At 42.6% G+C, this 57,671-nt stretch carries 49 protein-coding genes, 2 tRNA genes and 1 pseudogene (1 of these 52 only partly in view); 30 read left to right on the forward strand and 22 right to left on the reverse strand.

Going from position 1 to position 57,671, the window contains the following annotated elements:
• Window positions 1-498, reverse strand: the 5' portion of a protein-coding gene (locus B0682_RS07445) for a hydrogen peroxide-inducible genes activator (protein WP_078307949.1). Its footprint begins 396 nt before the window's first position; only the first 498 of its 894 coding nucleotides appear in the window; the start codon lies at window positions 496-498; its stop codon lies beyond the left edge, outside the window.
• A gap of 293 nt (window positions 499-791) precedes the next feature.
• On the opposite strand from B0682_RS07445, the gene B0682_RS07450 reads away from it, so the two are divergent.
• The gene (locus tag B0682_RS07450; protein WP_420845514.1) at window positions 792-1,463 is read left to right on the forward strand and encodes an LOG family protein; all 672 of its coding nucleotides are present in this window, start codon (window positions 792-794) and stop codon (window positions 1,461-1,463) included.
• Between the two features lie 193 nt (window positions 1,464-1,656).
• Window positions 1,657-1,929 carry a type B 50S ribosomal protein L31 gene (locus tag B0682_RS07455; protein ID WP_078307953.1) on the forward strand — a complete coding sequence of 91 codons (273 nt, stop codon included), beginning with the start codon at window positions 1,657-1,659 and terminating at the stop codon, window positions 1,927-1,929.
• A gap of 99 nt (window positions 1,930-2,028) precedes the next feature.
• Here B0682_RS07455 and B0682_RS07460 read toward each other — a convergent pair whose 3' ends face one another.
• The 4 genes from B0682_RS07460 to B0682_RS07475 all read right to left on the reverse strand — a co-directional run bounded on the left by B0682_RS07460 (window position 2,029) and on the right by B0682_RS07475 (window position 6,043).
• A complete protein-coding gene (locus B0682_RS07460) occupies window positions 2,029-2,550 on the reverse strand; it encodes a flavin reductase (RefSeq protein ID WP_078307865.1) in 522 nt (173 codons plus the stop codon).
• A 30-nt stretch (window positions 2,551-2,580) separates the two neighbouring features.
• A complete protein-coding gene (locus B0682_RS07465) occupies window positions 2,581-3,615 on the reverse strand; it encodes a methionine synthase (protein WP_078307867.1) in 1,035 nt (344 codons plus the stop codon).
• 92 nt (window positions 3,616-3,707) lie between these two features.
• A complete protein-coding gene (locus B0682_RS07470; RefSeq protein WP_078307868.1) occupies window positions 3,708-4,697 on the reverse strand; it encodes a DUF1852 domain-containing protein in 990 nt (329 codons plus the stop codon).
• 275 nt (window positions 4,698-4,972) lie between these two features.
• Complete coding sequence (locus B0682_RS07475; protein WP_420845515.1) at window positions 4,973-6,043, reverse strand: hypothetical protein; 1,071 nt, start codon at window positions 6,041-6,043, stop codon at window positions 4,973-4,975.
• A gap of 307 nt (window positions 6,044-6,350) precedes the next feature.
• On the opposite strand from B0682_RS07475, the gene B0682_RS07480 reads away from it, so the two are divergent.
• Both B0682_RS07480 and lolD read left to right on the forward strand, forming a co-directional pair.
• A complete protein-coding gene (locus B0682_RS07480; RefSeq protein ID WP_078307870.1) occupies window positions 6,351-7,589 on the forward strand; it encodes a lipoprotein-releasing ABC transporter permease subunit in 1,239 nt (412 codons plus the stop codon).
• 167 nt (window positions 7,590-7,756) lie between these two features.
• Window positions 7,757-8,461 carry a lipoprotein-releasing ABC transporter ATP-binding protein LolD gene (gene lolD, locus B0682_RS07485; protein ID WP_078307871.1) on the forward strand — a complete coding sequence of 235 codons (705 nt, stop codon included), beginning with the start codon at window positions 7,757-7,759 and terminating at the stop codon, window positions 8,459-8,461.
• 89 nt (window positions 8,462-8,550) lie between these two features.
• On the opposite strand, the gene B0682_RS07490 is transcribed toward lolD, so the two are convergent.
• On the reverse strand, window positions 8,551-9,135 hold the full coding sequence (locus B0682_RS07490; RefSeq protein WP_240494924.1) for a DUF2062 domain-containing protein: 585 nt from the start codon (window positions 9,133-9,135) through the stop codon (window positions 8,551-8,553).
• 218 nt (window positions 9,136-9,353) lie between these two features.
• On the opposite strand from B0682_RS07490, the gene B0682_RS07495 reads away from it, so the two are divergent.
• The 4 genes from B0682_RS07495 (at window position 9,354) to B0682_RS07510 (ending at window position 16,239) form a co-directional block, all read left to right on the forward strand.
• The gene (locus B0682_RS07495) at window positions 9,354-12,692 is read left to right on the forward strand and encodes a ComEC/Rec2 family competence protein (protein WP_078307873.1); all 3,339 of its coding nucleotides are present in this window, start codon (window positions 9,354-9,356) and stop codon (window positions 12,690-12,692) included.
• A 220-nt stretch (window positions 12,693-12,912) separates the two neighbouring features.
• Complete coding sequence (gene sppA, locus B0682_RS07500; RefSeq protein WP_078307874.1) at window positions 12,913-13,959, forward strand: signal peptide peptidase SppA; 1,047 nt, start codon at window positions 12,913-12,915, stop codon at window positions 13,957-13,959.
• Window positions 13,960-14,035: 76 nt separating this feature from the next.
• Complete coding sequence (locus B0682_RS07505) at window positions 14,036-15,238, forward strand: alpha/beta fold hydrolase (RefSeq protein WP_078307876.1); 1,203 nt, start codon at window positions 14,036-14,038, stop codon at window positions 15,236-15,238.
• A gap of 185 nt (window positions 15,239-15,423) precedes the next feature.
• On the forward strand, window positions 15,424-16,239 hold the full coding sequence (locus B0682_RS07510; protein ID WP_078307878.1) for a CPBP family intramembrane glutamic endopeptidase: 816 nt from the start codon (window positions 15,424-15,426) through the stop codon (window positions 16,237-16,239).
• Between the two features lie 104 nt (window positions 16,240-16,343).
• Here B0682_RS07510 and B0682_RS07515 read toward each other — a convergent pair whose 3' ends face one another.
• Window positions 16,344-17,852, reverse strand: a complete 1,509-nt coding sequence (locus B0682_RS07515; RefSeq protein WP_078307879.1) for an alanine/glycine:cation symporter family protein — start codon at window positions 17,850-17,852, stop codon at window positions 16,344-16,346.
• A gap of 471 nt (window positions 17,853-18,323) precedes the next feature.
• On the opposite strand from B0682_RS07515, the gene B0682_RS07520 reads away from it, so the two are divergent.
• From B0682_RS07520 to B0682_RS07530, 3 genes are all read left to right on the forward strand, one after another.
• Window positions 18,324-18,902, forward strand: coding sequence for a LemA family protein (locus B0682_RS07520; RefSeq protein WP_420845516.1), 579 nt, complete (start codon window positions 18,324-18,326; stop codon window positions 18,900-18,902).
• 178 nt (window positions 18,903-19,080) lie between these two features.
• Entirely contained in the window at window positions 19,081-20,409 is a 1,329-nt protein-coding gene (locus B0682_RS07525; RefSeq protein ID WP_240494926.1) for a TPM domain-containing protein, read from the forward strand.
• A gap of 82 nt (window positions 20,410-20,491) precedes the next feature.
• Window positions 20,492-21,064 carry a TPM domain-containing protein gene (locus tag B0682_RS07530; RefSeq protein WP_078307960.1) on the forward strand — a complete coding sequence of 191 codons (573 nt, stop codon included), beginning with the start codon at window positions 20,492-20,494 and terminating at the stop codon, window positions 21,062-21,064.
• Between the two features lie 250 nt (window positions 21,065-21,314).
• Here B0682_RS07530 and B0682_RS07535 read toward each other — a convergent pair whose 3' ends face one another.
• The 3 genes from B0682_RS07535 to B0682_RS07545 form a co-directional block, all read right to left on the reverse strand.
• A complete protein-coding gene (locus tag B0682_RS07535) occupies window positions 21,315-21,626 on the reverse strand; it encodes an addiction module antidote protein (protein ID WP_078307961.1) in 312 nt (103 codons plus the stop codon).
• A 1-nt stretch (window position 21,627) separates the two neighbouring features.
• Window positions 21,628-21,927, reverse strand: a complete 300-nt coding sequence (locus B0682_RS07540; protein ID WP_078307881.1) for a type II toxin-antitoxin system RelE/ParE family toxin — start codon at window positions 21,925-21,927, stop codon at window positions 21,628-21,630.
• Between the two features lie 701 nt (window positions 21,928-22,628).
• Window positions 22,629-22,704: transfer RNA gene (locus tag B0682_RS07545), tRNA-Arg, on the reverse strand.
• Window positions 22,705-22,732: 28 nt separating this feature from the next.
• Here B0682_RS07545 and B0682_RS09720 point away from each other — a divergent pair.
• The 5 genes from B0682_RS09720 to queF all read left to right on the forward strand — a co-directional run bounded on the left by B0682_RS09720 (window position 22,733) and on the right by queF (window position 26,860).
• Complete coding sequence (locus B0682_RS09720; RefSeq protein WP_276206634.1) at window positions 22,733-22,861, forward strand: hypothetical protein; 129 nt, start codon at window positions 22,733-22,735, stop codon at window positions 22,859-22,861.
• A 213-nt stretch (window positions 22,862-23,074) separates the two neighbouring features.
• Window positions 23,075-23,695 (forward strand): c-type cytochrome, encoded by a 621-nt coding sequence (locus B0682_RS07550; RefSeq protein ID WP_078307882.1) that lies wholly within the window; start codon window positions 23,075-23,077, stop codon window positions 23,693-23,695.
• A gap of 226 nt (window positions 23,696-23,921) precedes the next feature.
• A complete protein-coding gene (locus B0682_RS07555; protein WP_078307884.1) occupies window positions 23,922-24,887 on the forward strand; it encodes an ABC transporter ATP-binding protein in 966 nt (321 codons plus the stop codon).
• 70 nt (window positions 24,888-24,957) lie between these two features.
• The gene (locus B0682_RS07560; RefSeq protein WP_078307886.1) at window positions 24,958-25,731 is read left to right on the forward strand and encodes an ABC transporter permease; all 774 of its coding nucleotides are present in this window, start codon (window positions 24,958-24,960) and stop codon (window positions 25,729-25,731) included.
• Between the two features lie 265 nt (window positions 25,732-25,996).
• Complete coding sequence (queF, locus tag B0682_RS07565) at window positions 25,997-26,860, forward strand: NADPH-dependent 7-cyano-7-deazaguanine reductase QueF (RefSeq protein WP_078307887.1); 864 nt, start codon at window positions 25,997-25,999, stop codon at window positions 26,858-26,860.
• Window positions 26,861-27,059: 199 nt separating this feature from the next.
• On the opposite strand, the gene B0682_RS07570 is transcribed toward queF, so the two are convergent.
• Window positions 27,060-28,817 carry a proline--tRNA ligase gene (locus B0682_RS07570; RefSeq protein ID WP_078307889.1) on the reverse strand — a complete coding sequence of 586 codons (1,758 nt, stop codon included), beginning with the start codon at window positions 28,815-28,817 and terminating at the stop codon, window positions 27,060-27,062.
• A gap of 265 nt (window positions 28,818-29,082) precedes the next feature.
• On the opposite strand from B0682_RS07570, the gene B0682_RS07575 reads away from it, so the two are divergent.
• The 9 genes from B0682_RS07575 (at window position 29,083) to B0682_RS07615 (ending at window position 36,934) form a co-directional block, all read left to right on the forward strand.
• Complete coding sequence (locus B0682_RS07575) at window positions 29,083-29,793, forward strand: DUF4230 domain-containing protein (protein WP_078307890.1); 711 nt, start codon at window positions 29,083-29,085, stop codon at window positions 29,791-29,793.
• A 513-nt stretch (window positions 29,794-30,306) separates the two neighbouring features.
• Window positions 30,307-31,593: a hypothetical protein gene (locus tag B0682_RS07580; protein ID WP_143823323.1), complete on the forward strand. Its 1,287-nt coding sequence runs from the start codon at window positions 30,307-30,309 to the stop codon at window positions 31,591-31,593.
• A gap of 114 nt (window positions 31,594-31,707) precedes the next feature.
• The gene (locus tag B0682_RS07585; RefSeq protein ID WP_078307893.1) at window positions 31,708-32,232 is read left to right on the forward strand and encodes a GTP-binding protein; all 525 of its coding nucleotides are present in this window, start codon (window positions 31,708-31,710) and stop codon (window positions 32,230-32,232) included.
• 277 nt (window positions 32,233-32,509) lie between these two features.
• Window positions 32,510-32,953, forward strand: coding sequence for a roadblock/LC7 domain-containing protein (locus tag B0682_RS07590; protein WP_078307895.1), 444 nt, complete (start codon window positions 32,510-32,512; stop codon window positions 32,951-32,953).
• Between the two features lie 217 nt (window positions 32,954-33,170).
• Entirely contained in the window at window positions 33,171-33,890 is a 720-nt protein-coding gene (locus B0682_RS07595) for a phosphoribosylanthranilate isomerase (protein ID WP_078307897.1), read from the forward strand.
• A 155-nt stretch (window positions 33,891-34,045) separates the two neighbouring features.
• Window positions 34,046-34,798 (forward strand): SDR family NAD(P)-dependent oxidoreductase, encoded by a 753-nt coding sequence (locus tag B0682_RS07600; protein WP_078307900.1) that lies wholly within the window; start codon window positions 34,046-34,048, stop codon window positions 34,796-34,798.
• A gap of 163 nt (window positions 34,799-34,961) precedes the next feature.
• A complete protein-coding gene (trpB, locus tag B0682_RS07605; RefSeq protein ID WP_411350812.1) occupies window positions 34,962-36,164 on the forward strand; it encodes a tryptophan synthase subunit beta in 1,203 nt (400 codons plus the stop codon).
• 185 nt (window positions 36,165-36,349) lie between these two features.
• Entirely contained in the window at window positions 36,350-36,550 is a 201-nt protein-coding gene (locus B0682_RS07610; RefSeq protein WP_078307905.1) for a hypothetical protein, read from the forward strand.
• Between the two features lie 45 nt (window positions 36,551-36,595).
• Window positions 36,596-36,934 (forward strand): hypothetical protein, encoded by a 339-nt coding sequence (locus B0682_RS07615; protein WP_078307907.1) that lies wholly within the window; start codon window positions 36,596-36,598, stop codon window positions 36,932-36,934.
• A gap of 154 nt (window positions 36,935-37,088) precedes the next feature.
• On the opposite strand, the gene B0682_RS07620 is transcribed toward B0682_RS07615, so the two are convergent.
• Window positions 37,089-37,880 carry a MiaE family protein gene (locus tag B0682_RS07620; RefSeq protein WP_240494927.1) on the reverse strand — a complete coding sequence of 264 codons (792 nt, stop codon included), beginning with the start codon at window positions 37,878-37,880 and terminating at the stop codon, window positions 37,089-37,091.
• A 549-nt stretch (window positions 37,881-38,429) separates the two neighbouring features.
• Here B0682_RS07620 and B0682_RS07625 point away from each other — a divergent pair.
• The 3 genes from B0682_RS07625 (at window position 38,430) to B0682_RS07635 (ending at window position 41,436) form a co-directional block, all read left to right on the forward strand.
• Window positions 38,430-39,476, forward strand: coding sequence for a porin (locus B0682_RS07625; protein ID WP_078307909.1), 1,047 nt, complete (start codon window positions 38,430-38,432; stop codon window positions 39,474-39,476).
• 192 nt (window positions 39,477-39,668) lie between these two features.
• A complete protein-coding gene (locus tag B0682_RS07630; RefSeq protein WP_078307964.1) occupies window positions 39,669-41,297 on the forward strand; it encodes a CTP synthase in 1,629 nt (542 codons plus the stop codon).
• A gap of 63 nt (window positions 41,298-41,360) precedes the next feature.
• Window positions 41,361-41,436: transfer RNA gene (locus tag B0682_RS07635), tRNA-Gly, on the forward strand.
• Window positions 41,437-41,695: 259 nt separating this feature from the next.
• On the opposite strand, the pseudogene B0682_RS07640 reads toward B0682_RS07635, so the two are convergent.
• From B0682_RS07640 to B0682_RS07665, 6 genes and pseudogenes are all read right to left on the reverse strand, one after another.
• Window positions 41,696-42,754, reverse strand: a pseudogene (locus tag B0682_RS07640) (restriction endonuclease subunit S); the annotation flags it as partial.
• Window positions 42,755-42,795: 41 nt separating this feature from the next.
• The gene (locus tag B0682_RS07645) at window positions 42,796-44,844 is read right to left on the reverse strand and encodes an HsdM family class I SAM-dependent methyltransferase (RefSeq protein ID WP_078307913.1); all 2,049 of its coding nucleotides are present in this window, start codon (window positions 44,842-44,844) and stop codon (window positions 42,796-42,798) included.
• Between the two features lie 108 nt (window positions 44,845-44,952).
• Entirely contained in the window at window positions 44,953-47,829 is a 2,877-nt protein-coding gene (locus B0682_RS07650; protein ID WP_143823327.1) for a valine--tRNA ligase, read from the reverse strand.
• 295 nt (window positions 47,830-48,124) lie between these two features.
• Window positions 48,125-48,670 carry a UPF0149 family protein gene (locus B0682_RS07655; RefSeq protein WP_411350815.1) on the reverse strand — a complete coding sequence of 182 codons (546 nt, stop codon included), beginning with the start codon at window positions 48,668-48,670 and terminating at the stop codon, window positions 48,125-48,127.
• Window positions 48,671-48,692: 22 nt separating this feature from the next.
• Window positions 48,693-48,935 carry a PA3496 family putative envelope integrity protein gene (locus B0682_RS07660; protein ID WP_078307920.1) on the reverse strand — a complete coding sequence of 81 codons (243 nt, stop codon included), beginning with the start codon at window positions 48,933-48,935 and terminating at the stop codon, window positions 48,693-48,695.
• 152 nt (window positions 48,936-49,087) lie between these two features.
• On the reverse strand, window positions 49,088-50,617 hold the full coding sequence (locus B0682_RS07665; protein ID WP_078307922.1) for a hypothetical protein: 1,530 nt from the start codon (window positions 50,615-50,617) through the stop codon (window positions 49,088-49,090).
• Between the two features lie 160 nt (window positions 50,618-50,777).
• Between B0682_RS07665 and serB the strand changes: the two genes are divergently transcribed.
• Window positions 50,778-52,076 carry a phosphoserine phosphatase SerB gene (gene serB / locus B0682_RS07670; RefSeq protein ID WP_143823324.1) on the forward strand — a complete coding sequence of 433 codons (1,299 nt, stop codon included), beginning with the start codon at window positions 50,778-50,780 and terminating at the stop codon, window positions 52,074-52,076.
• A gap of 156 nt (window positions 52,077-52,232) precedes the next feature.
• A complete protein-coding gene (locus tag B0682_RS07675) occupies window positions 52,233-53,216 on the forward strand; it encodes a DUF368 domain-containing protein (protein ID WP_240494928.1) in 984 nt (327 codons plus the stop codon).
• 111 nt (window positions 53,217-53,327) lie between these two features.
• On the opposite strand, the gene B0682_RS07680 is transcribed toward B0682_RS07675, so the two are convergent.
• From B0682_RS07680 to B0682_RS07695, 4 genes are all read right to left on the reverse strand, one after another.
• Window positions 53,328-53,900 carry a YggT family protein gene (locus tag B0682_RS07680; RefSeq protein WP_078307923.1) on the reverse strand — a complete coding sequence of 191 codons (573 nt, stop codon included), beginning with the start codon at window positions 53,898-53,900 and terminating at the stop codon, window positions 53,328-53,330.
• A 66-nt stretch (window positions 53,901-53,966) separates the two neighbouring features.
• Window positions 53,967-54,794: a pyrroline-5-carboxylate reductase gene (gene proC / locus B0682_RS07685; protein WP_078307925.1), complete on the reverse strand. Its 828-nt coding sequence runs from the start codon at window positions 54,792-54,794 to the stop codon at window positions 53,967-53,969.
• A gap of 88 nt (window positions 54,795-54,882) precedes the next feature.
• Window positions 54,883-56,619 carry a tRNA lysidine(34) synthetase TilS gene (tilS, locus tag B0682_RS07690; protein ID WP_078307926.1) on the reverse strand — a complete coding sequence of 579 codons (1,737 nt, stop codon included), beginning with the start codon at window positions 56,617-56,619 and terminating at the stop codon, window positions 54,883-54,885.
• A gap of 145 nt (window positions 56,620-56,764) precedes the next feature.
• On the reverse strand, window positions 56,765-57,505 hold the full coding sequence (locus B0682_RS07695; RefSeq protein ID WP_240494931.1) for an acetyl-CoA carboxylase carboxyltransferase subunit alpha: 741 nt from the start codon (window positions 57,503-57,505) through the stop codon (window positions 56,765-56,767).
• Window positions 57,506-57,671 lie beyond the last annotated feature (166 nt).

The raw sequence follows: 57,671 nt of genomic DNA on the forward strand, positions 1-57,671 counted from the left end.
AAAATCTTCTTGCCAAAACTCAAATGTATGCAAGCCATCAACTTCATATGGTAAGGCAATGATGGCGGTATCAACATGACCATAGCGTACCTGTTCCAGCAAACGTTCAGTTTGTTTTTCGACCACATGAATGCGAAATTCTGGATAGGTTTTTTTTAGATTGGGCAACACTTTTGGCAATAAATAAGGGGCAATGGTGGGGATAATCCCGATGCTCATGGGATAAGCAAGCGGTGTTTGATGACTGTGGGCTCTGGTGGTCAAATCATTGACTTCACTAAACACACGCCTTGCTCGGCTTAAAATATCTTCACCAATCGGCGTAATCAGCACCTGCTTATTGTTGCGTTCAAAAATTTGTGTGTCCAACTGCTTTTCTAACTCAGCGATGCCAAGGCTTAAAGCGGACTGAGAAATGTTGCATTCTTCTGCCGCCCGTTTAAAATGGCGGTGTTTGGCAACGGCTAAAGCGAATTCTAATTGTCGTAAAGTAATCATGGTGGTATTTAAAAAAGTGATGGTAAAAAAATGAATGGTTAAAAAACTAATGGATAACAAATAAGCCAGTAGGCTTAATAGCAAACTTTATGGGCATGCTCTTTTTATCCACATGCTTTATGTATATAACAAAAAGATGATAAAGACAGTATATCAACATTAAAAAAATAAATCATGACATTAAATTCTTTAAACTGGAGAAACGCTTATCTCATCATGATAATCAAATGTTAAAATAATCAAACAATAAAACATTCATAAACCAACAGCATTCAGACACATAAGGACATTCCATGACAGAGCATCATAAATACCATCAAACTCAAGACATCATCACCAGTAAAGACATGCACAACATCAGTCAAGTCGTGGACAAACGCAGTCTGTCCATGCCTTTGGTGGCGGTGTACTGTGGCTCACGCATGGGTAATGACACCCTATATGTAGACACGGCAAAACAGCTTGGCAGGGCACTGGCGGATAACGGTTTGGGGATGGTGTATGGTGGTGCAAGTATTGGCCTAATGGGTATGGTTGCAGATGCGGTGGTAGATAATGAGGGTGAAGCCGTGGGCGTCATTCCAAGCTTTATGTTGGAGCGTGAGATTGCTCATGCCCGCTTAACCAAATTGCATTTGACCGACACCATGCACACTCGCAAAGCCATCATGGCGGAGTATGCTGATGCTTTTATCACCTTACCAGGTGGGTTAGGCACATTGGAAGAAATCACTGAAATTGCCACATGGCGACAGCTGTTCCAACACCAAAAGCCGATGATTATCTTAAACATCAACGGCTACTATGATTATTTTATTAAGCATTTACGCCACAGTGCTGATGAAGGCTTTATTGGTAGTCATGATTTGGAGAATCTGCTCGTTTGCGATGGCGTAGAACAAGCCATTGAACTGTTGCAAGATGTGGTGTTAATTAAGGACAATCTGCCTGCTCAACGCATTTAGTGAGTTTATCAATTTGGCAAGTTAATAAAACTTGATAAACCTGTATAAATCCAGTAAAATACAGCCCCTTATATCCTTATTATCCCACTGTGGAAGGCTAAGACAGTCATTGCTGGTGTTGTGTGCAAGAATGGTCTTGTGATGCGACGGCTGGCATCTGATGCCCTTAGTGCCTCAGTCATTGGAGATTGCCATGCGTAACGACATCCATCCAGAGTACCAAGAAGTGTTGTTTCACGACACCAACGCTGACGTGTATTTCTTGACTCGCTCAACCGTCAAAAGTAAAACCACTCGTGAATATGAAGGTCAAGAGTATCCATATGTTGCCCTTGATATTTCAAGTGCTTCACACCCTTTTTATACAGGTGCTCAGCGTAAAGCTTCTAACGAAGGTCGTGTTGCCAGCTTTAACAAGCGTTTTGGTGCGTTTGGTCGCCGTAGCAAAAAACAAGACAGCGAATAAGCACATTTTGTTATTGGCTAATGTGTTATTTGATAAAACCACCTATTTATTAGGTGGTTTTTTAATGATGCTATTAATAATAACAACCGCATCATAAATCTAGCTGTCCAATAACGCTTTAATCTGCCCAACGGGGTGATAGCGTCGGTTAAAGTAAACCAAGCCTTGGCCTTCTTGGGTTTGTGAATGTTGCCCAATCGCCATAATGGGACAGATAAAAATCCCATGTGTTCCCACTTCTTGGATTTGCTCAATCTGACAGTCAAAACTTACCAACGCATCATTTAGTACAGGCGACCCTGTTACCAAGGTTTGCCATGATCCATGTTCAAAACGTTCTTGTTGGTTCAGTCCAGATGCAAACACATTGGACAAATTTTCATGGTTTGATAAGCGATTTGCGGTTAAAACATTGACGCACAGTACCTTATTGGCGACAAAATGTTCATATGACCGTGAAAATGTGTTCATACACACCAACAGTGTCGGTGGTGTGTCGGTAACACTGCAAATGGCAGAAGCGGTAAAGCCATGTTGTCCTGATGCGCCTGCTGTGGTAACGACGCTCACGGCACTGGTTAGCATGGACATGGCATTTTTAAAGTCGATAACATCAACCATTGATTTGTCCGTTGTTTGTGTATTGGCTGTTTATGAATGAGTCAATTCTTGACGAACAATGCTTGCCCCTGCACTTAGGGCACGCATTTTTTCTTTAGCAACATGGCGTGATAAGGGTGTCATGCCACAGTTGGTTGATGGGTATAGCTTATCTGCGTCCACAAACTGTAACGCCTTACGAAGCGTATCTGCCACTTGTTCTGGGGTTTCGATGTTACTTGTGGCAACGTCAATCGCACCGACCATCACTTTTTTACCACGAATGATTTCTATCAAGTCCATTGGCACATGCGAGTTTTGACATTCTAGTGAGATGATGTCAATGTTGGATTTTTGTAGATTGGGGAACAAGGTTTCATATTGTCGCCATTCTGAACCCAAGGTTTTTTTCCAGTCATTATTTGCCTGAATGCCATAGCCATAGCAGATATGCACCGCTGTTTCACAGTTTAGCCCTTCAACAGCACGTTCTAGGGCGGCAATGCCCCAATCATTCACTTCATCAAAAAAGACATTAAATGCTGGTTCATCAAATTGAATGATGTCCACCCCAACCGCTTGTAAGGCTTTGGCTTCTTCGTTTAGGATTTTAGCAAATTCCCAAGCCAATTTTTCACGACTTTTATAATGGTTGTCATATAAAGTGTCTACCATGGTCATTGGGCCAGGCAATGCCCATTTAATCGGTTGAGTGGTGTATTGACGCAAAAACTTGGCATCATCAACGAACACTGCTTTTGGGCGACTGACCGCCCCAACCACGGTTGGCACGCTGGCATCATAGCGGTTGCGTATTTTGACGGTTTCTCGTTGGGCAAAATCCACTCCGTCAAGATGTTCAATAAAGGTGGTTACAAAATGTTGGCGAGTTTGCTCACCATCGCTGACGATGTCAAGTCCTGCTTGTTGTTGCTCTTGTAGGCACACCAATAATGCGTCTTGCTTGCCTGATGCCAGTTGGTCTTCGGGCAGTTTCCACGGTGACCACAGTTTTTCAGGTTCAGCAAGCCAAGATGGTTTTGGCAGACTGCCTGCGGTGGATGTGGGAAGTAAAATTTTGCTCATTGTATTTTCCTAAACTAAATTTGCCATTATACCAAAAATTTCAATCAACCAACCGATAAACAGTCATCGGCTGATTGATTAATACTTATCGCTTATTTTTCGGCAAGCCAAGCGTCCAAAATCTCTTGATATGGTTTGATAAACTGCTCTTCGGCGATTTTGCCTTGCTTGATTGCCAATTGGGTGCGTTCTTCTCTGTCATATTCAATTTTGGTTAATGAATAATCTTGATAGGTTAGGCTTGGCTGATAAATCTGACCTGCCACAGAATTGGCGTTATAAATCTCTGGGCGGTAGATTTTTTGGAATGCTTCCATGGTGGCGATGGTGCTGATGAGTTCTAAATTGGTGTAATCGTTCAACAAATCAGCATTTTCATCAAAATAAAACGCATAAGGGGCAACCGATTTTGGGGGCATAAAATAACGCACTTTTAAGCCCATCTTGGCAAAATACTCATCGGTCAATGAATAATCATTTTGCACATATTCCACGCCCAAAATCGGATGCGTGTTGGTGGTTCTGTGATAAGTGCGAGTGGTCGCCACGCTTAGGCACAGTACGGGTGGTTTTTTGGATTGGGTCTTGTACTCTTCGGATGCCACCATGAATTTGAACAATTTGCCATGCAAATCGCCATAACCCTCAGGCACACTAAATTCAGCCTTATCCTTGTTATATTCACGAAGCAATACGCTAAAATCATAATCACGAACAAATGATGAAAAGCTGTTGCCAATGATGCCAGGGGTGGTTTTGCCTGTTTTGTGGTCAACCACAGATGTTTTTAGCCATTCTAATCCTGAGAAAAATTCGCCCTTACCTGCCACATCAACATCAATAGACACAATGTCAATGAGCACTGAATAACGGTCATTTGTCGGATTGTCCCAATGTGCCAAATCATTAAAACGGTTGTTAATCATTTTGATGGCATTTTGTAGGTTTTCTTTGCGATTTTCACCACGAGCAAGGTTGGCAAAGTTGGTGGTCAAACGGGTGCTGGTTGCTGGTTGGTAATTTTCATCAAACACATGACTTTTGATGGAATATTGAAAGGTGTTGCTGTGAATGTTGGTCATGATAAAGTCTCCCAAACTTTTGGTTGTTTTTAGTTAAGCAGATAAGCGTTTAGTGAATGAAAAGTGAATGAAATAAGCAAGTAGGGATACTTTAACCGATTTTTTACATGAATAAAAATGATTTAAAATCATATTAAGATGAATAAAATTCATGATATATGAGAAATGGGTCGTTTAGGGACACACGTTAACATCATCTGCTTGGCATTTTTTAATCCATGCGGTCATCTTATTAGCCGATACTGAATAAGGTTGGGTGATTGTTGCCTTATTGATTATTGATTGTCAGCATAGATGGCCGCTTGTAGCCAAATGTTGGCTTGAATGTAGTCATGAACGGCGATGGCATCAGTCTTAGCGGTTTTTGGTGTTGCCATACGCACCACAAAAGGTTGGCTGTCTGGCTCACGCAATATCACCACGTCAAACAAAGTTACCGTAATGTCAAAAAATGCACTGTCTTGCTTGCCAAGCACTTGTCCTTGACACCAAGCTTCATCTTCTTGTCCTAAGGTATCACCAAATAAATACGCACACATATGCCCCAAGTTAATCTCAATGGGGGCAAGCGTGTCCGTGTTATCGTCAGGTTGCCATTGGCGGATTAACTCGTCTATGTTGTTAGGTGTTTGTCCGCCATGGTTTGCCACGATGTCATTAAAGGCACGGTGATAACGAATGGCTTTGGGGTCATCAACGATGATGACTTCATCTTGCTTGCTTATGGTGATGTGGTAAGCCCATGCACTTAGGTTGACAAAATAGCTGGTGTCTTCTCGATATAAGTCGGCATTGATGGCATGCAGTTGGTCATGGGCATAAATGATGGTGTCATCAGCACGCAGACACAATATCGCATCTAGCTGGCTGTCGTTGATGATGATGTGTTCGATGTGGCATTGCAGACCGTATGGGCTGTTGACACAAGGAAAGGCGTTAACTAAGTCAGTGGGTTTGCCGTTGTTTAATTTTAATATTTGATTGACATGCACAGGTTGGTTGCCACTGATTAACAGATATGGGCTTGTTTTTGGGTTGGGGGATTGTGTGTTTAACCCCAGTGGTAAGGTGGCGGTGTCAATCATGGCTTGTAGCCAGTCAGAGACTTGGGCAGAGATGTTTTTTTGGTCTTTGGTTTTAGACGTTTGGGCATGGGTGGCTGGCGTGTTGTTTGGTAAATTGACTGATGAATCGCTTAATGAGCGGTCGACTGCATCAGTTAAAATGCCCCAATGTTGGGCGTGTCCTGCGTATTGTTCGCTGTTGATGGGGATTTTTTTTGGGGGTTGATGACTGTGATTGCTTTTATCTTGATGATTGCTTTGATGTTGATAACGCATGGTCATGGTGTTTGGCTTCGCTTGTTGTTTGCAGTTGTTTGTGAAAATGTTGTTTATGTGTTGTGAATTAGCAGAGTTAGCATACACCATTTACCATCAGACGCAAGCATTAAGCGGATAAATCATGACATTTAAAGTCAGTTGTGGGTGAGATGCCAGATTTTTTGTTTTTTTTTCATAAAATTTGCTTTTTTTCATAAAAATTGTCGTCAAACACTGGCTAATCACAGAATTAATTGGCATTAAAGGGGGTATTTGTGTCAAACTAACCCTCTTTTAATCATGATTTTTATGACAGAATAGGTTTGTCGGCATGTTTCGACCTTTGGCATTGTTTATTGGTTTGCGTTACACACGAGCAGAACGCAGTAACCGTTTTATTTCTTTTATTTCACTGATTTCGGTGATTGGGCTGACCTTGGGCGTGGCGGTACTGATTACGGTGCTGTCAGTGATGAATGGCTTTGATAGAGAGATTAAAAGTCGTATTTTGGGCATGGTGCCACAAGCGACCGTACAGTCAATGCAAATCCTGCCAGATTGGCAATCTTTGGCAGAGAACATCAAACACCAAGACAGCAAAATCAGCGATGTTGCTCCCTTTATTAACTTGCAAGGCATGCTAACTGCCAACGGTCAAGTGGCTGGGGTGGTGGTAACAGGAGTCGTCCCAGAATACGAAAAAAAGGTCTCCATCATCGGCGAGCATATGACCCAAGGCAGTATTGATAATCTGCAAGCAGGCGAATTTGGCATTGTGCTGGGGGAAGATTTGGCTTGGTCATTGGGCTTGAATATGGGTGATAAAATCACTTTGGTGTTACCAGAAGCATCGCCATCACCTGCTGGCGTGATTCCTAGATTTAAGCGGTTTACCTTGGTCGGTACTTATGACATCAGTAAAGAGGTCAATACCATGGTGGCATACATTCCCATGAATGATGCTGCTAAGTTGTTGCGTCTGCCAGATGGGGCTCAAGGCATTCGCATGCGTCTTAATGACATCTTTTCTGCCCCACGAGTGGCACAGCAAGCGGTACAACTTGATCCAGAACGGCTGATTCCAAGCGATTGGACACAAACTCATGGCAATCTGTTTAGTGCCATTCAGATGGAAAAAGCCATGATTGGTTTGTTGTTATTCTTGATTGTGATTGTTGCTGCTTTTAATATTGTCTCAAGCCTTGTGATGATGGTTACCGATAAAAAGTCAGACATTGCGATTTTAAAAACTTTTGGGGCAACACCCAAACTCATCACACAGGTGTTTATGGTACAAGGCATGATTATTGGGGTCATTGGTACGGCACTTGGTACGGTGATTGGGGTGGTGTTTGCGTTATCCATCAGCGATGTGTTGGGTTATGTCAATCAAGCATTTAATTTGCATTTGTTTGACGTATATCCTGTTAATTATTTGCCGTCCTATGTTAAGGTTAGCGATGTTCTGGTGATTACAGGTTCGTCATTTTTGTTGTGTTTTTTAATGACCATTTATCCTGCCAAACGTGCTGCCAAAATCCAACCTGCTCAGACTTTGCGTTATGAATAATGGTTAATCACACTCCTTAAAGCGAGTTGCTTAAAGTGAATTCTAACAGCCATTGCAGTTTTAACCATGATTGATTGAGGCTTTAACAGTTATTGAAGTTTTAACAGTTATTGAAAAACACCCATTGAAATTTTAACACCCATTGAAATAGCCAAACAGACATCACCATGAACGAGACACAAAACACCCCAAATAATGCCATTTTAGTCGCCAAAAATATCAGCAAAACCTATGATGAAGGGGCCGTCAAAACTCACGTGCTAAGTGAGCTAAGCTTAACCATTCATGCAGGTGAAAAGGTCGCCATTGTTGGCACAAGTGGCTCTGGCAAAAGCACTTTACTGCATCTATTAGGCGGTTTAGATACCCCAACCACAGGTGAAGTATGGTTACAAGGGCAATGCCTTAATCAGATGAATGAGACCCAACGGGGGCATATGCGTAACCAGCATTTGGGCTTTATTTATCAGTTTCATCATTTGCTTGCAGAGTTTGATGCCATTGAAAATGTTGCCATGCCCTTGCTGATGCGTCCTAAAATCAGTCTTGGTGATGCCAAAGAGCAGGCGGTCGCCATTTTAAAAAAAGTGGGGCTGGGTCATCGCCTTGAGCATCGCCCAGGTGAGCTGTCTGGCGGTGAACGACAACGGGTGGCGATTGCTCGTGCCTTGGTAACTAAGCCTGCTTTAATACTGGCGGACGAGCCTACGGGTAATTTGGACTATGACAATGCCCACAGTGTGTTTGCATTATTGGCTGAGTTACAACAGACTTTACAAACGTCGCTTTTAATGGTAACCCATGACCGTCAATTAGCATCACAGGCAGACCGACAGTTGACTTTAAAAAATGGACAATGGGACAACAGCTAAAGACAAAGACTGTGGTTTAAAACCCATGGCTTAAAAACTGATGGTTAGTAACCATGTTTTATCTGTATTTATTTAGGTTTTATGCTTATTTAGTATTTGTGTTTATCTAGTAAATGTGCAGGGCGATGACCATGGCGTTTTTGCCATGTGCGAATGATTTTATACTGCCAAAAAAAGCGAAAGGTCAACCCACACACCAAGCTTGTGATGACTGCCAATATCAAAAGCCCCAAACAAAATGCTGACAGTGAAAAGACGTGCTGATAGGTTATAAATGGATTGACCCCATCAGCAAATATCCATAAACTCAAATCTGACAGCATATGCCCGATTTGACGAAAACCGATAATCTGCTTACCCAATATTTTTGCCCCCACATAATAGCTGGCATAGAAGACAGGAATGGTGGTGATGGGGTTGGTAATCCATGTTAAGGCAACCGCAAATGGCACATTGGCACGAAAGTATAAGGAGAATATCAATGCCACCAATGTTTGCCCTGGCAGTGGAAAAAACGCACTCATGACCCCGACATATACCGCTTTATTGAGACAACGACGGTTAAAATGCCATAGCCTTGGATCAGATAAATAATGGGCAAAGGGCTGTAATCCCTTGGTTTGCATGATTTGTTCTGGGGTTGGTAACCAGTTTTTTAGTTTTTTGGTTGGCACAATGGATTACTCGGTCATGAAACGTTGCTAAAACACCAACGAATCAAAAACAAAAAATAAAACACAACAAAAGGATAAAAAATGGGATAAAACGCCAATAACTGATGACTGGTGCTAGCATAACCACAAACCCATGAATTGGCAAGTTCATCAGCCATCTGTGGCAACTGATTGATATTCTTCACATAACAAATAAAAGATGATAAAGGCTCATAAAGATGAAAATTTGGTTATGGTCTTTGCTATTGATGGTGTGGTTATTGGTATTGCTTGAAAGTTTGAGCAGTCAATGGATTGACCTTAAAGATACCGTGTTATCTCAGATGGCAATGTCTGGTATGTGGTATGTGTTTTGTTATGTGTTGTTGATTTTGGCGTGGCAGTTATGGCGGTTTGGGCAATCGCATCAACGCAAACAGCAATTTAGACAGGGGCAGTTTAAGCAGCTGCAACTCAAACAGCCAGTCAAACAGCCAGTCAATCCGTCACATTTAACCGTTGGCAATAAGAACAGCAATGGGCTTGTGACTATGGTCAACGTCATCAGCGTGATGTTGCTGTTTATTGGTATCAGTTTGCATGGCTTGTTACAGTATCACTCTCATACAGCCAATCAGCTGACCCAAATGGTTCAGGTGATTGCTCATATTCGCATTGATGGTTTAAGCGATGGGGTAGCAGATACTCGCTATCAAAGTCATTATGCTCAAACAGCCACCATTGTTCATGCCATGCCTTTATCCGCCCAAGCAACATCTACTCAAGCAATATCTACTCAAGCAACATCTACCCAGCCAACTGGGGTCAGCTCACAAGAGGGCATGGCTAAGACTGCTCATGTGTCTTTTATTGCCAACCCCTATCATCACAATGACCACAGCCAACCAGCGGATATTGACACTGACATTGACACTGACATTATCAATGATGCTGCAACTGACATCAGCATCAAGACAGAAGCCCATCTTAATGCTCCCATGAACACTTTGGTTGGTTCGCAAGTGTTGATTTCTGCCATGAATCAGTCATTGGCAAATGGGCAGATTGAAGCATTGTTTGTCTCACAACCCTCTAAGACCTCCACGGGTCAACCCACCATTAGACAAGTGCCTTTGGATTCCCTGGTAGATGGACAAGAACTGATTGTGCCATTGTTGCTACAGCCACTGCCTAATCATCAGTCCAAGCAAGTGGGATTTAATGGTCATCGTTGGCTGACAACAAGAGGCATACAAGCACAAGCAAAATGGCTACCGATGAATAACCATCAGTGGCATGAGCAAGCACAAATGATGTACCAGATGATGCCTCATGTTAAAACACATGCGGTCGCATCTAACACCCTTTGGCAACAGATGATGGGACGGTTAACTTTACTTCGGTGGCAATTACGTCAGCACTTTATGCAATTTGATGCCAGCACACCAGCACAACAGCAAGCTCAGGCAGTTGCTTTAAGCTTACTGACTGGTGATAGGGCATTGATTAATAAGTCAACCAAACACTTATATCAGCTTTCTGGCATTTCACATTTATTGGCGATATCAGGGACACATGTGTTGTTTTTGGCAATTGTGTTTGCCAGTGTGGCAATGGCAGGCATTGAACGGTTTGCGGTTGGGGCATATGACCATATGCCACGTTGGCAATGGCGTTGGGGGTTGACGGTAGGCATGGCGGCCTTGTATGCGCTGTTTACAGGTTTTGATGTGCCAGCTGCTCGCACGTTGTGGATGTTGTTGGCAGTGGGGATTGCCAGATGGCTGTTGTTGCCGATAAGTGGTCTACAAGTGGTGATGCTGGTGGCGGCAGTGATGGTGTGGTTTAATCCTTTGGTGCTATGGCAGGCAGGATTTTGGTTGTCCTTTATGGCGGTCATGCTGTTAATTGGTTATGAGCAGGCGTTCATGGCTAACATAAAATCAACGTCTGGTGATAATTTTAGTGCTAATAATAATGATGGCGATAATAAAGCCAAAACATTTCAGCAACTGAAGCAATTTGTGTTGTTACAACTTTGGATATTTGTGACTTTATTGCCACTGAGTTTGTGGATATTTGGCAAGGTATCACTTTGGGGTGTGTTGGTGAATATGTTTGCCATTGGGTTATATGGCTGGGTAATTGTGCCATGCAATTTGTTGGCAGGGTTACTGTATCTGCTATCGCCCACATTGGCAAACATGCTTTGGGCAGGGGTGATTGGTTTACTCACACACTTGCATGACAGTTTGGCATGGATAACAGGCGCAAACATCGGTGATGGTGAGTCAGATGCGATGTCATCGGCTTGGCTTTATTATGACGTTAGCCTTGGTGTTTTGGTACTGGTGATACTGGCATTATGGCTGGTGGTGTTTTTTAAAGGTCATCATGGATTAAGGGCTTGGACATGCTTACCATTGAGTGCAATCGTGATGCTGACTGTGTTTCCAAATGTGTTTTTATCGTCTAAAACATTGACATCATTGAGCGTGATTCAAACCGATGACCGACAACAAAAATCTGACCCCGCCATACTGACATTATTGGCGTTGGGAGAGAACATGAATCGTCAAGGGGTGCGTGCGTCTTTGTTACACATACCTAAAAACCAAAATTACGATGTACAAAACTGGTTAATATTGTCGCAAGTTAATCAAAAAGACATTGCCTTAAAAGACTTACAAAAGACAACAAACAATGCTTTATTAAACAAAGATTGGCCTAATAAACAAAGACATCACGTTACCAATGACACACTGATGAATGGGCTAAAAGAAAATTTGGCCGCCAAACGCATCACACGGCTAACAGGCATCATCGTACAAAATCCTGATAAGCAACTTGCCATGCTCACCGCTCGCCTAAGTCATGACATACCAGTGCAATATTGGTGGCAAGCAGGCAATGGTGCATTTTTGCGACAACTTACCCAGCTTGAACCAACCGCCACATCACCAATAAGTTGTCAAGTGCAAATGCCCAACAACAATGCCCTAAACAGCAATGCTTTAAACAGCAATGCTTTAAACAACAATGGTTTTGTCAGTACAGCCATACAAGCAGTCAGTGGATTTGCCAAAATTGATGACCCCAGTGTCTGGACATGCTCGCTGTTACTTAAATTTGAAACAGGCATTGTGGTACAGAGTGAGTACCCAACCCACATGCTCAGTGGTGGCAAACAGCAGGCAGATAATTTGGCACAAATATCGTCTGGCACATCGCTTAGTCCTGTGTATCAGCAAGTATTTTTAGATGGTGGCATGGGGGTGCGACAATGGCGACTGTGGCACACGTGGTGTTCTGAGCAGTCGCTTGTGTCGTCACATTTCACATCATCGCCCACATCATCGCCCACATCATCACCTGCATCTGCTCTTTGGCTGTTGTCTCACCATAGCCCATTACCCAGTTTGATGAATGATGACCATCTGATAAATGAGCTACAAGACAGAATGGGCAAGCCTGATGCGGTGCGATTGTCTGATTCGTCCGAACAAAAATCTGCACAATCCCAGCAGTGGCTATGGCAGATGACCAGCCTACTTAACAAGATTAATAATCAAAATTAAAGACAAACATGAAAAACAAACATTAAAAATAAGCATCAAAAAAACTTAAAAAAACCAAAAAATTCCCAAGCAAGGCTTGGTAATGTAAATCATACAAACATTCAGCACATTGGTCATGCTCAATGTTACAATATGCCGTTATTTTTTTGTATTAAGTGTTTCTTGTGTTAAGTGTTTCTTGTGTTAAGAATTTATTGATTGTAAAAAAATAGGAAACGGTATGAACTGGCCGCCAGACCCAAACAAAAAAGCAACCAACCAACCTGTCATCAGCTCACAAATGGCACACGAGCCGACAGGACAGGAATGGAAATTACTTGAAAAAACCCTAATGGCAAGCATCGAAGAACAACGCCGAGCTCGCCGTTGGAATATATTTTTTAAGCTATTAACTTTTGGCTATTTGATTTTGATATTTTTAATCATGGGGCGTGGATGTGCCACCCAGCCAGGTGGTGGCTTAGAAGCGGTGAGTACCACCGAACCACATTTGGCGGTGGTGGATGTGCAAGGGACAATCAGTGCAAGCTCTGATGCCAATGCCGAAGATGTCAGCGATGCTCTCAGACAAGCTTTTAGTACTGAAAGTGCCAAAGCAGTGGCATTAAACATCAATTCACCCGGTGGCTCACCTGTACAATCTGATGAAATTTGGCAAACCATGATGGACTTGCGTCAAGAATACCCTGACAAAAAACTCTATGCCGTCATTGGTGATATTGGGGCATCAGGTGCGTATTATATCGCTTCTGCCGCTGATGAAATTTATGTGAATCCATCAAGTTTGGTCGGTTCTATCGGGGTTATCATGCCTAACTATGACATTCAAGGTTTAATGGATAAAATGGGTGTCAAAGACCGCACCCTGCACGCAGGCGAGTATAAAGACATTTTAAGCTTAAGCCGTCCGATGACCGAGTTTGAACAACAACACATCAATGGCGTACTTGCCAATACGCATCAACACTTTATTGACGCAGTCAAGCAAGGTCGTGGTGAGCGACTCAAAAATCCTGAAGAAAATCAGCTATTTTCAGGGTTATTTTGGACAGGTGAGCAAGCCATTGCTTTAGGACTGGCGGATAAAAAGGGCGGTCTGTCTCAGCTGGAAAAACAGCTTGAGCTAGACACCACAGTCAATTACACCCCCATTGACCCCATGCGTGCATTTTTGGACCATTTTGCAGTAAAAATGGGTTCAGGACTGGGCAGTGCTTTAAATCTAAAAATCTTGCCACAAGAGCAAAACCAAACTGAGCTAAGGTAAGCATGAGCTAAAGTAAGCATAAGGCAGCTTGCCAATTGCCAGTTATCAATGATTTAAATGGCCATCAAGGGAATTTATGCTAACAGAGCAATCAGTAGAACACCCTAATTTGCAAACCAATCCACAACAAAAGGGGCAAAAAAATACGTTTGCCCCGACTCTATATCACCCTAAAACATATCACCCTAAAACCTTGCATCACCCTAAAAAATGCCAAGCCAATGCAACAGATGGCAGTTGTTTTGATATGGGTGATGCTGATGCCATTAGCAAGTCAGCAAACCACGCACCACAAAACTGCGCCTCTCAACCGTGCGTCTCTCAACTGACAGGCAAGCCCATTTTGCACTTCACCCATGCCAATGGCATTCCTAGCCAAGTATATGAGCCGTTGTTTGAGATTTGGTCAGAGCATTTTACCGTGGTGTATATTCCCCATTTTGCGGCCACAGCTGGTTATGCGGTGGACAACCATTGGCAAAACCTCACCCAACAAATCATCGACAGCGTGGCTTCGGCATGTCGCACCCATGGCGTTCGCCAAGTGGTGGCTGTTGGGCATTCGCTTGGCTCTTTGTGTACATTAAAGGCAGTGTACCAAGCTCCAGAACAGTTTGCTCAAGCGGTGTTGATGGACCCACCTTTGATTTATGGACATAAAAGCTTGGCGTGGCATCTTGCTAAGCAAGCTGATAAAGTCTTGCTGTGTCTTGATGACCATAGGCGACTTGCCATCGCCACACTTGCCACCACCACAACTGACACAACCAACACGCATGGGTTGGTTTTGAGCTGGGCAGAGAGTTGGTTAAAAAAAATACCCAAACCTTATCACTTTATGGACAAACTATCACCGTCAGGTTTGTCAAAACGGCGGCGAGATGTGTGGGCAAGCCGTGATGATGCACGCCAATCACTTAAAGATAACCCATTTTTTAGTGCCTTTGACCCCATGTGTTTTGATAATTATATTCAGTACGGTCTGACAGACACTTTTGATGGACAAGTCACTTTAACCATACCAAAAGCCAATGAAGTGGCGGTATTTCGCTCCAACCCATCGTGGTTTTGGCTCACGCCCAATCATGCCCCAAATCGAGCGGTGAGTATTTTAGCAGGAGAAGACAGCCCTTTTGTTAAAAATCATTTTTATCAAAAACTACAACAACGTCTTGGCATTGTCCATGAATTGACTCAAGGAGGGCATATGTTTCCACTGATGTATCCAACCGCCACCGCTGTCAAGGTGCTTGACATCATCGCCAAACAAGGTGCTTAATATCATCATCAAATGACCATCAATGCCATCACATGAGTGTGTCATACTTTTTTGGTCATGCTCTTTTGGTCATGGTTTTGTGGTTATGGTTTTCAATGTCAGTTTAAATATTTGCCAAACATAATCATCGCAACTGCTGGCTTGCTCAGCGGCCTTTTTTTAATTGAATTTGCTTGAGTTTGCCCATGCCTCACCAACCAAAGCCCCACCAGCCAAAATCAATCACTCAGCGTCTTATTTGGCCAAATTGGGCAACATTTTTTGCCCTGCCCAAACTATATGGTAAAACCACCAGTGCATTTTTATTGCTATTTTTGTTGTTGGCATTCTTTGTGGTGCAACTCATCAGTGTGGTTTTGGCATTGCCGTTTTTGCCCGATGAACTTACCACAAGTCATGTGGATATTTTTATTAAGTTTTTAATGGCAGCGGATAATGGCACGACGTTGGCGGTTTCGGTGGTGTTTAATGCCATTTTTTTAATTGGGCTATGCTGGCTGACCATCAAAGCCCAAGGGGGTGATGTGGGGCATTTTTTATCTCTTAATCATCTGCCAAAGTGGCGTTGGGTAGGCATGTTTGTCAGTGTGTTGATGGTGTTTGTGCTGATAAGTGAGACATTCAGTCAATGGCTTGGAATAGATGCCCTTGAATTTATGCGTCCCTTGTATGACAGTGCCAATCCTAAATGGTTGCTAATCTTATCGGTTACTGTGCTTGCCCCCATTTATGAAGAAGTGCTGTTTCGTGGGGTAATGTGGTCGTTAGTCGCTCAGCAATTTGCCAAGCCAGTGCATGCGTTTTGCACAGCAAGCTTGGTCAGCAGTGTGCTGTTTGCTGTGGTGCATTTGCAATATGATGTGTATGGTATGGTAACCATTTTTATGCTTGCCTTGCTATTTAGTTTGGCCAGAGTGATGTCCGCCAGCTTATGGTTGCCGATTTTATTGCATATTTGTAACAATAGCCTGAGCATGTATCAATTGACACACAGCTTATAAGCTGCCATAAAAAATCCCCCATCAACCGATAAGGGATTTTTTGTGAACTTAACCGTTTGAGTTGTCTTAATGTCAATCTTTTAATATCAATCTCTTAGTGCCAATCACTGGCGATTGCGGTTACGCTCTTCCCAATAAGGGGCATTTTTGATGCCGAATTTAGCAGGGTCAAAGGTGAAATGCTTCACACCTGCTTTTAATTGGGACTCATAATCTTTTAAGATGTCCATGGCAGGGCGTGCCACAAAGAAAATAATCAAAATACCCACAATATTTAACCACGCCATCAGACCAACGCCCACATCGCCCATGCCCCAAATGTAGCCAGCACTGTTTAGACCACCATAGGCGACCATCATCATGATGAGGATTTTGACCAACATCAAGCCACTTTTATGAGCCGAACGACCCAAAAAGCGTGTCAAATAGGTGATGTTCACTTCAGCGATGTAGTAATAAGCCAAAATGGTGGTGAACGCAAAGAAAAAGATGGCAATGGCAACAAACGTATTACCAAATGTGCCAAAAGAGGCTTCCATTGCCAGCTGAGTAAAAGCAGGCGAGTTGATTTCAGTGTTGGTATCCACATGTTGAACAATAAAATTACCGCTCTCAAGCGTGCCTTGAATGTTATAAGTGTTCATGGTCAAAATCATAAATGCGGTGGCAGAACACACCAATAAGGTATCCACATACACCGAAAATGCCTGTACCAACCCTTGTTGTGCAGGGTGGTCAACCTCAGCAGCACCAGCAGCGTGTGGACCTGTGCCTTGCCCTGCTTCGTTAGAGTAGATGCCACGCTTGACCCCCCAACCAATGGCAGCACCAAACCCTGCTTGTGCCGTGAACGCATCGCTGATGATGCTGCCAAATACAGTGGGTATCATATGAAAATTCATCACCATGATGATAAGGGCAAGGGCGATATAGCCAAGTGCCATAAAGGGAACAACAAATTCAGTAAAGTTAGCAATGCGTTTGATGCCACCAAAGATGATGACTCCCAATACCAACAAAATCACCCCCAACGCCATTAAGCGTATTGTGCCAACATCATTGCCCATGATTGTCATCATCGTGCCATCGCCCATGACTTGAGTCACCGCATTCACCACACCGTTGGCTTGCACCCCCGGTAAAAAGATGCCACAAGAGATGATGGACGCAATGGCAAATAAAACACCGTACCACTTCTGCCCCAATGCCCTTTCAAAATAATACGCAGGACCCCCACGGTACTGTCCTGTCAGCTCGTCTTTTTCTTTATAAATCTGTGCCAACGTGGATTCAGCATAGGCGGTTGATGCACCCAAAAATGCCACTATCCACATCCAAAACACCGCACCTGGACCACCAAAACCAATGGCAGCAGCAACCCCAGCGATATTGCCCATGCCCACACGACCAGCAAGTGATACCGCCAATGCTTGAAACGATGAAATGCCCGAAGAGCTTGACTGGCCGCTAAACAATAAGCGAAGCATCTCACCAAACAAGCGAACTTGGACAAATCTGGTTAAAATAGAATAAAACAGACCAGCGCCCAAGCAAAGATAAATCAAAGCTGGACTCCAGATGATGCCATTTAAGGCATTGATTAAACCTTCCATAATTGATGTCCTTATCTGATAAGGTTGATTGAATCGACATTTGCCAACGTATTGATGACGTATCACTGACGTATTGTTATTGACAAACCAACGTATTGACAGAACATAAACACAGTTAACTTATGATGGGTTATGTAACCATACGTAACAGCAATGTGCCATAAAATCGCATAAATTACCAGCACTAATTACAACTCATGAATAAAAAAATGTCATGAATGCGTGTGCTTTTGTGCTTTTTTGTGTTTATCGCATTGTAATTTTGTGTTTATCGCATTGTAAATAGGGCATTGGGTCAGCATAATAGCATCAATCAATCGATACTAAATTGATGGTATTATGGTATTTAAGCCCATGGATTTGTTTGGTCTATGGCTTTGTTTGGGAGCAACCTTAATGTTAAACAACATGTTAAACCACCATATGTATAAAACATTGTCTTTAAAATCTGTGTCTTTAAAATCTGTGTTCATGGCGACTGTGTTGGCTGTGTCCACCGTGGGCATGTCTGGCTGTGGCTATAACCAACTACAAGCCCAAGATGAGCAAGTGGCAGCGTCTTGGTCAGAAGTGGTCAATCAATATCAACGCCGTGCCGACCTTGTGCCTAACTTAGTAAACGTGGTCAAACAATACGCCGACCAAGAGCAAGAAATATTTACCCAAGTGGCAGAAGCTCGCTCAAAAGCAGGCAGCATCCAAATTACCCCAGAAGTGTTAAATAATCCACAAGCCTTACAACAATACCAAGAATCTCAAGCTCAAATGGGCAGTGCGTTGTCTCGCCTAATGGCAGTGTCTGAGCAGTACCCAGCACTCAAATCTGATGCCTTATTCCAAGACTTACAAGCACAACTTGAAGGCACAGAAAACCGCATCACCGTCGCCCGCAACAATTATATCCAAGAAGTGCAAGGCTATAACACCATGGTGCGTCAATTCCCCAGCAACATCACCGCTAAAGTCTTTGGCATGGACACCAAACCCAACTTCACTGTGGATAATGAAAAGCAAATCTCCACCGCTCCGAGTGTCAATTTTGGTGACTGATTGGCAGACCAATTTGGTGGATAATGACATTTGATGGGTAGTAACATTTGATGGGGGTAATATTTGGTGGATAGCAAGTAGGTAGATAGTAAGTGGGTGGATAAAATTTGCCCAATAATTGCCAAATAAGTGTTGATTAAAAAATGTATTGACTAAAAAAAGCGAAGGACCATCGATAATGACTAAACGTGGGCAGACCCAATCAACCAAATCTCAAACCAAAACCGTCAGTGGAACACGGCGTTATTGTGGGTGGGGTGGGGGCTTGGGTGTTTTTGTTAAGAACCCTGGGGTTGCTCTGATGCCATGTGTCCTTAGCATGGGTTTCAGCGTGAGTATGCTAAGTTTAGGCAGTTTGGTGGCTTTAAGTCTGATTACTCCAACGTTGGCACACGCCCAAGATGACATTGCCATTGTCCAAGCCAACAGCCTTGAAAACAACGGCTTTGAAGATGATATGGTTACCATCGGTCAGGTCAGCAAACAAAACCAAGTGATTAATGACGCTGTGTTGGGCAATGATGCCATTGGTAACGCCATCGGCACGGTTAGCGAAAGCTTTAGCAGACAATCGCAAGATAACACCACCCAAAGTAAAACCACCAATATCAATACCGCCACAGTCAATCATGGCATACCCAGACAATCCACCGCTCAAGCGGTTGAATCAGACAAACTTATCTTAAACGAGCCTGTGGTTGACCAAGCCAACATATTATCGGCACAAGAAAAACAACATCTAAGTCAACGCTTACGTGGCATTTATCAGCAAGGATTGGCACAAGCCGCCATTGTCATTATCCCCACCACCAACGGCACCCCAATGTTTAATTATGCGTTGCAAGTTGCCAATCGTTGGCAGTTGGGGGCAAAAGACACCGATGACGGACTGTTGATATTGGTGGCGATTAATGACCGTAATGTATATGTCTTATCTGGCTATGGGCTAGAAGGCGTTTTGCCTGATGCCATTAATAGTCGCATTATTCGTGAAGAGATTACCCCCAGATTTAAGCAAAGTGATTATGCAGGTGGGTTAAATGCAGCCCTTGACCGTATCGAAGAGCGACTCACCACTGATCCAGACATTTTGGCCCAAGCTGATGAACTGGCTTCTCGACGTGAACAATCACAAAGTGGCGTATCTGGCATCAACCCAATCGTGTTGTTCATCATTGGACTGTTCGCTGGCAACATCGTGACGGGTATTTTTGGGCGGTTTTTGGGTTCTGGACTGATATCAGGTGGTTTTTTCTTTATTTCCATGGCATTGGGCGGTGGCTTTATTCTGTCACTGATTTTGGCCATTTTCCTATGGATATTTTTGATGGGCAATGGTCATCATGGTGGCGGTCGTGGCGGTCGTGGTGGTGGCACGCCCATCATTGTGCCAGGTGGTTTTGGTGGTGGCAGTGGTGGTGGTTTTGGCGGTGGTGGCTTTGGCTCAGGTGGTTTTGGTGGCGGCGGCGGTGGTTTTGGTGGTGGTGGGGCAGGTGGTTCTTGGTAAAATGCTACATTATAATTTAAAGCCCAATTTAAAGCTCAATCGTTCATATTAAGCTGTTCAAATTAAGCAAGGCAAAATGACCATGACAATTCAGCAAAATCATCATATAGCCTCCCCCAACCAACGTGCAACAGCTGGGCAAGGTTTAACTCAGCCCAGTCTTGCACGTTGGTGGCGACAAGTGATATTTATCCCCATGTTACATGGTAAATGGCTCACCAATGACATAAAGGCTTACCTAAGCAAAAAAGTCACCGAAGCAGAAGTGGGTCATCGTGGTGAAGTGTTTCTCATCATCGAAAATCACTTACCTGTCAACATGGCATATCGCAGTAATTGCCGAGAGCGAGCCATTGGCCTATTTAGCGAGTATCGAGTTTGGGACACCGAAGAAAACACAGGCGTATTGGTGTATGTCAATGTGTGTGAGCATGACTTAGAAATCGTTGCTGACCGTGGTATTAACGCCCATGTTGGTCCAACCGTATGGCAAGCAATGTGCGACAAAGCCATTGCAGGGCTTGCTAAAGGTGATGTGCAAAATAGTTTAAGCGAACTGCTCGATGAAATTGGGCATCTGCTCAGACAACATTATCATCTTGAACATGACCCACAAGGTAATGAGCTGTCTGATATGGTGGTACATTTACGATAGGGGTTTTAACTTTTTAATAACCATTCCCTAAATCATTTTCCAATTTAATACCCCATTCTCAACTCTTTATAACTTATCGATTTTAAAAGGCTGAAAATTTAATGGCTTTTTAACCAAAAGTTATGAGCCTGGTATTTATAAGACTTAAAAAAAAGAGTTGAAAATCAGATAGTTTAATAAATTGCATGGTAAAAACTTTGTGACACAGCAAAATTACTGCATGACAAGGCTATGATAATTGTTGGTTATATCATGCGTTATAAGCATGACAAGCATCATGCTGATTAAATTTAATAGTAAAACCAATATCCAAAGCTTTTAAAATTCTCATCATTGTGTCCCAGCTAGGAGATGTTGTGCCATTGATTGTTTTGTATAGACTTTCACGATTTAAGCCAGTTAAGCGAGAAACTTCAGCAACGCCCTTTTTTTTCATTAAGTGACCGATAGCGGACACAAACAGGCGTTCATCAGCATCATTATAGCAGTCGTTGAGATAGTCTAAAATTTCATCATCTGTATCAAAATAATCAAAAACGTTAAATTCGGTTGGTGTTTTCATGTCATGCTCCATATTCTTTAGCAATGTCTTTAGCCTTTTTAATGTCATAATCTTGTGTTGTTTTATCACCGCCAAGTAGCAATAAAACAAGAGTTTCTTCTGTTTGCTGAAGGTAAATTCGAATACCGCCATGAGTGTGTATTCTTAATTCTATGATGCCATCGCCAACATGCTCAAAGTCACCAAAATGACCAAATACTTCAAGACGGTGTAACCTTGAAACAATAGACTTCTTAGCAATTGGATTTTTAACCCTTTTTAGCCATTTATTAAATTCATCGGTTTTCTTTAGCGTAAACATGTTAGCTCCTTAATGTATTTATTGTAGCTTTTAGGCTACAATAAATCAATAATCATTTGCCATAAATTGGGCATCAACCGACTGTTTAAATAATGGTTTTTCGCCATTAGCGTATTGCATGCACTCATCTAATGGCATGGGTATGTGTTGACCGCTTTGACTGTATGTTTTGCATTTACCACCAAAGCTAATGACATTGGCAGGCTGTGACTGCTGTTTGAGTTGGGCTAATTGCTGTTCAAGCTGGATTTTTTGAATTTCTTGATTGAGTTTATCTATGTCTGACTGAGTTTCTGTGGTTGTGATGATGGCTGGTGGATTGTCATCAATGATAGATTTGCTTTTTTATTTATTTCTATTAAATTTATTGAACTTCTTGTAAAACCTCAATTTTATTAGGTTCGGGTTTTTTACAAAAGCCTTATACAATAAGAATAATCCGATTGTTGCTCATTAGTTTTGCAGGAAGTCTATTATTATCAAATACTGGCATTTCTTATTAAAAGCAGGTATGCAAGAAAAGGCAGGCGAAATCTTGCAGATAAATCGCACAAGATTAGCAAGCTTCAAAAAAGGATACAGACAGCTCAATGATGATTTTATTCTAAGATTAGCAGAACTACTAAAACTGGACAAAGGCGAAACGCTCTATAAAGCCAAACTGGAGCTTGACCCAGAGAATGCACATTTATGGGAGTTTATGGTGTGCTCGGCGGGACTCGAACCCACGCCACAGGCTTCGGAGACCTGTACTCTATCCAGTTGAGCTACGAGCACATGAAATAACACAAAGAATGGATGTCAGATGGCTGTTACCAAAACAATGACCATCACCGCCATCACCATTATGGCAGATAAGGGCAGACAGTCTAACAAAAAAAAAGCAACTTGCCAACTTTACTCTGACTGGAAACCGACCAATAATCCTGACTAAATGTATTAAATGACACAAAATCATAAAAAACTGGGTGGTTTATAAAATTTTCTGTTAATCTTTCATGGCAATTTGGGGTCATTATCCCTTATAATGGTGGGGAAAAATAGGACGCACCCAAGATATTTCTACCAATCGTAATGTGCATCAACATTGTTTCACGTTGTTTTACGTTTGCAATGTTTTACGTTTACAAAATGAGAGACGTGACGAATGAAAAAAGTAGTTATGTTAACCACCGTTGCCGTATTGGCAATGTCTGGCATCGCCGTTAGCCAAGCAGAAGAAACCACCACTGACACAGTGGCGACAGCCAGCCAGCCAGCGGTTGCTGATGGCGTGGCTGATGAAGCCATGGCAACCGACACCATGGCCGTAGAGACTGCTGATGCCACCACAACACCAACCACCAAAGCTCAAGCAGACGCTGAGCCAAAAGCACAAATCCCCCAAGATACCCCTCAAGTTCAAAAGTTGATTGCTCTATACCCCAAACTTGTGGCACGCATTCAGCCTTATGGCAAAGTGTGTTTTGAAGGGGAAGACTGTGATGTCACCGTAACCGCAGCTGGGGCAGGCAATGCTGATGGCTCACCTCGTGATGGCAAAACTGTGTATAATGCTGTTTGCCACACTTGCCATACTGGCGGCCTGCTTGGTTCACCCAAATTGGGTGATGCAGGTGATTGGGGGGCTCGCATTGCCCAAGGCAATGACACCTTATATAAACATGCCATTGAAGGCTTTAACGCCATGCCTGCCAAGGGTGGAGCAGACATTCCTGATGAAGAAGTGCAGAACGCTGTGGACTATATGGTTAAAAGTGTCAGCTAACTTATTTTTTTGACTTATTAAAAACCTGTCTTGATTAAGCCACACCCCAAATATTAGACAACTTTTGGGGTGTTTTTGTTTTTGGCTAAATTTAAATCGCCATATTTATCCCCATATTGTATTAATGGCCATGTCAATCGCATGATAAGTAAAATCAAGCACAATAATGTCAATAATATTAAGCTTAATAATATTAAGCATAACCACAATAAAGGAACATGTCTTTATGACATCTGACCAACCACAAAACCAGCAACCAGCATTAAAAATCCAAAATTTATCAAAAACCTACCCCAACGGTTTTACTGCCTTAAAGGGCATCAATTTGACAGTACCTCAGGGTGGATTTTTTGCCTTACTTGGGGCGAATGGAGCAGGTAAATCCACCACCATAGGCATCATCAGCTCACTATTTAAGCCCACCTGTGGCAGAGTGGAAATATTTGGGGTGGATTTACTTACCAATCCAGGCCAAGCCAAGCAGTTTTTGGGGGTTGTGCCACAAGAGTTTAATTTTAACCAATTTGAAAAATGCCTTGATATTTTACTGTTACAAGCAGGGTATTTTGGCATTGGCAAACAAGACGCTTTACCACGAGCTGAGCAGTTGCTCAAAGCATTGGGATTGTGGGATAAAAAAGACACCAAAAGCCGTTCGCTCTCAGGCGGCATGAAACGCCGACTGATGATAGCCCGTGCCTTAATGCACCGCCCACGTTTGTTGATTCTGGATGAACCAACCGCAGGTGTGGATATTGAACTTCGCCGTTCGATGTGGGAGTTTATGCAACATATTAACGAGCAAGAAGGGACGACCATCATTTTAACCACCCACTATCTAGAAGAAGCCGAACAACTGTGTAAAAATATTGCCATTTTAGACCATGGTGAAATTCGCATTAACACGGATATGAAAAGCTTATTGGCAAGTCTTGATATGGAAAGTTTTGTATTGGATTTAACCACACCGCATGACAAAAAAATTGTGCTAAATCATGTGGTTAAAACCACCCAACCAGACCCATTAACATTAGAGGTAACGCTAAAAAAAGGGGAAAGTTTAAATGATGTGTTTGCTCAATTAGATGCACAGCAAGTTGATGTGGCAAGCATGCGAAATAAATCCAATCGGTTGGAAGAGTTGTTTTTAGGAATTGTGGAAAATAATTTAACGGAAAAATTAGAAAATTAGGTCTATAAAAAACCACATACCAAAATAGATTTAATGAGCATCGATTTAATGAATAGACATAGAGTTAACCATGAATTTACAACAGCAATGGGTTGCTTTTATTACCCTAGCCAGCAAAGAAATGAAACGCATTTTACGCATTTGGCCACAGACGCTTTTACCACCTGCCATTACCATGAGCTTGTATTTTATTATTTTTGGTAAAATGATTGGCTCTCGTGTTGGTGAGATGGGCGGTGTGCCTTATATGCAGTTCATCGTACCGGGGCTTATCATGATGGCGGTGATTACCAACAGCTATTCTAATGTGGTATCCAGTTTTTTTTCGACGAAGTTTCATGGCAGTATTGAAGAGATGCTGGTCAGTCCGATTTCTAAACACACGATTTTATTGGGATATGTCGCAGGTGGGCTGTTTCGTGGATTGGTGATTGGTTTCATAGTGACCATATTGGCGTTATTTTTTACCAAATTAAGCATGGTACATGCTTTTGTTACGGTGTTTACGGTGGTGATGACCTCAGTGTTATTTTCACTGGCAGGTATGATAAATGCGGTGTTTGCTCGTTCATTTGATGACATTTCTATCGTACCAAGTTTTGTGCTAACACCACTGACCTATTTGGGTGGGGTATTTTATTCGATGGAGAATTTGTCATCTTTTTGGCAAACGGTGTCATTGTTTAATCCGATTGTGTATATGGTTAATGCGTTTCGCTTTGGAATTTTGGGGCAGTCAGATGTTAATGTGTGTGGGTCGCTTTTGGCAATTGGGGGGTTTACGGCGATTTTTTATGCTGTGGCGTATTATTTGTTGAATGATGGGAAAAGGATACGGATTTAGTATGGCAACTGCCAAATGTGCGATAAATTTGGCTTTTGCCATTCAAAAAACGCTTGATAATATTCAAAAAAATCCAAAACCTGTATCAGGTGGCACAAACCAAAAACCAATCTGATTAAATTCTAAGAAAAGCCATCATTTTACGTTATAATACACCATAGTTTTCTGTTGACGACGAGAACCAAATCATCAACATTCTTACCTTTTTCCCCAATCGGTAAACCGATAATAAAATGAATCCTGTCATTAAATAAAAGCATAAACAATGAATACGAAACAAACCCCAGAAAACAGCCATTTGGGTCAATCCACCACCTACCCGAAAACCTACGCTCCTAATATTCTTTATCCCATTCCTCGGGCATTGGGACGCAAAAAGCTTGCTTTGCCTGCTGACCAATTAAGCTGTGGTACAGATTTTTGGCATGTATTTGAGCTGTCATGGCTTAACCCGCAAGGCATATCACAGGTGGCGATGGCTCGTCTTGCCATTCCTGCCACGTCTGAATATATCATTGAGTCAAAATCGCTGAAACTGTATTTTAACAGCTTAAATTTTAGCGAATTTAACAGTCAATCAGAGATACAAAATGTCATTGAAAAAGATTTATCAACATGTCTCAATGCTGATGTAACAATACAGATTTTTGATGTTAAAACGGCTGATAGTTTACCCATTAGTGAGCCACAAGGTGAGTGTGTTGATGATTTATTTGATGATTTTGCTGATGGCGGTCAAAAAATCACCATGACTCAAGATGTGGATAGTGGCTATTTGGCATTTGCCACCGATGGTCAAATGAGTAAGAAACAAATCTTTCACTCACATCTGCTTCGCTCAAACTGTCCTGTTACCAATCAACCCGACTGGGGTACAGTAGAGATTATGATTGATTGCCCATCGATTGATAAAGTAGGATTACTGACTTATATTTTAAGTTTTCGCAATCATAATGGCTTTCATGAACAATGTGTGGAACAGATTTTTAGTGATTTAACCCATGTGTTTTCACCCAAAAGCCTTGTGGTACGGGCATGGTACACACGCCGTGGTGGTATTGACATCAATCCGTGTCGGGCAAGTGATTTAAGTTTATTGCCAAAACCCAGTCGGTTGAATCGGCAGTAAACATAAACATAAAAATGAAAATGAAAAGACCAACGGTAAGTTGCTCTCTAAAAAAAGCCCTAACCTAATATGATGGGGTCTGATGAATTGTGTTGATAGGCTGTTTTGATAAATGGCTTTGGGCTTTGAGATAAATGGCTTTGATAAATATTGCTTTGATAAATATCGATAAATATCAAAGTTCAACACGCCCTAGCCATTAGCCTAAAACTTTTGCCAACACGTCATCATGACTCAGCAACTGTTTTTCACCATTGTCATTACCATGACCACGATAGACATATTCATATTGAGTTTGTTCTGGATATTCTTCGTTCATGTTGCGGGCAGACACCACAATGCGGTGGGGGATACCGACCAATTCTAAATCAGCAAATTTCACCCCAGGGCGTTCGTTGCGGTCATCAAGCAGGACGTTAACGCCTTGTTGCAAAAGTTCGTGATACAGCTCATTTGCCAGCACATTAACAGGGTCGTCATCATGATTGCCTTTGCCTTTTGCCAGTGGCACAATTGCCACATCAAACGGGGCGATAGAGTCGGCTTTATCAGGGGTGGCAGGCCAAATGATGCCATTGTCGTCATGGTTTTGTTCGATGGCAGCGGCGATGATGCGACTGACCCCAATGCCATAGCAACCCATCATTAAGGTAACAGGTTTGCCATCTTCGCCTGTCACGTTGCATCTCATCGCTTGCGAGTATTTATCCCCCAGTTGAAAGATATGCCCAACTTCGATGCCCCGTTTGATTTGGAGCGTGCCTTTGCCATCAGGTGATGGGTCGCCTTCAACCACATTACGAATGTCCACCACACGAGTGATTTGTGCGTCTCTATCCCAGTTCATTCCTGTGCTGTGGTGATCAGGTAGGTTTGCCCCACTGACAAAGTCGCTCAACACGGCAGCTGATCTGTCCACAAACACAGGCATGTCTAAGTCCACACCGATATAGCCTTTATGAAGACCTGCTGATTTGATGTCTTCTTCACTTGCCATGGTCAAAGGCGTGCTGACTTCGGCAATTTTTTCAGCTTTGATGTCATTTAAGGTGTGGTCACCTCTGAGTACCAACGCCACCAGTTGCGGTGCACCTTCAGCAGTTTGTCCTTTGACGATGAGCGTTTTGACAGTTTGTGCCAAATCAATGCCCAAATGACAAGCGACGGCTTCACACGTTGGCATGTTGGGTGTTGGGACGTTTTGTTTGTGTTGCGTGGCGGCAGGTCGCTCAGTGGTACAGATGGCTTCAGCAAGCTCAATATTGGCAGCAAAATCTGAACCGTTTGAAAATACGATGTCATCTTCACCGCTATCTGCCAACACTTGAAATTCATGTGATGCAAAGCCCCCAATCGAACCAGTATCAGCTTGTACCGCACGAAAGTTCAACCCCAAACGGGTAAAAATGTTGCCATAGGCACGGTACATGTCTTGATAAGTATCCGCCAATGATGCTTGGTCAATGTGAAATGAATACGCATCTTTCATGGTGAATTCACGAGCACGCATGATGCCAAAGCGAGGGCGGATTTCATCACGGAACTTACTTTGAATTTGGTAAAAGGTAATAGGCAACTGTTTATAACTGCGTAACTGGTTGCGAGCGATGTCGGTAATGACCTCTTCATGTGTCGGACCCAGCACAAAATCACGCTCATGACGATCTTTAAATCTGAGCAATTCAGCCCCATAATCATCAAAGCGTCCTGATTCTTGCCATAACTCAGCAGGTTGAGTCATTGGCATAAGCAATTCTTGAGCATTGATGGCATTCATCTCTTCACGCACGATGCTCTCAACCTTATGTAACACCCTAAGACCCATCGGTAGCCACACATACAGCCCTGATGCCAGCTTACGAATCAGACCTGCTCTGACCATCAGCTGACTGGAGACAATATCAGCATCGCTTGGTGTCTCTTTTAATGTGGCAAATAAAAATTGACTGGCTTTCATATCAGTGGCTCACAAATAAAATAAATAAAGGGAACAATAAATAAAAGGAATAAATAAGTTAGCGACCATAAACTGGCTAACCAAACCCATCAATGCCATGTCAATCAATGGTATGTAAACTGAGCAGATTACGCAATGTTTTTTTATCAGTTTACCGATATTTTAACTGTCTTTGATTGCTTTTTGTCTTTGATGACTGGTATCGTTAAATTGACTGACATTGTTAAATTGCCTAATAAGTCTTGATAAAAAGGAAATAACCTTCATGACACACCCCTTAACTGAACAAACCAACAGCAAAAAACCCACCCAATGGATAGGCATTTTATTGCTCATGGTGGGTTTTTTGGGCATGGCATTGATGGCGTGGCAACTTTTTAAGCCAACCCAACCCAACCCGGTCGAAGCCATCAGTCGTGATGGCGTGGTCAGCCAAATCCAACAACTTAATCGCCTACAAACGGTTGCTTACAGCGTGGACACCGTGATTACCAGTGAAAAGCAAGGCACATGGTATAGCCTTTGGCAGGATAAACAAAAGGGTCTGTTCATCGCTCACGGCCGTGTTAATGCAGGCGTGGATTTGGCAAAGCTAACCCCCCAAATGATTACGCTTAATCCCATCGTACCAGAAGTCAGCGACTCCCAAGCCAATCACAACCAAATTGCCAATCAAGTAACCAGCCTAGACAATGCCAACATTCACATCACCTTGCCACCTGCCCAAATTTTTGATGTCTATCTTGATGACATTGAACTATATGACTGGAAAACAGGTGTGTTTGGTATGCTACAAGCCGACCCAGCCATTCTCAAAGAAGCCCAATCTGTGGGTAAAAGCCAAGTACTCAAGCAAGCTTGTCAAGGTGGCATTTTAAAGCTGGCAACCGATAACGCCAAAGTGCAAGTGGAACAACTGTTTGAAATGACTGGAGCAAGGGTAACCGTGGCGGTCAGCCCAAGTCAGTCTTGTTAAGATTCATTAACGTTAATCAAAAATGTGTTTCATCACAATTTGTGTGACTGAATTTGTATGACTGAATTTGTATGACTGTGCTTTAACATTCATGGTATTATCCTGCTGATGCCATGATGCTTTGTAAATGGCGATTTGTAAATGACGGTTTGGATTAGTGGGCAAATATATTGCTTGACAGGTATGGTATTATTGCCTTATCTGCTTTAAACTTGAAAGACTACAAAAATATTAAGCAAAAAATACAAAACATAAGTCATGTTCATGCTTTTATCTGCTAACTGACTGTTTTTTGGCATTTTATCATGTTTGATATTTTGTCAAGCTTGGTATTTTGTCAAAATAATCATCATAATATGATGGTATGATGACAGTTTGGCAAAATTAACACCATCATTCTGATGCCATCATGCCTAAGCTTAATGTTATATTTCTTATTAAGGCTTATTAAGCTGGTATTCATAAAATGATGTCATTGCATTTGCAAGCAAATCATGTATTTGGAGACGCAACATGTCTAGCCTTTCGGCAAATAATCAAGGAAATCTTAAGCACGTCATGCGGACGGCTTTGGTGGGTATCAAGCCAGCAGACCAAGTTATTTTAAAGGGTTATTTAAGAGTCCTACTAAGGTTGGAAGTGGATTTGGAATGGGTATCTGCCAATCATCCTGATGTGGATTTGTTCTTTATCAGTCATGAATTTAAACATGCTGATAACGTCATCAAGTTGCTTGCCAAGCAAGGGCGAAAACCTGCCTTATATATTAAACGTTCTGCCAATGAAGAAGGGACATTGGTTGGCGATGAACTGTCCTTGCCACTCAAAAAAATGGACGTGTTGAATCAGTGGTTATATTCTCATGTGGCGTTATTGGGGGCGACTGCCACACGAAACACCCACACACAAAATACGCCCAGCAACCAATCAACACAGACTGAGCAAACCAGTCAAACGCCAATCCAGCTGACAAACCCAGTTCAATCATCAACCGCTCAATCATCAACCACTGATACTCACCAAGCCATACCCACTCACCAAGCCCTTATTCGCTTTATTGAAGCCATTCACCAACCACAAGCAGACAAACAACATATTGTGCTTGCAGGTGATATTGTCGCCACCGTGGATACCAAGCGACAGATTGTTTGGCAACGTGATGCCAATATTGCCAATATCCACGCTTTATTTGCTGACAATCTGACCACGATTGATTTGGTGACTGCTAAAGATGAACCAACAGGGCAACCAACTGACCTAAAACAATGGCTGTGGGACAACGCATGGGCAAAAATTGACAGCCTAACCCCTTTAATTAGCCAGTCAGCCACCTTTGCTTTACGCTATTGGGTTAAGCCAAGCCATGGCGTGGAGCGTCGAGATTTGTTACGCATCATGACTGCCATGGAGCATGGTCAAAATGGCGTTGTTGACATTGCTGATATGGCAGGCACATCGCCCATGGTTACCAAACAAGTACTGGCAGGACTGTTGTTTGCAGGTTATTTGGATAAATCCGCTTATGACAACTTAGCCGTTTTAGCCGTTGCCCCATCTGTCAGCTCGCCAACCAACACATCAGCCACACCTTCTCAGAGCGTTGATGGCATTGATGCCAAAGCATCACCACTTGATGCCATATTGTCACAACGAGCGTTAGGCATGCCACCCAAACCCCAACCAGCATCAACCATTACTCCGACGTCTCAACAGACCGCTCAACCAGCCAAATCTGATGCACCAGAGAAGAAAGAGAAGATGGGCTTTTTATCAAAATTGCGTCGTAAATTGGGTCTGTAACGATTAATAATCGCATGTGATAAATTTTGGACATTTTTTGGTCATTTACTGACATTCTGCCTTATTTTTATGGTATCTTTATTTTTAAATTTTACATTTAATAGGTAATATTGTATGCAACGTCTTAAAATCGTCTTTAGCGGTCCTATGGGGGCGGGCAAAACACAGGCCATCGCCAGTTTATCTGACATTCCTGTGGTGTCTACTGAAGTAAAAAATACTGACCTTGATCAGCACACCAAGGCATTAACGACTGTGGGCATGGATTATGGTAAGCTAACCTTAGAAGGGGGCAGCAGTATTGGTTTGTATGGCACGCCAGGGCAAGAGCGATTTAACTTTATTTGGCCCATTTTATCGCAAGGGGCTTTGGGCGTGGTGATTTTGATTGACCATTCATCTGAAGATTCTGTCAAAGAGTTAGAGAACTATATCAACACATTTAAATCCATTTATGATGGGCGTATTGTCATTGGCATCAGCCAAATCGATAAAAAACCTGAGCGTGATTTTGCCATTTATCGAGCATGGATGGATAAACATGGTGTGAATTTGCCAATCTACCCTGTGGACATGCGTGTCAAAGATGATGTGCTGTTGTTGGTTGAGACCATCATTGCATCGCTTGAGCAATCTTAGTTGCCATCTAATATGGTTGCCATCAAGTACGGTTGCAATCAAACACAGGCATGAATGAAATGCAGTTATAAATACAGTCATCAATCAACCCCATTTGTTATTGCCAGCGTTTATCTGAGATAAGTTTTGTGTGTTTGTGGTAATTTATTTGTGGTCATGAGGTCTCATATTGTGAGTTTTTGTAAATTATATTATGATTACCATCAATGGTGAGTTAGCTTTCTAAAGCTCTGTTTAACTGGCTCTGTTTAACCAATATCAATCGGGAATACTTATAATGAGTGACAAACTGTTTAAATCTGACTCTAATCGCATTAAACCTTCTGATAAATTTATCTCTGCTTCTAAAGAGGTGCTAAATAGCTTGGTGCATTCCACCAGCGGCATAGAAGGTGTGCTACTTGCCACCACTGATGGCTTTGAAGTCAGCTCAATCTTTCATAACAAATATGACGGTGGTAAACTGTCAGCTGTTGGCAGTTCTATATTGGCATTGGTACAAGCCTTGGTCAATGAAGCTCATTTAACTGGCTGTCGTAGTGTTATCTTAGATGCTGAAAATGGCAAAATCATGATTAGTGCTGTGGCAAACGAAAACCAACCCATGATTGCCATTGTGTTAACCAAACAACAGGTATTGTTGGGTCAGGTCATGCACGGCATGAATAAAGCCATGTCACAATTGATTGAGCTGGATAAACAATATAATACCAGCACTTAACCAAAAGTGCTTAAACGCTTAATTAAAAGCACTTAATTGACCATTCAATCAACCATCAAATCAACCATCAAACGTGTCATGGTTGTTAACATATGCCTGTGGTTTGGTTTATGATATGGTCAGTCTGATGATGGCTGATAAACATAAGCGATTGGCAAAGCCAGTCGCTTTTTTTATGATTGTTTAGATGAGATATGGATTGTGGGGATATTGCGATATGAACGCTTTTGGTGGTGCTAAGAATGCAAGCACAAGGGTTTCAAGTACAAGGGCTTCAAGCACAAGGGGTTTAAATACAAGACCTGCCATAAAATTCTGTGGCTTAACGCAAGCACAAGATGTTGCCAATGCTGTTAAGCTTGGTGTAGATGCCATTGGTTTGGTGTTTTATCCACCAAGCCCCCGAGCGGTTACGGTAGAGCAAGCAATAAAGCTTGTTAAAGCCATACCTGTCTTTACCACCGTTGTGGCGTTGGTGGTGAATTTGTCTGAGCAAGAACTGGTGGCATTGGCTGAGCAAGTGCCATTTGATGTGATACAGTTTCATGGCGATGAATCACCTTTGATGTGTCAGCAGATGGCAAAGCATGTCGGTAAACGCTGGATAAAAGCCATTCGGGTACGTGAAGAGGACGATGAAGTCAGTATCTTGTTAAAAATCAATGAGTTGTATGACCATGGTGCAAGTGGGGTACTGCTGGATTTGTACCACCCTGATAAATTTGGGGGTACAGGTGAGCGGTTTGATTGGGGCAAATTGCCAAAGAATTCACCGTTACCGATGATTTTGGCAGGGGGACTGACGGCAGACAATGTGGCTCAAACTTGTGAATTACCAATTTATAGCGTTGATGTCAGTGGCGGGATTGAAAGTCAAAAAGGGGTGAAAGATTTGGAGAAAATGATGGATTTTATCAAAAAATTAACTGGCAGATAACAACATTACTGATGTGTGTCGTTGCTGACGTGTGTCGTCATTTTTTGACTAAGTTTAGATTTAGAACAATGTCTATGGACTAATCACTTATGTACTAGTATAATATAACGATAAATCGATAGATAAATCAACAATGACCACAAGGAAAATCCAGTATGAACATCTTAATCACAGGTGTAACATCAGGTTTTGGTAAAGCAATCGCAGAATTATTCATCAGCAAAGGTCATACCGTCATTGGCACAGGCAGACGACAAGCCAAATTAGATGCCTTAAAAGCACAATTTGGCGACTGTTTCATTCCGCTTGCCTTTGACATCGCTGATGTGTCAGCAACCATGACCGCACTTGCCACTTTGCCAACTGACCTGCTGACCAACATTGATGTGTTGGTCAATAATGCAGGGCTGGCGTTAGGGCTTGAACCTGCTGATAAAGCTGATTTTGCTGACTGGCAACAGATGATTAACACCAATATCTTGGGTTTGGCTCACTTAACTTATGCCATTTTGCCACATATGACTGCCAAAAATAGCGGTTATGTCATCAACATTGGCTCAACTGCAGGTAATTATCCATACTTTGGGGCAAATGTGTACGGAGCAACCAAAGCATTTGTCAAACAGTTTGGCTTAAACTTACGAGCTGATTTGGTGGGCAAAAAAGTGCGAGTGACTAACTTAGAGCCGGGGTTGTGTGGTGATACGGAGTTTAGTAATGTCCGTTTTAAAGGCGATGATGACAAAGCCAAAACCGTGTATGATGGCATCTTATTCATCAAACCAAGCGACATCGCCAACATCGTGGCGTGGCTTGTTGAGCAACCAGAGCATATCAATATCAACACACTGGAAGTGATGCCAACCGCTCAAACCTTTGCAGGATTAAAGGTGGTTAAGGATTTGTGATTTAAGCAATAACGATGCAAGCAACCCAAATTTTACCCAAAAAATTGAAAATTCGGTGCTGTTAACTTTTAATAAATAAAAATTCTAGCAAAATTGCCAACAAATTTAATATAACCAATTAATGATTGTAGGAAAACCAATGAACACTAAAAACCCAATCACCATGACAGACTTTACCCAATTTCCAGACTCCAGTGGACACTTTGGTGTGCATGGCGGTCGATTTGTCTCTGAAACTTTGATGCAAGCCATCGAAGAATTAGAAGTCATATATACCAAAGCCAAAGCTGACCCACAATTTTGGCAAGCGTTTCAACAAGATTTGGTTGACTATGTTGGCAGACCCACGCCGTTATACCTTGCCAAACGGCTAAGTGAAGAAAATGGCGGTGCAAAAATTTATCTTAAACGTGAAGACTTAAATCACACAGGGGCGCATAAGGTTAATAATACCATTGGTCAAGCTTTACTTGCCAAGATGGTGGGCAAAAGACGCATCATCGCTGAGACAGGGGCAGGACAGCATGGTGTTGCGACCGCCACCATTGCTGCACGGCTTGGTTTAGAATGTGTGGTGTATATGGGCAGTCATGATGTTGAGCGACAAAAAATGAATGTCTATCGCATGCGACTGCTTGGGGCGACAGTTGTGCCTGTGACATCTGGTTCAAAGACCCTAAAAGACGCCATGAATGAAGCCATGCGAGATTGGGTAGCCAATGTGGATAGCACCTATTATGTCATCGGTACGGTGGCAGGACCGCACCCATATCCACAGTTGGTACGTGACTTTCAAGCCATCATTGGGCGAGAAGCCAGACGCCAACACCTAGAAAAAGAAAATAAACTGCCTGATGCCTTGGTGGCATGCGTTGGTGGCGGCAGTAACGCCATTGGGCTGTTTTATGAGTTTTTAAACGACCTTGATGTGGCGATTTATGGGGTAGAAGCGGCAGGCGAGGGCATTCAGACAGGCAGACATTCTGCCCCACTGAATGCAGGGCGTGTTGGGGTATTGCACGGCAATCGCACCTATCTGATGGCAGATGATGATGGGCAAATTCTTGAAACCCACAGCATATCGGCAGGTTTGGATTATCCGGGGGTTGGTCCTGAACACAGTTTTTTAAAAGATGTTGACCGGGTTAACTATGTTGCCATCACTGATGATGAAGCCATGAATGCCTTTGGGCAACTGACCCAAAAAGAGGGCATCATTCCTGCTTTAGAAAGCTCTCATGCGGTTGCTTATGCCCTAAAACTTGCCAAAAGCATGACACCTGAGCAGTCCATCATTGTCAATCTGTCTGGGCGTGGGGATAAAGACTTGCACACAGTCATGGCGTATGAAGGGATTGAGTTGTGAGTCTTTTGGTCATATTAATTGGTTATATAAAGCCATTTGGTAACATATTTGGTTACATAAAGACACATAGTTTTACGTCTTATGTCTACCGCTTGTCAGCAAATGTCAGTAAGCTGACACAGGTTAGCTGATTTATCAATATTATGTTTATTCATTCATTTATGTGTCAATGGAAGGAAATCATCATGGAACGCAAAGACCCCACCAATTTGGACGACATCAATCATTATGAAGGTCGTAAATATCAACCTAAGATAGATGGACCAGCACAAGAGTCGCAAGAAACCGATGAAATTTATGCTGACCCAAGAGACAATGAAAATTTGCCACCTGCAGGGGTTAACGCAGGTGAACTTAAGGTGGATAATTTAAGTAAGCTTAAGTAAGCCAAATCAGTCAGGCAACAAAATAATTGATAATAAAGGAAAACCATGACCAACACGCCCAGTAATAAAACACTAAATAGACAGGCATCAGACAGACAAGATGTTGAGCCAAGCACCGACATTCAAGCCAATCTTGAGACCAACATCAAAGGCTCAAAAATCTTAGATGCAGACACCAACCCACTACCGCATGTTAACGATGGTGATAACGTTGCTCGTCAACCTGACCGCCGTGATCAACAAGGACAGGCATTTGATGGGGGTGTGAATGATGAAAACCTAAAAACAACCACTGAACTGGGTGAACCACGTTTGGCATCTGATGACATCACAGATAACAACAAATACACCAATGCACAAAACGCCCAGCATCGTTCGCTATGACCCCAAAAGCGGAGTTATATTTAGCCCCAAATGTGTTGCGTGTTGCGTCCAAATCTTAAAATTCTTAAAATCCTAAAACCTTAAAACCCTAAATTGACAGCATTTGGGGTTTTGTTTAGGTTTGGGTTTGGTCTTTTTTAGATTGGCATGCCACTTAGATTGGTATGCCACTATGAAAGCGTAATTCATCATCAGGGGTGCTTATCAGCTCAGCTTCCACTTCACGAAAAAAAGCCACCCTGTCGCTAATGTCTTTATGACTTATCGCATTTGTCGTTGTGTTTGCCATTGCATTTGCCAGTGCCAAATAATCTTCGTAATGACGGCTTTCGGACTTAAGCAAATGGCGGTAATATCTTGCCAATCGCTCATCTTCTACGACTTGTGCCAAAGCCGCAAACCGCTCACATGAACGAGCTTCAATAAATGCGCCAATAATCAACACATCAATCATGGCAGCAGGTTCATGGGTGCGTTTGTGTTTAAGCATGCCTTTGGCGTAACGTCCTGCTGGCAGATGCGACCAAGACAGCCCTCGTTCTGCCATCAGTGCCAACACTTGTTCATAATGCAACATCTCTTCTCGGATAAGCTGTGCCAGTTTTTTTTGTAACTCGGTATTAAATTCATACTGAAAAATCAAATTCATCGCCGTACCAGCGGCTTTTTTTTCACAATTGGCATGGTCTTGTAAGATTAGGGGCAGGTTATGACAGGCAGCGGTTAACCAAGCAGATGAGGTGCGACAGCCCAAAAATGCCAGAATGCCACTGATGTCAGCTGAGGTGGTGGCATTACTGTTGTTATGGTTGCTGTTGCCATGGTTATTGTTGTCATGGTCGCTGTTGTGGTCGTTTTTCGTCATGATATTTTTCGGTATGATGTTGTTTGCCATGATGTTGTTCGCTAAGGCTTCATCAGCAGGGCAAAAAGATGTGGACGGCATAATTAACCTTAAAGATGACAATAAAAAATGATGAAAGCAAAAAATAATAAAAACAAAAACAGTATTGTAGCAAATATCAAGCATGCTTATCACAAAAAACAAGCCGTTAGCGGGTATCTAGAATGCCATTGTGTCGGGCATGTCTGCTGTTGCTGGCATGCCTTTTATTGGCCATTTGCTTGATGCAACATGACCATCAAGGCAAATATGCGTCTTAGTCATAAAATTTTTTGGTAAAAAATGACCCAAATAATAAAAAAAATGTTGCAAATTGTGTCAAAGTTGTTATTCTTATGGGTGAGTATGAGTTTGGTTAAAGATGTTGCTTATATGATGCCAAGTTAAGCACCTGATCTGACATAAGTGCTTTCCTTTTGTGATTTTATGACCAACAATCTGATGACATGACGTTGCCATGCTCTGTTCAATGTAAACCTTAATTTAGGCCTTTAATTTAGACCATGGTGGTCTAGTCATAGATTGCCAACTGGGCGTTAGCTTATTAGAGCAGCCCATCACTAAAAAATGTCATATAAAGTGGAGAGACCCATGAAAAAACTACTTTTAGCGTCAGCTGTTGCTGCTCTATCTGTATCTGCTGCTAACGCAGCACCCACCGTTTACGGTAAAGCGTATTTGACTGTTGATGCCAGCAATGCTAAAGCAACTTCTAAGTCAGGTCTTGTACAGACCAAAGAAGACACCAATGAAAAAGGTCTTAATTCAAACAGCTCACGCATTGGTCTAAAAGGCTCAGAAGCATTGACCGCCAATACTGATGTGGTTTATCAGCTTGAGTATGGTGTTGCCATTGATAATGGTGCAAAAGAACAAAAACAGTTCACATCTCGTGATACTTACCTAGGTCTTGCTCATAAAGAATACGGCACATTATTGGCTGGTCGCTTAACCACCATTGATAATAATGTTGATTTTGCCAGAGTGTTGGAAGGTAATAACGTGGGCGACATCGTTCCTAGTTTTGATGGCCCACGTGTCAACAATGCCTTTGCCTATGTATCACCTGAATACAATGGTGTTCAGTTCTTAGGCATGTATGCTTTTGATTCAGACACTGATAAAGGTGGTCTTGCCAAAGATGACCAGTTTGGTGTGGGTGCAACTTATAGCACAGGTCCTATCAATGCAGGTGCCACTTATATTCACTACGGTGATGACAACCACATTCGTCTGTCTGGTAACTATGCTGTTTCTCCAGCATTGACTGTGGGTGCTTTATATCAAATTTCAAAATTTGGCGTTGCTGCTAAAAACCAAAAAGCCAGTCCTTTGTTTGATGGCAATGTAGGCGATAAAAAAGAAAATACCCTTATTGTCAGTGGTGAAATGAAAACCGCCACCCCATGGACAGCCTACGGTCAAGTGGCTTTGATTAAAAATGCCGCTGGTTTTGATGATAAGTCAATGGGTATCGGTGTTGGCGGTAAATATGCCTTTAATAAAGCCACCACAGGTCATGTCTACACTGGCTATGTCAACAGCGAACGTAAAAATGCTATCATCAACAATAGCCAATACGACAGCACTAAAAACACTGGCTTTGGTGTCGGTGCTGGTGTCGAATACAGATTCTAATCTGGTCCACTTGCTAATCAGCTAACGTGCTAAAGTTAGCTGGTAAAAGTCAGCAAACAAAAATCCACGTCAATTGGCGTGGATTTTTTTTATGTGAGTTTTTGGCTGATTTTTATAGATAAATCTAGTAAAATTTGCCTTTACCGATTGAATGTGATTCTTATTATGATGGATAAAAAAACTGATACGAATATGACTAAATTTATCTTTGTCACAGGTGGCGTGGTGTCATCATTGGGTAAGGGCATTACTGCCGCATCGTTAGCCGCTGTGCTAGAAGCCCGTGGGCTAAGGGTTACCATGACTAAGATGGACCCTTACATTAACGTTGACCCCGGTACCATGAGCCCTTTTCAACACGGTGAGGTTTTTGTTACCCAAGATGGGGCAGAGACTGACCTTGATTTGGGCTATTATGAGCGGTTTTTGCGTCATTCTAAAATGAGCAAAAGCAATAACTTTACCAGTGGGCGTATTTATCAGACGGTGCTTAATAAAGAGCGTCGTGGGGACTATTTGGGCGGTACGGTGCAGGTCATTCCCCACATCACTGATGAAATTAAGCATCGTATCCATGCCAGTGCTCAAGGGCATGATATTGCCATCATAGAGATTGGCGGTACAGTCGGTGATATTGAAAGCTTGCCATTTATGGAAGCGGTGCGTCAGATGATGGTTGAGCTGGGGCGTGGGCGTGCCATGCTGATGCACCTAACGCTTGTACCGTATATCTCCAGTGCTGGTGAAACCAAAACCAAACCCACACAGCACTCGGTCAAAGAGTTGCGTTCCATTGGGTTACAGCCTGATGTGCTGATATGTCGCAGTGAGCATCTTATCAGTCAAGACAATCGCCGTAAGATTGCTTTGTTTACCAATGTAGAAGAGCGTGCGGTTATTTTATGCCCTGATGCGGATACCATTTATCAAATACCACGCATGTTGTATGAACAGGATTTAGATGACCTGATATGCGAACGTTTCACCATTCAAGCTCCTGAAGCTGATTTGTCTGATTGGGACACAGTGGTTGATGCTTTGCTCAATGCTGATGGTGAGGTCAATATTTATATGGTGGGTAAATATGTGGAGCTACCAGATGCTTATAAATCCATCAACGAAGCTTTGCTACATGCGGGCATTAAACACCGAACCCATGTCAACATTCACTATATTGATGCTGAACGACTACAGACAGATGATGACTTACTGGCACAGTTAAAACTGGCCGATGGCATTTTAGTGCCTGGGGGCTTTGGTGAGCGTGGTACAGTTGGTAAAATGAAAGCCATTACTTATGCCAGAGAAAATAACGTGCCATATTTGGGCATTTGTTTGGGCATGCAGTTGGCGGTGATTGAATACGCTCGTCATGTTCTGGGGCTAAATGCCAATTCCAGTGAGTTTGACCGTAAGAGTGCTGAACCAATCATTGGCTTGATTACCGAATGGATGGATGAGCGTGGTGAGTTACAAATTCGTCATGACGACTCTGACCTTGGCGGCACAATGCGATTGGGTGAACAAAAGGCTACGTTGGTTGCTGACAGCAAACTAAAACAAATCTATGGCACACACACCATTAACGAGCGTCATCGTCATCGCTATGAGATGAATAATCGCTATATTGAGCCATTGGAGCAGGCAGGCATGAAAATCTCTGGCTATTCTGCAAAGCAACATTTGGTGGAAGCGGTGGAGATTAGTGAGCATCCTTGGTTTGTGGCGGTGCAATTTCACCCTGAATTTACCAGCTCACCCCGAGACGGACATCCTTTGTTTAACAGCTTTTTGGCGGCAGCAAAACAGCATAAAAGATAAAAATCAGCAGAACAAAAAGTGTTGACAAGCAAAAAATATGCGATATAATGGTCAGCCACAAACGCGGGAATAGCTCAGTTGGTAGAGCACGACCTTGCCAAGGTCGGGGTCGCGAGTTCGAATCTCGTTTCCCGCTCCAAATGCTAAAAATCCTAACCTAAATGGTTAGGCTTTTTTATTTGTGCTTTTTATGTTTTGCAATTAAGTGGCTCGGAAGAGTTTTGCTCGCTCTGTTTTCGCCATCTGGCTCTGCTTCCACTGACTGGGCAAGGGCTTTGGCGACAAAGTTGCCATTGGACAGCCTTTTGTTAATTGGGGTGTGGGGTGGGGTTATTCACCTGACATTGAGACGGTGGTGGTGGCTCATTGTGGGGTGTTTGGGGTGGCGAAAACATTAATTAGCCCTTCCCCATCGCTTGCTTAGTCGCTTCTATCTTTTTATCGGCGTACAAGACCACATCTTTTATTACAAGTTTTTGTATGGCAGAGATGAGCAACGCCATATAGTCGTAGTTGGGTGCGTTGTTTTGGGAGGGAAGAAAAATGTTTAATTCGTCTGCATCTTTTGCATAAAAATTACGAGCATAACTAAACTTACCAGCATAAGAAGATTTATGAATAGCCGTTGTGGTAAATATAGAGGTGTGTTTGTTTAATTTTTCTGTATGAACAACAGCTATATGGTCATCACCTCCATAATCATAATTACGATATTTAGCTGAACCAAACATATCAATCGTAGTGGTATTTTTACTAAATACTTCTACCTCATTTCCGATATATGCAGAAATACCTGTATCTGCTTCTCCTGCCGTAACAAATGGCAAATTCCCCGTTATTCTATCAGCACTTTTTAAACGCTTTCCACGAGTTGATTTCCCAAATAGTTTTTTAAGATTAAACTCTCCCCACTGCACTTTACCATTTTCAAAATCGGCAAGAGCCTGTTGCTCAGCAAACGTAAGCGTATAATCTTTTAAACCTGTAACTAAGAGATACGCCTCGAGCTGCGAGAGGCGGAACGCCTCGAGCTGCGAGATAAAATTTTCCATAAAATCAAAATCAATTTCGCCATTTTTGGTGGGAAGAGAGATTTTGGTGTTCCCAATTTTAGCCCAAGAACACATATTCTCATAACCAAATCCATATTTCAAAAAATGAAATGAATTTGCCATAAACAGCCCCTGCTTTTGAGTCATTTCAAAAAGTGGTTTTAAAGAAAAAACTCTTGCGTGAGTAACCATCTTATATTGAAATTGGCGATAAAAAGCATTACCAAACATATCAATAGTTATGGTATTTTTATCAAAAATTTTCGCATCTACATCCGTTTTTCCTAAAATACCATTATTACTCAATCCTGCTGTTATTACATAATTACCAACTCCATTTATATGTTCTTTTTTAATATCAAAATTTCCATTAAAACTTTCAAACAAATCTCCAATTCTAAATTCTCCCCACTTAACTTGTTGGAGCTCTTGTGTTAAGTGGGTTTCTACTTTCCCAGTTGTTCGTCTTGTTTATCTTGGTTTTTCAATAGGTTAGATACTTCCCACGCCAAATAGTCGCTTACGGTTTTCTTAAAATCTTCCAGTGTGGGTTTGGTGTCAATGGGTGCGGTTTGATTCCAGTCGGCACCACTTTTGGGGTCAATGGTATTTTCATAATATTCTTTTTCTGTAAAGATATTCAGCTGGCTTTTCCCAAATTCTACTAAATCTACGACTTCCTGATAGCGTTCTCTGGCTCTGTCGGTGTCTTTTAGGTTGTTACTTGTCTTTTTGCGATTGGTGCGTGTATAGCCGTCGTTGGTAAAATCAATGAATTTAACGATGGATTTTTCTTTGTGTTTTTCACCTATTTTAAATACATAAATGTTGGTCTGTACGCTGGATTTACCGATAAACAAATCTATTGGCATTTTGATGCTTGCCAATAGGGTATGTTTTTGTAAAATGCGTTGGTTAATTTCTTTGGCTCTTCCACTACCTGCCGAGTTTTGAATAATAATGGCAGCATAGCCTTTGTGCATCATATTCAAGGCGGTTTCTACAAAGTTCATTCCGTTGCCTGTGGCAGAATAAGGTGGATTGAGAATAAAGGCATCGGCTGGGAATTTTTCATCTTTATTGCCAAAGCCATAATTTCCATCAAAATCTGTTAGCGAATTTTTATTGATGATGTTAGAACTTCCATCTCCCATCATGATCATATTAAGAATGGCGAGTATATAGACACTGGACAATAATTCAAGTCCTAAAAGTTGCTTGGCTTTAATGTGAGCTTCTTTGAGGTGTAATTCCTCTGGCGAATAAATCGTTTCTTTGGCATCGCTTAGCATTTCATTCATGGCTGCTACCAAAAGTCCTGCTGACCCTGTGGCAAAATCCCATACAAAACTGTCTTTATTAACCCTTGCCAACTTCACAAGCAAAGTCGCAACATATGAGGGCGTCAGAACGACATCGTTGAGCTTGTCTTGAGTAAAGCCAAGCCAAGAGTACATTTCATTAAACAATTTACCAGTGAAATCAGTTGTCAAGCCAATTTTGTAGTAAATACCCAAATCATCGACAATCTTAGTAAAAACTCTTTTTAATTGACTTTCTGCGTTTGTGGCTTTATTGATATTTTCTGTTAAAAGCGTATTAGAGAGCGTGCGGATGATGAGATCTTTTTTATCTTGCGGAAGTTTCTTTTCATTAAAAAATGCATTGATTTTACGAATAATAATATCTCCATCTCGATTACCTTCTTCTTGGCTGGATTTTAATTCTTCTTTTTCCAAAGGCTTTACCTTTCCTGCCACTCCCAATGTTGCAATGATAGAAGCTGCCACCAAATAAACACGGTCATTTTCACCCAAGCCTTTTTCATTTTGGTAAATATCATTATTGAGTCTTACAAGGCTAGCATCGATTTCTTTTTCACGCTTTTCTTTGAGTTTATCTAATTCTTCTTGCGAAAGTGATAAATTTTTGACTTGCTCAATAAAAGAATCAGCGTTTTGTTTTGATAAAAAAGAAAAATCAGTAAAATCACCTACTTTTTGCCCAACTCCCAAGTTCTTTTTAGAAACATAATACACTCCAATTTGATGACGAATATTTCCCTTTTCATCTTTTTCACCTGTCATACCTATGGCGATAATATCGGTATAACTGGTATGATGCAATAAAGCATTGGCATAATGTACTGCCCCATTTACAGCATAATCTTTTATATTTTTGTAGTTGGGTTTGTTCTTTGTACTGCGGTTCTCTACATTACCATCATTGTCTAATTTTACCAAAGCATTTTTTTTGCCTTTATATTCAATCAATACAGGAAAAACTTCTCCATATTGATTTTCTAAAAGCAATTTTGTATCTGGACGATTACCTCTTTTTCCTCCACTTTTAGATTCATAATACTGTAATGCCTTGTCAATTTCATCATTGAGAGACTCTTGTTCTAATTTATAGTCAAGTTCATATTTTTTAAGCCAACCATTGGCAAGGTCAGCGATATTTGGCTCGATGCTTTGGGTATTTTTCTTTGTCATTTGATACCTTTGATAATTTAATTTGAAAACTAGAATTGGTTTGAAAACTAGAATTGGACAGTAGAACAAATTAAGCATAATTATTTCTAATTACGCTTAATTTTTTAGTTACAAATTCCCCAACGCTCCCACCTGCTTCTCCACTTCCGCCAACTGCCCATTTAATTCTGTCAATTTCATCTTTTCTGCTTGCACCACCTGAGCAGGGGCTTTGGCGATAAAGTTGTCATTGGACAGCTTTTTGTTAATGGCATCTGCTTGGGTTTGCAGTTTATCACGCACTTTATTTAGGCGGTTTAGTTCAGCGGTCGGGTCAATCAAGCCTTTCATGGGGACAAGCACTTTCATTTGTCCAACCATGCCAGATGATGATAATGGCACCTCTTCGCCAGTTTTGACAATCGTTAGGCTGTCTACTTTGGCAAGGGTTTTAAATTGATTGTCAATGCGTACAAGGCTTGCTTTTTGTTCATCGCTTGCCCCTTGAATTAGCACAGGCAGACGCACGGCATTGCCCAGCTTCATCTCGCCACGAATGTTTCGCACCGCACCGATAAGGCTTTGTAGCCATGCCATGTCGCTTTCGGCTTGTTCGTTGATTTTGCTGTCATCGCACTTGGGGTAGGTGCTTAGCATGATGCTTTCACCTGTTTTGCCCAGCAGTGGCGTGATGGTTTGCCAAATCTCTTCGGTGAGATAAGGCATGATGGGGTGGGTCATTTTCATTGCCATTTCAAGCACAAAGAGCAGCACATAACGGATTTGGGCTTTTCGCTCATCGCTGACCGTGCCGTCTTGTTCTGATGTGTTTAAGCTGGATTTGGCAAGCTCCACATACCAGTCGCAGTATTCATTCCAAATAAATTCATAAATGGCTTGGCTCATCAAGTCAAAGCGGTACTGGCTCATATGCTCGTGAATGTCATTGATGGTGGCGTTTAGGCGGCTGATGATCCAGTGTTCAGGCAACTGCCAAAGCTTAGGGTTGGCGGATTTATCAATGTTTTGGGGATTGCCATCTTTGTCAATGCAGTTCATGAGTACAAAGCGAGTGGCGTTCCAAATTTTATTACAAAAATTGCGATATCCTTCAATGCGTTTTAAGTCAAAGTTAATGTCTCGTCCTGTGCTGGCAAGTGATGCGTAGGTAAATCGCAGGGCATCTGTGCCAAAGGCTGGGATACCGTCAGGGAATTCTTGGCGGGTTTGTTTGGCGATGTTGTCCGCTTCTTTTGGGTTCATCAGCCCTTGGGTGCGTTTATTGACCAGATTTTCCAAATCAATGCCATCAATTAAGTCAATGGGGTCAAGCACATTGCCTTTGGATTTGCTCATTTTTTGCCCTTGGCTGTCTCTGACCAGACCATGCACATAAACGGTCTTAAAGGGGACTTGGGGCTTGCCATCTTTGTCTTTGATAAAGTGCATGGTCATCATAATCATGCGAGCAACCCAAAAGAAAATGATGTCAAATCCTGTTACCAGCACGCTTGTTGGGTGAAAGGTTTGTAGGGCATCGCCATAATCATCAAAGCTGGTCTGACCTGTCCAGTCAAGCGTGCTAAATGTCCACAGAGCCGAGCTAAACCAAGTATCTAGCACATCATCATCTTGGCGAAGGGGGATATCGGCTAAGCTGTATTTGGCACGCACTTCGCTTTCATCACGCCCCACATACACATTGCCATTGTCATCATACCATGCAGGGATACGATGCCCCCACCACAGCTGACGGCTGATGCACCAGTCTTGGATATCACGCATCCATGCCATGTACATGTTGGTGTATTGTTGTGGCACGAATTGAATGTCGCCATTTTGCACCGCTTCAATCGCTGGTTTGGCAAGAGTTTCAATCGCCACATACCATTGGTCGGTCAAAAGTGGTTCAATGACTGTACCAGAGCGGTCGCCATAGGGGCGTTTTAATTCGTGGGGTTCTACTTTTTCTAAAAAGCCGTGCGTTTCTAGGTCGGCAATGATGTTTTTACGAGCGTCAAAGCGGTCAAGCCCTTGATAAGCAGGCGGACAATTTTCGTTCATCGTGCCGTCAAGATTCATTAGGTTAATAATCTCAATGTTTTGGCGTTCGCCGACTTCGTAGTCATTAAAATCGTGGGCAGGGGTAATTTTTACGCACCCTGTACCAAATTCAGGGTCGGGATAAGGGTCAGCCAGCACAGGAATGACACGGTCGGTTAAAGGCACATGCACCATTTTACCCAAAATATGCGTATATCGGCCATCATCAGGGTGTACTGCCAAACAGCCGTCTGCCAAAATGGTCTCTGGGCGAGTGGTGGCAATGTGCATATACTTGCCGTCAAGGCTTGCTCCATTGGCGTCCGTTTGCCCAGTGGCAAAAGGATAGCGAACGTGATACATAAAGCCTTTTTCATCACGATTTTCCACTTCCAAATCACTAATGGCGGTTTTTAATTTGCAGTCCCAATTGACAAGGCGTTTGCCACGATAAATCAAGCCCTCATCATAAAGACGCACAAACACCTCTTTGACCGCCTGCGACAGACCGTCGTCCATGGTAAAGCGTTCACGAGACCAGTCCACGGACGACCCCAAACGGCGAATTTGGCGAGTGATGTTGTTACCTGACTGCTCTTTCCACGCCCAAACCTTGTCAATGAACTTCTTGCGCCCCAAATCATGACGGCTGATGCCTTGTAACCCAAGCTGACGCTCCACCACCATCTGTGTGGCAATGCCTGCGTGGTCGGTACCGGGCTGCCAAAGTGTGTTATGGCCCATCATGCGATGATAGCGGGTTAATGTGTCCATGATGGTGTTGTTAAAGCCATGCCCCATATGCAGCGAACCTGTGACATTGGGCGGCGGCAAGGCGATGGAAAAGGCGTTTTGTTTGTCGCTCATGGCAGAGTTTGATTGGGGTTTAAAATGGCCTTGTTGTTCCCAAATTTGATACATGCCATTTTCGACATCGGTGGGGTTGTAGGAATTTTGCATCATTTTTAAGGCTTGAGTTAGGCTTTGACTTAAAGTATTGATTTGTGTGGTGTGTTGAGTCATGAGATTTGTCTTAGTAAAATTTGGTGAAATTGTCTTAATAAAATAAAATACAGTGAATGTTTAAAATAAAGTGAATGATAAACTCAGAGTGTTGCTAACAAAACTTCGCTAACAGGGTTTGGTTAACCATGATGACTAAGTAGGTTACATTTGTCTAAAACATAAATGGCAGATGACTGCAAAAGAGTTGATTCATGATGAACATGAGCGGTCTTTGATGTTTGTTATGTTTGTGTTATGTTTGATGGAACAGCAAATACAACTGGGTTAAATTCTCTTCCAAGCTGTTTGCCATTTGAGCCAATAGGTCATCATCTTGGCGAATGTCAGATAAGGTCTCATCGTCTTCATCAATGCCACTAAACACAATCATCGGTAAGGTCAGCATCGCCACGTCATCTTCGGTGTCATTGTCGGCGAACCAGTCATCTGTTTCATCGGCATACATGGCATCAATAAAGCCCACTGCCCAAGCAGAAAGCTCTGAATCTGGTGAAAAATCCATAGGCTTTTCTGTGTCATCTGTATCGCCAACAATAAAGGGTAAGTGAATTGGGGTTTCGTCTTTGAGTTCGGATTCTATGGCGGTTTGCCAAGCGTGTAGGGCAGACTTGATGGCATCAGGCACGCTGTCTTGTTGCCTTTCAAACAAAGCAGACAACCAGTTGGTAAATGGCTTACCCACCACCGTGGCGGTCAAAAACCCATGCGTGGCAATGTGGTCTAAGCCGTATTGGTTGTCAGCAGAATCCAAATAGGCAAGTAGTTGTGGGTCGGGTATTTGGTTCATTATTTTCCTTCATTTATTCTTCATCATTCCAATCATCATCTAAGTCGTCCAAGCCATCTAGGTCATCTAAATCGTCTAAGTCATCTTTTAGCTCACGCTCCAGACGTTTTTGTGCCAGTAAATCGTCAATCAAACGACGTTTTTCTAAACTGCGGGTTCGAGAAGTTGTGCCTGTCTCACTTTCGTCAGCCAGTTTTGCGTCTTCATCTTCTTCAGCAAAACCATCATCTTCAAAATCATCTTCTAAGTCACTCATAAAAACTCCTTAATCCATCAAATAAATCATCGGTAAAATCCATGCGTGTGGTCAAAACCTGTCTCATGCGTTTGGAACATGGGTTTTGATAAATAGCCTTATAAAGCCTAATGCTGATTTTGTCAATGGCTTTATGGTATTGGCTGATGTTGTCAAACGGTCAGCATGATGTCATTACGCAACGAAGTTAAGCGGTTGATGGTGTCATCATCTGCTCCGATAATGCGTCGGCATTCTCGTTCATAGACAGATTTTGGATTGTTTAACTGGGTAAGTTGGATACGCTGTTGGATTTGCGTCAGCTCTTGAGTGGGCAATAGCACATAGGTTTGATGTTCTTGAAAGCGACCTTTAAGCAAATGGACGATACCATCACTTTGCTCGGTATGGGCAATGGTGGCATTGATGGGTAGGGCAAATCGCTTCAGCTCACGGTGTCTGTCAAAGATGATTTTGTTGAGCATCATGCACAGCATCGCCAGCATCACACTGGCTTGAGCAAGCTTACTATTGGCGTTGTCAAAGCCCTGTTTGACATTTAAGGTGATTCGGGCAGGGTGATTTATGGCAAAATGTTCAAGACTTTGCAGTTGCACACCTTGAAATGATGGTTGTCGTAACAGCTCAAGACTTGCGGTCTGCAGTAAGTCATTACACAAGGTCAGATAGGGCTGGGCAATTTGGGGTGATAGCTTGCTTAATAAGCGGTGTTCATCAGCAAACATAAATGCCACCACGATGGGCGTATCAGTGTTGGTAGGAATATGGCGAGTTTGCTTCGCTCCATTTGGATTAACCAAATTTTGTTGATGGGTTTGGTGTTTGGTAGAATCTTGCCAAGAAGACGGTTGCGCCTTATTGGCTACTGGGTTGTCGGTTGGTGGGCTGTTTTGGTCAGTGTCTTTTTGTGTGTTCGGTTTGAATTGACCACGCTTTAAAAAACGACTGACTTGTGAGCTGACATCATCATAGACATGGCCATGGTCTGGTTGGCTGGTGGCTGGTTGGCTTGATTCGTCAACAGATAGGCTGGCAGTGTTGTTGTCTGTATTAGGCGTGTCATCATGTCTATCATGTCTGTCGTCATATGAGAAGTGAACACCGCCGTGTTGTTGGTTGTTTGCCATGTCGTTGTTTGCCATGTCATAGTGCAACACATAATAATCATGAATGTCACGGCTTAGCCGTTGCAACTGCCCTTTGGTTGGGCGAGCAATATGGCCATATAACAACCATATCAACAGATGGACAATCAATGCCCCAAGTTCAAACGGCCATAGCGTTTTGACCATCTCACCTTTGCTGGTGCGTTTGATGGTCAGCTCGACATCGCCAACCTTATTGTTTTGTAGCAGGACGGGTTTGTGGTGGGTTGTGCCTGCTTGCAAGGGGGCGTTTCCTGTTTGTACCAGTATGTTGCCAGCGTTGTCTAATAAAGTTAGTCGAGTAACATCAATGTCGTTACCAAGGTGGTCAGCGATGACGCTTAGGCTGACTCGGTCATCTTGATAAAGAGCCACCCCTGTGGTTTCTGCCAACTCACTGATGAGCTGTTTGGCTTTGTGTTCACGGTTGGCATTTAGTTGTTGCTCTAAACTAAATACCATAAGTACGCTATGCAATATAAAGCTGATAAGAATGATGATGGCAAACAGTCCTTGCCTAGGGGCGGTGTAAGTCATAATGATGCTTAAAATCAAATGGCAAATAGGGTGATGATTATATATGTTCGCTGATGATTTGATAACCTTATTATTGTGTTAATCCGTGATAAAATCTGTCCAACATGCCATAATGTCAGTAACTGATGATTTGTTAATACGTTAATAGGACAGATAGCCCATGAATATCGATATCAATACTGCACACATCACATCAAACATTCATTCAGATGCCATTCATTCAAATATGACAAATATTAATAGTGCCTTAAGCCAAACCTTGCAACATCGCTTAAAACAGCACAGCACCACCACCATGCAGGCTTGGCAAGATGGGCTAAAGCAAGTATTGGTAAAGGCAAAAATTAAAGATGCTGAGCAGATGGTGAGTGATGTGGCAAGTTTATATGCGTTACCGATATATGCGTTGATAGTGGTGATACGCACCGAGATGCTCAGCCATGTCAGTAACATCAATGCTCAGGCGTTATTAGCAGATTGGGCGTATGCACAAGCCAATACACCAGCAGGTTGGCAAATTACCAACATTGATGACAATGACCGTAGTGAAGCAGATACCTTAAAGCAAGTGGTGGCATCGCTGACTGAGTATGATGATGTTCTGACACCTGTGTCGGTTAATCGCTTGGTACTTTGTCCCAGTGATGTGCAGATGCTTAAGCCCAATGACAGTAAAAGTCGTGCCATTGCTCATGTGATTGATGAACAGGTAACCCATCATTTACAAGACAAGCTGGGTCATTTGGGCTTGACCGAAGAGCAGGCAAGAGGTGCATTTGATTGCCATATTTTACCTGTTGCTGACATGCTACACACCCACCGCTTGGCGTGTTTTGATATGGATTCTACTTTGATAGAGCAAGAAGTCATTGTTGAGCTTGCCAAAGTGATGGGTGTGGGCGATAAAGTCAACGACATCACCGATTCTGCCATGCGTGGTGAGTTGGATTTTGATGAATCGTTTGCTCAGCGGTTGGCATTACTGCAAGGACTGCCTGATCATCATTTAGCAGACATTGCTGATTCATTAACATTATCAAAAGGGGCAAAAACCACGTTGGCGTTATTATCTGCCATGGGTTATTACACCGCCTTGATATCAGGGGGTTTTGAGTATTTTGCCAAGCAAGTTGCTAAGCAGTTGGGTATCCATGTGGTTCATGCCAATGCCTTATCAATGCAAGATGGGCAGATAACAGGTAGGGTGCAAATGCCCATCATCAATGGGGCGACCAAAGCTGTGCTGGTCAGACAAATTACTGATGAGCTTGGCATCAGCAAGCAAGCGGTGGTGTGTGTTGGCGATGGGGCAAATGATTTGCCGATGATGGACATGGCAAATTTGGGGCTGGCGTATCGTGCCAAACCCATTGTACAAGCCCGTGCTGATGCCGCCATTAACTGCACAGGGTTAGAAGGTGTGTTGTATGCGTTGGGGTATGCGTCTTTAACCAGCTAAACAAGCTAAGCCTTGATAACGAGTAAATGAGCCATGATGCTCTAAAACAATGTCCTAAAACCGCTTATGATGAATTGATGGCGGTTTTATTGCCTTTTTGCTGTTTATTTTTTGTTTTTTTAATAATTTTGCTTTTTCAATAAGATGTGATTAAAAATGGTTATGACCAAACCCAATCAGCCCCCCCAAACACATGCCATTCATTCATCTGCTCATATCCAGTTACCGTCTCCCCAAAAAGACAGCAAACATGATTTATTGTTGGTGTATTTTAAGGGCATGGCGATGGGAGCAGCAGACATCGTACCGGGGGTTTCTGGTGGTACGATTGCCTTGATAGCAGGCATTTATCAACGTTTGATTAATGCGTTAAGCAGCATGACATTGGGGCTGATTGCCACTTGGCAACACACATATCAAGCATATGGCATCAAAGGTGGCATATCTGCCATATGGCGTGCGTTAGATGGCACATTTTTATTGTGCCTACTGGCAGGCATTATCACAAGCTTTGCGGTATTGGCAAACTTGGTTAGGCACTTGCTCACCCATCAGCCATTGGCGATTTGGTCGTTCTTTTTTGGTTTGGTGATGGCAACGGTGGTTGTGTTGCTCGGTCAAATTGAGCGTTGGAATGTTGCCCGAGTGGGGTTATTCGTGCTTGGGGCAACAATGGCGGTGATGATAAGCTTGTTGCCGTTTGTTTCAGCCACGCCAAGCTTGCCGTATCTATTTTTTGCAGGGGCAATTGCCATTTGTGCGATGATATTACCTGGCATTTCAGGCTCATTTATTTTGCTATTGCTTGGGGTGTATGAAGTGATATTAGATGCTGTGCATCGCATGGACATTGGCATCATCTTGACCGTGGTGGCTGGCATGGTAACAGGGTTGTTGTTATTTACCAAGTTTTTAAAATGGTTATTGGTTCATTATTATCAAGGCACATTGGTGTTGTTGACTGGGTTTATTGCTGGGTCATTGGTAAAAATATGGCCTTGGCAAGTTGATGCGGTGCATTTTTTACCTTGGCAATATCCTGATGGGGCAAGGTGGGGTATGACGCTTGGGCTAATGGGATTGGGTATGGTCAGTGTTTTATTATTAACCAAACTTGGTTCACAAAAGCAGACGAGCTAAACCTTGTTGAACCTTGTTGCGTTTATCATAAAAGTTGCGTTTGTCATAAAAAACCTTGCCATCGAGCAAGGTTTTTTTGTTGTTTGAGTTATTTGAGAGATTGCATATTGATTAACCCATCACCATGGGCAACATGTTACTTTCCACAATGCTTAATGCCTGTTCTGCCAAAATCAACACAAAAAAAGCAATCATTGGCGATAAGTCAATCATGCCAAGGTTGGGGGTAATCTTACGAAACGGTGCTAAGATGGGTTCTGCCAACTGCATGATGATGTCAATGATGGGGTGCATGGAATTGGTAAACACCACAATCCAGCTGACAATAATCGAACCGATAATCACATAACGACACATACTTAAAAAATCAATAATCAGGCTTAATGACCCCTCAAAAAATAGCTCAAGTGGATTATAACCATGATGACTTAAGAGTGCATTGCCAGCCAAATCAATCAGGCGGATTAAAAACATCAGCACAATGGCAGCAAGGCTGATACGCCCATCGCCAATGGTAGGGAATATGCGACCAAACATATCGACCACTTGTGTGGCTTTATAGGCAGGTTCGGCATAGGGGTTACGAGCATTGATGCCAGCAAATTGCATCATAAAACGTATGAATATCAATAACATGGCAAAGCTTGTGACCATGTTAAATGCAGTAACTAGTAATTGGTTCATGGAGAAATTCTCAATATTCAATACTCAATGGCTTATTTTAGTGGCTTATTTTATGGTAATAGATGGTTAATTTTGCCCACTCATCTCACGGCTACGCTTAACGCATGCTTGCATGGCTTTACCAATCAGCTCATTGACTTTATCAGCTTGTAGGCTATGTACGGCAGCTTCAGTTGTGCCACCAGGAGACATGACTTTGCGTCTAAGCTGCTCTGGCGTGTCATCACTGCTGATGCTCATCTTGGCAGCACCCAAAGCGGTCTGCATGGCAAGGGCGGACGCTTGTTCTTGGCTCAAGCCCAAATCAATGCCCCCTTGAATGACTGACTCAATAAAATAAAAAAAGTAAGCAGGGGCAGAGCCAGACACTGCCGTTACCGCATGTAATTGCTCTTCATCATCGACCCAAATCACCAAACCAGATGCCCCCATCAATTCGGTGGCGAGCTGTTTTTCTTGCTCATTGATGCTGTCAGTGGCATACAGCCCTGTTGCTCCTGCTTGTACCATGGCAGGTGTGTTGGGCATGGCACGCACGATGTTTTGATAACCATTTAACATCTTTGTCAGGCTGTCAGTTGACAGACCTGCTGCCACCGAAATGATGAGTTGCTTGTCTAACACTTGGCTAAAGTCTGCCAACACATCTGCCATGATTTGAGGCTTAACTGCCAACACCACCACATCAGCCATTAACGCATCGAGTGGGTTTTTAGCAGAATCAATGGTATTGATGCCTTTGGCTTGCAGCTGTTCACGATTGTCATGGTTAGGGTCAGAAACGGTGATATACTCTGGCAAGATACCCTTGGCAAGTAAGCCACTGATAAGGGCTTGTGCCATGTTGCCACCGCCAATAAAGCTGATTTTTTTGTTTTTTAATGGGTTAGACATAAGATGCTCTAAGTGAAGAAAAAAATTGAATGATGCTAATGATGCTAAAGACACAGCCTAGTGTAGCACATTTATAAAAAACTGGGCTTTAAGATAAGATGAAAGTTTGTTTAATGCCTTTTTTTGGCAAAAATGACTGTAATGCCCACTGTTGCCAAGGGCAAATCAACCATAAGGGTAAGGTTTTGGCATTGATTTGACGATTACCATGGCAATCGGTTACGTTTTGGGCTTCGACTAACAGCACACTTTGCCTTAACCAACTGGCAATCCCCAAGCTTTGTTGCAATTTTTTACCTGATTGGGGGGGAGTAAATTGTGGGGGGGTAAACTTGCCTATGTTTGTGTCAGATGGCTGATAAATGCTTAAACGGTCAGTTTTATGTAAAGGGCGCACACAAAGATAAAAATCCCCTTGCATGATGTGTTTATCAATATTTTTATGGGTAAAGCCACTTTGATGGGTAAAGGCTGTCAAATCCAGAACAAGTTGCCATGTGAGTGTCTCTTTATTATTTAAAGGTTTTTTCCGTAACGTGATGGTGTGTGTTTGCTTTGTATGAGCATGAACAGTATGAGCATGAACATTAGTACAGTCAGTGGCAGGCACGCAAATAAACATTTTCTCATTGAATACTTTGTCGTTGATTGGTGTTTGTAACCAATTTAACCAACGAGCATCTAGGCGGTGTAGGGTATGTCGGTAGCGCCTTATCACATAATGTTGTGTTGCCCCTTGCCAAGGCAGTTGGGTTTGGTGGTCATTGTCATCACGATATGCCAATGCCAAGATGTCATCTATCCGCTGTTTGTTGGGCGTTAGCGTGTCTTTTTCAGACAACCAATGATACAAAAAAGAGCGTTGGCGAGCACCTGATAGCTTACCGAACTTTTTTAACTCTAATTGACTGTCCACTGTTAACCTGTGCGTTATTAGCCTGTGTGTTGTTAAATCGTCTACTGCTAAATATCGGTTAGGATATCGGTTAGGGTATGGCAGTTGGGTGGCTGAAACACAACAATCGTTCACCATCATCTCTTTATCGTTATGGTACACGTCTTGTAAGATGGCATCAGCATCGCTCATCAGATCACTTAAGCGAGTGATGTTACCAATGACCTGTGGATAACGCTGTTCAATGATGGGCAACAACTCACGGCGTAACCAGCTACGGACATTTGTCCCTGTCAAGTTGGTTGGGTCATTGATATAGGGTAGGGCATGGCGGTGGGCGTGTTCATTGATGGCATCTCGGCTGATGTTTAGCCACGGTCGCCATAGATAAATGGGCTTGGTCAATGGCTTGATTGAGCTTGTTGGCAACTGATGTTGGTTTGAATGGTTGTGTTGGTTTGAATGGTTGTGTTGGTTGGAGTGGTTAATGTTGATGGGTATGTCATGGCATGACCAGCTTGTCATGCCAGATAAGCCTTTTACCCCTGTGCCAGTAAATAATCGCATCAACAGTGTCTCACTTTGGTCATTGGCATGGTGAGCGGTCATGATGATGTCATGGCAGTTGATGTGTTGGGCAATGGCAGCATAGCGAGCATGGCGAGCAGTTTGTTCATCTGTTCCGTTCACATAAGCTTTAATGACCACACATTGACTGCCATTGTCGCTTGCCCATTGGCTAACTTGCTTCGCCCACGCATCATTGGCGGTCTGTATGCCATGATTGACATGGATAAACTGTGGACAAAATGGTAAATGTCCTTTTGCATATAACTGCAAGCACACTGATGCCATCACCAGTGAATCTCGACCCCCACTCAATGCCAGCCAAATGCGTTTGCCTACCAAGTGCGAATGCAGTTTATTCATACTTTTTAGTAAAGCATTCTGTAGCAAAGTTTCATTTGTATGACTTAGCAATGTATGACTGCCTTTATTCCATGTTCAAGATTATTCCATGTTTAAGATGGTGTGAAGTTTAAGATGGTGTGAGCCAACCAAGTGAATAACTCAGCTAACAGCCCAATTGAGAGTTGAAGGCATAAAATTTCTCATAACGTAATTGACAACGCTCATCGGTATCCATGCTCTCAAGCTCTGCCAATTGCTCAAGTAATAAGGCTTTTAGCCCAACCATCACAGTCTTGTCATCTATCTGGGCTCCTTGACCTTCATCAACAACAACATCGATAAGCCCTAACTGATGCAGGCTTTTGGCATCTAATTTGAGTGCGTAACTGGCATCTGGGGCTTTTTCAGCTGTTTTCCATAAAATGGACGCACACCCTTCTGGTGAGATGACCGAGTAGATACTATTTTGTAACATGTTGATTTTATCACCCATGCCAATCGCCAACGCCCCACCTGAGCCACCTTCACCGATGATGGTAACGATGATGGGTGTTTTTAAACTGCTAAATACTGCAATGCTTTCGGCAATGGCGATGGCCTGTCCTCTCTCTTCGGCTTCTACTCCAGGATATGCTCCTTGCGTGTCGATAAAGGTCAAGACAGGCAAACCAAACCGTTCTGCCATTTTGGCAAGACGCACCGCCTTACGATAGCCTTCAGGATTGGCCATACCAAAGTTGTGGGCAATGCGTTCTCTGGTACTACGTCCACGGTGTTGTCCGATGAGCATGACAGGCTTACCAGCCAAACGTGCCAAACCACCAATCACCGCCTTATCATCACCATAGACCCTATCACCATGCAAGATGTCAAATTCGCTAAACAACTGATTGGCATAATCCATAAATAATGGACGTTTGGGGTTACGAGCAAGTAACACCCGTTGCCATGTGTCGCTGTTAAGGGCATTATCAAAGCTGTTGGGGGATTTTGCATTGGTATCATAAGTTTGAGTGTTGGGAATTTGGCTGGTCATATTTGGTCACTTTTTATTAAAAGATGGTTTTATT

The sequence above is a fragment of the Lwoffella lincolnii genome (genome assembly GCF_002014765.1).
GTDB classification, from domain to species: Bacteria; Pseudomonadota; Gammaproteobacteria; order Pseudomonadales; family Moraxellaceae; genus Psychrobacter; species Psychrobacter lincolnii.

Coding starts and splice junctions, on each gene's coding strand:
- B0682_RS07450 (WP_420845514.1), top strand. CDS start 792: ATGACAGAGCATCATAAATACCATCAAACTCAAGACATCATCACCAGT.
- B0682_RS07455 (WP_078307953.1), top strand. CDS start 1,657: ATGCGTAACGACATCCATCCAGAGTACCAAGAAGTGTTGTTTCACGAC.
- B0682_RS07460 (WP_078307865.1), bottom strand. CDS start 2,550: ATGGTTGATGTTATCGACTTTAAAAATGCCATGTCCATGCTAACCAGT.
- B0682_RS07465 (WP_078307867.1), bottom strand. CDS start 3,615: ATGAGCAAAATTTTACTTCCCACATCCACCGCAGGCAGTCTGCCAAAA.
- B0682_RS07470 (WP_078307868.1), bottom strand. CDS start 4,697: ATGACCAACATTCACAGCAACACCTTTCAATATTCCATCAAAAGTCAT.
- B0682_RS07475 (WP_420845515.1), bottom strand. CDS start 6,043: ATGACCATGCGTTATCAACATCAAAGCAATCATCAAGATAAAAGCAAT.
- B0682_RS07480 (WP_078307870.1), top strand. CDS start 6,351: ATGTTTCGACCTTTGGCATTGTTTATTGGTTTGCGTTACACACGAGCA.
- lolD (WP_078307871.1), top strand. CDS start 7,757: ATGAACGAGACACAAAACACCCCAAATAATGCCATTTTAGTCGCCAAA.
- B0682_RS07495 (WP_078307873.1), top strand. CDS start 9,354: ATGAAAATTTGGTTATGGTCTTTGCTATTGATGGTGTGGTTATTGGTA.
- sppA (WP_078307874.1), top strand. CDS start 12,913: ATGAACTGGCCGCCAGACCCAAACAAAAAAGCAACCAACCAACCTGTC.
- B0682_RS07505 (WP_078307876.1), top strand. CDS start 14,036: ATGCTAACAGAGCAATCAGTAGAACACCCTAATTTGCAAACCAATCCA.
- B0682_RS07510 (WP_078307878.1), top strand. CDS start 15,424: ATGCCTCACCAACCAAAGCCCCACCAGCCAAAATCAATCACTCAGCGT.
- B0682_RS07515 (WP_078307879.1), bottom strand. CDS start 17,852: ATGGAAGGTTTAATCAATGCCTTAAATGGCATCATCTGGAGTCCAGCT.
- B0682_RS07520 (WP_420845516.1), top strand. CDS start 18,324: ATGGCGACTGTGTTGGCTGTGTCCACCGTGGGCATGTCTGGCTGTGGC.
- B0682_RS07525 (WP_240494926.1), top strand. CDS start 19,081: ATGACTAAACGTGGGCAGACCCAATCAACCAAATCTCAAACCAAAACC.
- B0682_RS07530 (WP_078307960.1), top strand. CDS start 20,492: ATGACAATTCAGCAAAATCATCATATAGCCTCCCCCAACCAACGTGCA.
- B0682_RS07535 (WP_078307961.1), bottom strand. CDS start 21,626: ATGAAAACACCAACCGAATTTAACGTTTTTGATTATTTTGATACAGAT.
- B0682_RS07540 (WP_078307881.1), bottom strand. CDS start 21,927: ATGTTTACGCTAAAGAAAACCGATGAATTTAATAAATGGCTAAAAAGG.
- B0682_RS09720 (WP_276206634.1), top strand. CDS start 22,733: ATGGCTGTTACCAAAACAATGACCATCACCGCCATCACCATTATGGCA.
- B0682_RS07550 (WP_078307882.1), top strand. CDS start 23,075: ATGAAAAAAGTAGTTATGTTAACCACCGTTGCCGTATTGGCAATGTCT.
- B0682_RS07555 (WP_078307884.1), top strand. CDS start 23,922: ATGACATCTGACCAACCACAAAACCAGCAACCAGCATTAAAAATCCAA.
- B0682_RS07560 (WP_078307886.1), top strand. CDS start 24,958: ATGAATTTACAACAGCAATGGGTTGCTTTTATTACCCTAGCCAGCAAA.
- queF (WP_078307887.1), top strand. CDS start 25,997: ATGAATACGAAACAAACCCCAGAAAACAGCCATTTGGGTCAATCCACC.
- B0682_RS07570 (WP_078307889.1), bottom strand. CDS start 28,817: ATGAAAGCCAGTCAATTTTTATTTGCCACATTAAAAGAGACACCAAGC.
- B0682_RS07575 (WP_078307890.1), top strand. CDS start 29,083: ATGACACACCCCTTAACTGAACAAACCAACAGCAAAAAACCCACCCAA.
- B0682_RS07580 (WP_143823323.1), top strand. CDS start 30,307: ATGTCTAGCCTTTCGGCAAATAATCAAGGAAATCTTAAGCACGTCATG.
- B0682_RS07585 (WP_078307893.1), top strand. CDS start 31,708: ATGCAACGTCTTAAAATCGTCTTTAGCGGTCCTATGGGGGCGGGCAAA.
- B0682_RS07590 (WP_078307895.1), top strand. CDS start 32,510: ATGAGTGACAAACTGTTTAAATCTGACTCTAATCGCATTAAACCTTCT.
- B0682_RS07595 (WP_078307897.1), top strand. CDS start 33,171: ATGAACGCTTTTGGTGGTGCTAAGAATGCAAGCACAAGGGTTTCAAGT.
- B0682_RS07600 (WP_078307900.1), top strand. CDS start 34,046: ATGAACATCTTAATCACAGGTGTAACATCAGGTTTTGGTAAAGCAATC.
- trpB (WP_411350812.1), top strand. CDS start 34,962: ATGACAGACTTTACCCAATTTCCAGACTCCAGTGGACACTTTGGTGTG.
- B0682_RS07610 (WP_078307905.1), top strand. CDS start 36,350: ATGGAACGCAAAGACCCCACCAATTTGGACGACATCAATCATTATGAA.
- B0682_RS07615 (WP_078307907.1), top strand. CDS start 36,596: ATGACCAACACGCCCAGTAATAAAACACTAAATAGACAGGCATCAGAC.
- B0682_RS07620 (WP_240494927.1), bottom strand. CDS start 37,880: ATGCCGTCCACATCTTTTTGCCCTGCTGATGAAGCCTTAGCGAACAAC.
- B0682_RS07625 (WP_078307909.1), top strand. CDS start 38,430: ATGAAAAAACTACTTTTAGCGTCAGCTGTTGCTGCTCTATCTGTATCT.
- B0682_RS07630 (WP_078307964.1), top strand. CDS start 39,669: ATGACTAAATTTATCTTTGTCACAGGTGGCGTGGTGTCATCATTGGGT.
- B0682_RS07645 (WP_078307913.1), bottom strand. CDS start 44,844: ATGACAAAGAAAAATACCCAAAGCATCGAGCCAAATATCGCTGACCTT.
- B0682_RS07650 (WP_143823327.1), bottom strand. CDS start 47,829: ATGATGCAAAATTCCTACAACCCCACCGATGTCGAAAATGGCATGTAT.
- B0682_RS07660 (WP_078307920.1), bottom strand. CDS start 48,935: ATGAGTGACTTAGAAGATGATTTTGAAGATGATGGTTTTGCTGAAGAA.
- B0682_RS07665 (WP_078307922.1), bottom strand. CDS start 50,617: ATGACTTACACCGCCCCTAGGCAAGGACTGTTTGCCATCATCATTCTT.
- serB (WP_143823324.1), top strand. CDS start 50,778: ATGAATATCGATATCAATACTGCACACATCACATCAAACATTCATTCA.
- B0682_RS07675 (WP_240494928.1), top strand. CDS start 52,233: ATGGTTATGACCAAACCCAATCAGCCCCCCCAAACACATGCCATTCAT.
- B0682_RS07680 (WP_078307923.1), bottom strand. CDS start 53,900: ATGAACCAATTACTAGTTACTGCATTTAACATGGTCACAAGCTTTGCC.
- proC (WP_078307925.1), bottom strand. CDS start 54,794: ATGTCTAACCCATTAAAAAACAAAAAAATCAGCTTTATTGGCGGTGGC.
- tilS (WP_078307926.1), bottom strand. CDS start 56,619: ATGAATAAACTGCATTCGCACTTGGTAGGCAAACGCATTTGGCTGGCA.
- B0682_RS07695 (WP_240494931.1), bottom strand. CDS start 57,505: ATGGATTATGCCAATCAGTTGTTTAGCGAATTTGACATCTTGCATGGT.